This window comes from Pseudomonas sp. Tri1, assembly GCF_017968885.1.
GTDB lineage: Bacteria > Pseudomonadota > Gammaproteobacteria > Pseudomonadales > Pseudomonadaceae > Aquipseudomonas.
The window spans coordinates 459,972-517,140 of the sequence record NZ_CP072913.1 but is presented as its reverse complement, the minus strand read 5'-3'; the positions used below and the strand labels follow the sequence as shown (position 1 = coordinate 517,140).

Sequence of the window (57,169 nt, the reverse complement as noted above, 5' to 3'; positions counted from 1 at the left end):
GCCGCAAGACACACTCGACTGATCGCGGGATGCCTTGCAGGCATCGCGCCGGAGACGGCCATGAAAACGCTGGAAACGTTGACCTTCGATAACCGCTTCGCCCGCCTGGGCGACGGTTTATCGACCCACGTGCTGCCCGAGCCCATCGACAATCCACGACTGGTCGTCGCCAGCCCGGCCGCGATGGCTTTGCTGGACCTGGACCCAAGCGAAGCCCAGGCACCGCTGTTTGCCGAGATCTTTGGCGGCCACAAGTTGTGGGCCGAAACCGAGCCGCGGGCGATGGTGTATTCGGGGCACCAGTTCGGTCACTACAACCCGCAACTGGGCGATGGCCGCGGGTTACTGTTGGGCGAGGTGTACAACGAGGCCGGCGAGCACTGGGACTTGCACCTCAAGGGTGCCGGCCAGACACCGTTTTCACGGATGGGCGACGGGCGGGCGGTTCTGCGCTCTTCGATTCGCGAATTCCTCGCTTCTGAAGCGCTGCACGCCCTGGGCATCCCCACCACTCGCGCGTTGTGCGTAATCGGTTCGGACACCCCGGTATGGCGCGAAAAGCAGGAGCGCGCCGCCATGGTGCTGCGCCTGGCGCCCAGCCATGTGCGCTTCGGGCATTTTGAATATTTCTACTACACCAAGAAACCCGAGCTGCATGCCGCCCTCGCCGAGCACGTGTTGAACCTGCACTTCGCCGAGTGCCGTGAACAACCGGAACCGTACCTGGCGATGTTCCGCGAAATCGTCGAGCGCAACGCCGAGCTGATTGCCAAATGGCAAGCCTACGGTTTCTGTCACGGCGTGATGAACACCGACAACATGTCGATCCTGGGCATCACCTTCGACTTCGGGCCGTTCGCCTTCCTCGACGATTTTGACGCCAACTTCATCTGCAACCACTCCGATGACCAGGGCCGCTACTCGTTCAGCAACCAGGTGCCCATCGGCCAGTGGAACCTCAGCGCCCTGGCCCAGGCCTTGACGCCGTTCATCAGCGTCGAAGCCCTGCGCGAAACCCTTGGCCTGTACCTGCCGCTGTTCCAGGCCCACTACCTGGACCTGATGCGCCGCCGCCTCGGCCTGACCCGCGCCGAAGAAGATGACCAGAAACTGGTGGAGCGCCTGCTGCAACTGATGCAGAACAGCGGCGTCGACTACAGCCTGTTTTTCCGCCGGCTGGGCGATCAATCCCCCGAACAAGCCGTCGCCATCCTTCGCGATGACTTCGTCGACCTCAAGGGTTTCGACGCCTGGGGCGAGCTGTACATTGCCCGCGTCAGCCGCGAGGACGTTGTCGATCAGGACCAGCGCCGCACCCGCATGCACGCCGTCAACCCGCTGTACGTGCTGCGCAACTACCTCGCGCAGAAAGCCATCGACGCTGCCGAGTCAGGCGACTACGAAGAAGTCCGTCGCTTGCACACGGTGCTGAGCAACCCATTCGAAGAACAACCGGGCATGGACAGCTACGCGCAACGTCCGCCGGAGTGGGGCAAGCATCTGGAGATCAGTTGTTCGTCGTAACGTTCAGGTTTGCCTGAACGACAGTCATCGCGAGCAAGCTCGCTCCCACAGGGATTGGGTGTTGTCGCAAATATCGCGGCCACACAGTTCCCCAATGTGGGAGCGAGCTTGCTCGCGATGGCGATCTTCAATTCACCACAGACTTCTCAGTCCAACGCTTGAACATCAAGCCAATCCACTCCCTGTAACAGTCAGCGTGTTTATTCCGATGTAGGACCATTCAGGACCAGGCTACGCCGCCTTGCGCCGTTACCTACAACTGCGCCAGAATCCGCCGGTTTGTGCGCCTTGGGGTCGGGCTTTATCGTTTCCTGGTCGCTGAAAATCAGCGATCGGGTTTAGCGATCCGACTCAACACAGACGCAACAATGCCCAGTCTCGATTGCAGTCTTTTACGTCTGCAACTCGCTTAATGGTGGCTGTGCGTGGGAGACCTTCTGGTCTACCCGGGGTTTCTGTGACCCGGATCGCTAACCTGCGTACAGCCGCCACCTTTACTTGTTTAGCGATAGGTCGTGGTGGCTCAACCAATCACGGAGATTCACCATGTTCAAAGCAACCCCCAACCCGCCAGATACCGATCCAACCCACCCAAACTCAAAAGAATTCGACGAAACGGCCGAGCGCGTCCTCGACTGCTACCTCAACCCCAAACCCAGCAAACCCGAGGCTGATCCCAGCCAACTGTTCACCGTCGTCAATGGCGTCGACACCGAAACCCTGCTCGCCAACCTTAGCGAAAACCTAGCCTCGGCCAACGCCATGGTTAGCGACCTGGCCTTCGACCTGAAAGGCTCCAGGCGGCACGTAGCCATGGGCATTCAGCAGTTGATCGAACTGAGCAGCTTATTGGCGAACCGCGCACTGGACAACGTCGAGCCCCGCCAGTCGACATAGCGCCTCCCCCTGTGGCGCGGGAGCAAGCTCCCTCGCCGCAGTTAGTGCGCCGCGCCAAGCCATCAAATAAAGGTCTCAACCGATACGCCGAAGCGCTCCGCCAACCAGCGGATCTGCCTTAAATTGAGCTGGCGCTTGCCGCTCAATATCTCCGATACCACCGACTGGGTGCCTATGCCCGGCAAATCGCTCTGGCTCAAACCGTGTTCGCGCATCAGATAACGAAGCGCCTCAACGCCAGTGGCCTTGGGCATTGGCCGGTGTTGATGATCCCAGGCCTCGATCCATTCACCGATGATGTCCACCAGGCTCATCAGGGGATGGGCTTCGTCTTCGCCAACCCGCTCCAACAACTCATCGAGAGCTGCAACCAACCGGTCGTAGTCCTCCTCGTTCCTGGGTTTGCGCAGCAAGGGCGACACAAACTCCCAATGGGCGGCGACTTGTTCGATCAGTGCACTCATCCCCGTTCCTCCTTCCACTTGCCTCTGTCGTATTCCTGATGATCCAGCAAGAATTTGATGTACAAGCGCTGAGGTCGGTAGCGAACCACAGCGATCAGTCGCAACTTATTGCCACCAATATCGAACACATGTAGCGGGCCGACCTTGTCGGTTGCGGGAAAAATAGATTTCATCGCAGCGAAGTCAGCCGGGCTGTTGCGTTTGATAAGCCGATACCATTGATCCAGCGAATTGGCGCAGTGAGGCCATTTTTCCTTGGCCTCCCAAATGCGTTTCTCGGTAATCACATGCATGCAACATCCTTATCGCATTTTGCTATGGAGGAGTTAAACACAGATCCAGCCCATCGCAAATTGCGATATAGCCGAATAAGACAGATGGTCGCCCAAGTGCTTTTTTAGCCTAGTGACTCAAGGCTTCAGGCTTCGGCAAAAAATGTGAGCGGATGTGAGCCCTGCTCAACCTACCTTATCGTTCCCCTGCTCAGGCGTCTCGATGCCCGGTTCTGTCTCGGTCCCCTCTTCGCCAGCCGGTTTGCTCGGCGGCTTTTTCTCGGGATAACCAGGCAGGCCACGGGCGTCTTCGGGGGTCAGCTCATCCCGTTCGTGGCGACGATCAATGGCGTAGGGCGGGGCGGCGTTGGGGTCTTCATCGCGGCCGGCGGTGCCGAGGACGAAGCCGTCGTCATTGGGGTTGTCCACTGCCTGGGGAGTGGTTGGGTCTTGAGGATGGCTCATGGGACCTCCTGAGGTTGCAAACAGGTACGTCGTGTCTTTTTTGAGGCCATGACACCTTTTCAGTGCGGCGCACCTGATGAATGGCAGCCTTGAGTGCAAGCTCCACAATGGGATTGGAGTACGAGTGGGAGAGCCTGGCCAGCTGTCAGGCCGCCTTCGCGAGCAAGCTTTGCTCCCACAGGTCCAGCTCAAACAGCTCTGATTGGTGTACACCGCCCGCAAGAACCAGGCCGGCTGTCAGGCCGCCTCGCGTTGGACGTAGATTTTGGCGCCCCGTTAACCACGATGGCCGAACGCAGGCATTGTGGAGTGGGCATCCCGGCATGGATGCCGGGATAGCCGCGCTGGGCCATGGATGGCCCTTCGCGGCGGGCCCACGGAGCAATGCCGGAGTGAGGGCACACCGAGCCTAGGCGAGGTGCCGAGTGGTGGGGCAAAAGCGTTTTGCTTACTTTTGCGCTTCTCAAAAGTGAGCCGCCGTCAGGGCGGAACCCTAAGTGGCCGTTACCGCAGAAATGGATATGTACCCGGTCCCCCCGACCAACTATCAGGCCACCATCGCAAGCAAGCCCACACAAAGGAAATACGCTGGCATAGCTGCCTCCACGCTACGCCATATCACTCTGGCTGAACTCCTCGGCCAGAAAATCAATCAACGTGCGCACCGACGGCAGCAACCCGCGCCGCGAGGCGAAGATCGCATGGACGATCCCGCACTTGGGCGTCCAGCCCGGTACCAGTTCCACCAGCCGCCCAGCGGCCAGGTCTTCGCGCACCACCACCGCGGGCAGGTGGGCGATACCGATGCCCGCCAGCACGGCGTGACGCAGGGCCAGCAGGTCATCGGTGACCATGCGCGGTTCATGGCGGATCAGCGCGCGGGTGCCGTCCGGGCCGAACAATTCCCACTGATATTCGCGCTGCGCCGCGCCCCAGTGCACGCTCGGCAAACCGTTGAGGTCCGCCGGGGAGGCGGGTGAAGACAAGCGCTCGCGGTAAACCGGGCTGCCCACCAGGCATTGGGTGCTGTTGCCCAGGACTTTCATGACCATGTCGGTGTTTTCCAGTGGCGGAAAGCGCACCCGCAACGCGATATCGAAACCCTCATGGATCAGGTCGACCCGGCGGTTGGTGCTCTCGATGAACAACTCCACCCGCGGGAACTTGAGCATGTAGCGGGTCAGCATCGGCCCGACCCAGCTGTTGAGCAACGCTGTCGGGCAACTGATGCGCACCAGCCCCTGGGGTTCGGAGCGGTTGCGTTCGATCACTTCGGCCGCGCTCTCAGCCTCGACCCGCATCGCCAGGCAGCGCTGGTAGTAGGCCTGGCCGATCTCCGTCAACGAGCAATGACGACTGGTGCGATGGATCAACCGCACCCCAAGGCGCTCTTCCAGTTGGGCGATCCGCCGGCTGAGCTTCGACTTGGGCATGTCCAGCGCCCGGCCGGCAGCGGCGAAACCGCCGTGCTCGACCACCTGGGTGAAGTAGTAAAGCGTGTTGAGGTCTTCGATGATCGTTCTCCAAATAGAACGCTAAGGCTGATTTTCGCAGTCTAGCGCATCAAAGGTGCCAGTTTTAATCTACACCCATCGAAACGCAACACGGATTGACGCCGGAGCGCTTCGACCGGATGAGTCACCGATCAATCGCTACACCGACATTAAAAACCTTAACCACGCCGAAATCTTCGGCAACCAAAACTTAATGAGGGCTACGCCATGACTACTTCCTACAACCGTCTCGACAAAGATAACGCCGCCGTTCTGCTGGTGGACCATCAGGCTGGCCTGCTGTCCCTGGTGCGTGACATCGACCCGGACCGCTTCAAGAACAACGTGCTGGCCCTGGCCGACCTGGCCAAATACTTCAAGTTGCCAACCATCCTCACCACCAGCTTCGAAACCGGCCCCAACGGCCCGCTGATGCCAGAACTCAAGACCCTGTTCCCGGACGCGCCGTACATCGCCCGTCCCGGCCAGATCAACGCCTGGGACAACGAAGATTTCGTCAAGGCGATCAAGGCCACCGGCAAGAAGCAGCTGATCATCGCCGGCGTCGTCACTGAAGTCTGCGTGGCCTTCCCGGCCCTGTCGGCCCTGGCCGAAGGTTTCGAGGTGTTCGTGGTCACCGATGCCTCCGGTACCTTCAACGAGCTGACCCGTCAATCGGCCTGGGACCGCATGTCTTCCTCGGGTGCGCAACTGATGACCTGGTTCGGCCTGGCTTGCGAACTGCACCGCGACTGGCGCAACGATGTGGAAGGGCTGGCGACCTTGTTCTCCAACCACATCCCGGACTACCGCAACCTGATGACCAGCTACAACACGCTGACCAACGCTAAATAAGCGACCCTGTGGGAGCGAGCTTGCTCGCGATAGCAGTCTGATAGTCGATGCATCATTGACTGGTAGACCGCAATCGCGAGCAAGCTCGCTCCCACAGGTTTTTGCGGTGGTTTCTATATAGTGTTCAATCTATATCGATGATTTTTTCTGGAGACTGACCTGATGCTGATCCCCTGCCCCCACTGCAACGGGCTCAACCGCATCCCCGCCGAACGCCTGGGCGACCAGCCCAAGTGCGGGCGCTGCAAGGCCCAGGTGCTATTGAACAAGCCGTTCGAACTCAAGCAAGGCGACTACGCCAGCCAGATCAAGGGCGACCTGCCGCTGCTGGTGGATGTCTGGGCCGATTGGTGCGGGCCCTGCAAGGCCTTCGCGCCCGTGTTCGAACAGGCCGCCGCGCAACTGACGGGCAAATGCCGGATGGCCAAGCTCGACAGCGAGGCCAATCAACAGTTATCGGCGCAGTTGGGGATCCGCTCGATTCCCAGCCTGATCCTGTTCAAGGACGGTCGGGAAGTCGCGCGCCAGAGCGGGGCGTTGCCGTTGCCGCAGTTGATGGGTTGGTTGCGTAGCCAGGGGATTTGAATCAAAGCACTCATGTGGGAGCGAGCTTGCTCGCGATAGCAGTCTGATAGTCGATGCATCATTGACTGGTAGACCGCAATCGCGAGCAAGCTCGCTCCCACAGTAGATCCCGATCAATCAGGCGCCTTCGAGCAACCCATGCAACTCCACGAACTGCTGGGTCAGCTTGTGCCGCGGGTCCAGGTGAATCAACGGCAGGCTGGCCTGGTGGGATTCGCGCATGCGCACCGAGCTGCTCAGGTACACCGGCAATACCGGCAAGCCTTCGGCAATCAATTCGTCGAGGATCTGCTGCGGCAGGCTGGCGCGGGCCTGGAACTGGTTGACCACGATGCCTTCGACTTCCAAGCCTTCGTTATGGTCGTCCTTGAGCTCTTCGATTTCCGCCAGCAACCCATACAGCGCCTGTCGGGAGAAGCTGTCACAGTCGAAGGGGATCAGCACCCGGTCGGCGGCGATCAACGCTGAAACCGCATAGAAATTCAGCGCTGGCGGGGTATCCAGATAGATCCGATCGTAATCCTCTTCCAGCTCTTCAAGCAGTTTGCGCAGCTTGTTGATCTTGTGCTTGGCCTCAAGCTTGGGCTGCAGATCCGTCAGTTCAGCGGTGGCGGTAATGACGTGCAGGTTGTCGAACGGCGTTTCGTAGATATCCACCTTGTTCTTTTTCGAAAAGGGCCCGGATGACAGGGTTTGCTTGAAGAAGTCGGCAATTCCCATGGGAATGTCATCGCCGGTCAGGCCCGTCAGGTATTGCGTGGAGTTGGCCTGGGCATCCAGGTCCACCAACAGCGTGCGATACCCCTCGCTGGCGCTGACCGCCGCCAGATTGCAGGCGATGCTGGATTTGCCCACGCCACCTTTCTGATTGAACACCACACGCCGCATGTCAAAACCTCCGTGTATCAAAGATTCCCGAGTGTAGTTGGCCGCGATGCCGCTTAGCTACCTTCTGCGTAGAAGGACTACGGCAACAGTGGCTTTTCCAACAATCGAAGCGTCAATTCGCCCGGAAAAGACAGAAAGAACCGACAGACAGGCCGGCAATGATCGCGACAATAATTCGCGACTGGACCAAGCCGTACATTTCGTTGGGCAAAATGTAACCAGTATTTGCTACAAGCCAATCGCACCGGGATAATGCGCGCCACTTGGGTCGCAAGACCATGCAGGGTTGGACGCGGGTCAAACCACTGAGCCGTGACAATAAAAGCCCGCAGGGGTGGGATGAATTTTGTGATCAATTTCAATATCGCCCAATGGCGCGCGTGGGCCCCTGGGCTCGAAAGCGTGGACGACTGGCAGGCCTGGAGCCGACAGCCGGTCGTGTTGCCGCTCAGCGATGCCGCCCCTGACGTATCGTTTCTGCCGGCCATGCAACGCCGACGCCTCAGCCGCCTGGCGCGGATGGCCTTCAGTGTTGGCTGGCCACTGGCCGAGGGCCTGCCAGACCTACCGTTGGTCTTTATTTCCCGCCATGGCGAAACCCCGCGCACTTTCGAGATTCTCAAGGACCTGGCGGCCGACCAACCCTTGTCGCCTACCCAATTCAGCCTGTCGGTGCATAACGCGGTAATCGGCCTATGGTCGATCATGCGCGGCGAAACCAGCGAGATGACCGCCCTGGCCGCCACTGGCGACGGGCTGGAGCACGGCGTGCTGGAAGCTGCCGCACTGTTGAGCGAAGGCGCACCGGCCGTGCTGCTGGTGATCACCGAAGAACAACCACCACACGTGTATGCCCCCTGGGTCAACGATGTCCCCTTTCCCTATGCGGTGGGCCTGCTGCTGACCCCGGGCAATGACTGGCAATTGGACCTGTGCGCGGCGGCTGGCCAAATGCCTGGTAGCGACTGGCCCCATGCCCTGGATCTGTTGCGTACGCTGCTGGACAACGCAACCACCTGCCAACATGCCTGGAAGAATCGTGTATGGACCTGGCAACGCAGCCGATGACCGGTAAACATCGCGACGCCTATTACTGGCGCCTGTTCGCGACCGCCGCAAGCTTTGCCCTGTTCGGGCTCGGCGGGCTGTGCCTGCGCTTGCTGGTGTTTCCGTTGCTGGCCTGGCTGCCCGGCGATGCCCAAGCCCATCGACAACGGGCCCGTCGTACGGTCGGACGGCTGTTCTGGTTTTTTATCCGGTTCATGGCCCGCACCGGTGTGCTCACCTATCAGATCGACGGTGCCGAAAAACTCGGCCGCCCCGGGCAGATGATCATCGCCAACCACCCGTCGCTGATCGACGTGGTGTTCCTGATCGGGCTGGTGCCCGACGCCAACTGTGTGGTCAAGCAAAGCCTGTGGGACAACCCCTTTACCCGCGGGCCGCTGCGCTCGACCCAATACATCAGCAACGACGGCAGCATGGACATGCTCGATGCCGCCAGCGATGCCCTGCAAGACGGCCAGAGCCTGATCGTGTTTCCCGAAGGTACGCGCACCCAACCCGGCCATGCACCAGCCTTTCATCGGGGCGCGGCGGCCATTGCCCTGCGCGGTGCGAAAATCCTCACCCCCGTCACCATCAAGGTCTGCCCCACCACCCTGACCAAGGCCGAACCCTGGTATCGCATCCCCCATCGCCGCGTGCACTTCAGTTTTCATGTGGGGGCCGATATAGATCCACAGGCCTTTGCCGCGCTCGGCCCGCCACCTCAGGCTTCGCGCCGGCTCAACGATTTTTTGCATCACTATTTCATCAAGGAGCTCGCCGAAGATGAGCGATCTGCACCGTGACACCAAACAGCTGATCATCGATATCAAACAGTTGATCATCGATGCCCTAGGCCTGGAGGACATCGACATCGACGACATCGGCGACCACCAGACCCTGTTCGGCGAAGGCCTGGGCCTGGACTCGGTGGATGCCCTGGAGCTAGGCCTGGCCATCCAGAAGGAGTACGGCATCAAGATAGATGCCGACGCCAAGGACACCCGTAACCATTTCAGCAATGTGGCAAGCCTTGCGGCCTTCGTCACTGCAAAACGCCCCTGAGACCGGACCATGCAAACTCGTGACGACATTTTCAATACCCTGCGCGATGCTCTGGTCGAGCTTTTCGAACTGGCCCCTGAACGCGTAACGCTGGAATCGAACCTGTACCAGGACCTGGAAATCGACAGCATCGACGCGGTCGACCTGATCGACCACATCAAGCGTCAGACCGGCAAGAAAATCGCCGCTGAAGAATTCAAGTCAGTGCGTACCGTCAATGACGTGGTCGAGGCGGTCTATCGACTGGTCCAACCGGCCGCATGAGCCGGCTGATTGGCCTGGGCCTGCTGCTGGCGGGCCTGCTGTACCCCTTTGCGGTGTATTTCGGCATGGAGCATTTCGCCCCGTGGCAGTTCGGCCTGCTACTGGGTAGCCTGTGGCTGGCCCGGGCATTGCTCGGCAAGGGCGGGCCCGGCAGCCGCTGGATGGCGGCCACGGCCATCGTGTTTTGCCTGCTGCTGGCGCTGTTCGACAGCCCGCTCCTGCTGCGCTGGTATCCGGTGCTGATCAGCGCCTTCATGCTCGGGCTGTTCGTCCTGAGCCTGAAGTATGGCCCGCCGATGATCGAACGCCTGGCCCGCCTGCGCGAACCGCAGCTGCCGGCCAAGGCGGTGGTGTACACCCGCCAGGTCACAGTGGCCTGGAGTGTGTTTTTCCTGTGTAACGGTTTGCTCGCCGCCGCCCTGACCCTGTGGGCGCCGCTGAGCTGGTGGATGTTGTACACCGGCCTGATTTCCTACGGATTGATGGGGCTGCTGTTTGCCATTGAATGGCTCATACGACAACGGGTAAGAGGCCGCCCATGAATTGGATAACACTTGAGCAGATGTTGCTCGGGGCTGAGCCGGAGCGCGCTATTACCGTCGATCCGGCGCTGGACCATTCGCAGTTGTGCGACGATGCGTTGCGCCTGGCCGCCGGCCTGCAAGCCCGGGGCGTACGGCGGGTGGCCGTGCACCTGGAAGACGCGGCCGAGTTGGCCGCAGCCCTGCTGGGCGCCTGGCGCGCCGGGGCCAGTGTGCTACTGCCGGCCGATTTGCAAGCGCAAACCCGCCAGCGCTGGTCGGCGGAGGTCGACCTGTGGCTGACCGACCAGCCCGCAGACACTCAGCCTGGCGACTTGCGCCTGGCCCCACTGGACGCCGCCGAACTGGACCTCGACCACTGCTGGCTGAGCCTGTGCACCTCCGGCTCCAGCGGCGAGCCCAAGCGCATCGAGAAAAACCTGCGCCAGTTGAGTAACGAAGTCCACGCCTTGGAGCAGTTGTGGGGCGCCGACCTGGGCCCGGCCTGCATGATCGGCAGCGTCGCCACCCAGCACATCTACGGCCTGCTGTTCCGAGTGCTGTGGCCACTGTGCGCCGGGCGGGCGTTCGTGCGGCGGCAGTTGGCCTTCCCGGAGGACCTGCAGCGCGCCAGCCGCGAGTACCCGGCCTTCGCCTGGGTCGCCAGCCCGGCGCTGCTCAAGCGCATGGGCGACAACCTCGATTGGCCGGCCTTGAGCAGCGTGCGCCGGGTGTTTTCCTCCGGTGGCGCCTTGCCGGCCGAGGCCGCCCAAAGCCTGCAACAGCGCTTGGGGCAATGGCCGACGGAGATTTTCGGCAGTTCGGAAACCGGCGGCATTGCCTGGCGCCAAGGCACCGAACCGTGGCAACCGTTTACCGGTGTCGAGTTGAGCCAGGACCGCGACGGTGCCTTGCTGATCGCTTCACCTTACTTGCCGGCCGGCCATGTGGAACACACCGCCGACGCAGCGCGAATCGCCGCGGACGGACGTTTCGAGTTACTCGGACGCTTGGACCGTATCGTCAAGCTCGAAGAAAAACGCATTTCCCTGCCGATGTTGGAACAGGCGCTGGTGGCTCATGACTGGGTCAGCGAAGCGCGGCTGGGGGTAGTGCAGGAGAAGCGCGCCTCCCTTGGCGCACTGCTGGTGCTGAGCGAAAACGGCTTGCACGCCTTGCGCAACCTGGGCCGGCGCGCCGTTACCGAAGGCCTGCGCAAGCACCTGAGCGAGCATTGCGAAACCCTCGCCCTGCCTCGACGCTGGCGCTGGCTGCGGCAGTTACCGCTCAACGCCCAGGGCAAGTTGCCCCAGGCCGAAGTCGAAGCCCTGCTGATGTCGCCGCGTCCCAAGGCCCCCGAAGTGCTGGACCAAGTCGAAACCAACGGTGAATGGAGCTTGCAACTGGTCGTTCCGCCTGACCTGGCGTACTTCAGCGGCCATTTCCCCACCGCACCGGTGCTGCCCGGCGTGGTGCAAGTCGATTGGGCCATGAGCCTGGGCCGACAACTGCTGGACTTGCCGCCCCGGTTCGTCGGTATGGAAGTGCTGAAGTTCCAGCAACTGGTTCGCCCCGGCGATGAAATCCAACTGCACCTGCGCTTCGACCGTGAGCGCGGCAAGCTGTATTTCGCCTATCGCAATGACACGGCGGCCTGTTCCAGTGGGCGAATTGTGTTGGGGGTGGCCGATGACTAACCGCACCGCTGCACTCCAGTGGCGAAGGAATTTATCCCCGCTGGGTTGCGCAGCAACCCCAAATTCTGTGCAACGACACAGACCGATGGTGAGCGCTTCGCACTCGAGTGGGACGATGCGACGTTTCGCTAAATCCCCTCGCCACAATAAATGGGCGGCAGGTGAAAAATATGCATAACCCCTGCGCCGTCATCCCGGTCTACAACCACGAAACAGCCATCACGGCGGTGGTCCAGGCGTTGCTCGCCAACGGCCTGCCCTGTGTGCTGGTAGACGACGCCAGCAGCCCCGCCTGCGCGACCGTGCTGGAGCAATTGGCCGAAGACGAGCAGGTTCATCTGATCAGGCTGGCCGTCAACCAGGGCAAGGGCGGCGCGGTGATGACCGGCTTAAGGGAGGCTTCGCGCCTGGGTTTCAGCCACGCCTTGCAGGTGGACGCCGACGGGCAGCACGACCTTGGCGACGTGAAAACCTTCATCGAGCAATCCCGTGCCCACCCGGACGCGGTGATCTGTGGTTATCCGCACTACGACGCCAGCGTGCCGAAAGGCCGTCTGTACGCGCGCTACCTGACGCACGTCATGGTCTGGATCAACAGCCTGTCCCTGCAAATCCGCGACTCCATGTGTGGCTTTCGGGTCTATCCCTTGCCACCGACCCTGGCGCTGATCGACTCGGCGAACATCGGCAAACGCATGGACTTCGACTCCGACATCCTCGTACGCCTGGCTTGGCGCAATCAACCGATGCGCTGGCTGCACACCCGGGTTCATTACCCCCAGGACGGTGTCTCGCACTTTCGCCTGTTCCACGACAACGTGCTGATTTCCAGCATGCACACCCGGTTGTTCTTCGGCATGCTGGTGCGTTCTCCCATGATTCTCTGGCGACGGTGGCGGGCATGAGCCTTCAGGCAGATAAGCAACACTGGGCCGACCGCCAGGAACGCGGCAGTTTCTGGCTGATGAAATTCACCGCGTTCGCCGCCAAGGTGCTGGGCCGCCGTTTACTCAGCCCACTGCTGTACGGCATCGTCCTGTATTTCTTCGTTTTCGGTCGCAGTGCCCGGCAGGCCGCCTGGCAATACCAGCAACGCCTGGCCGACTGGAGCGAGCGCCCCGAGCTACGTCCGACCCACCGGCGGGTGTTCGGCCAGTTCATGGCGTTTGCCGACTCCCTGCTGGACAAGCTCGATGTCTGGAACGGCAAGCTGAGCATCGAACAGATCGAAATCGTCGACAAGGCGCTGCTGCGCAATCACTTGCGTGACACCCGCGGGCAGATGCTGGTGGGCGCACACCTGGGCAACCTGGAGATGTGCCGGGCCCTGGCCGAGCTGGGCGAGAAAGTGACCATGAACGTGCTGGTGCACACCAAGCACGCCGAGCAGTTCAATCGCCTGCTGGGCGAAGCCGGTGCCACGCACCTGCGGCTGATCCAGGTCAGCGAGCTGGACCCGCTGATCATGTTGCAACTGAGCGAACGCCTGGAGCGCGGCGAGTGGCTGGCAATCGCCGGCGACCGCGTGCCGCTGCACGGCGGGCGCAGTGTGACCGTGGACTTCATGGGCCATCGCGCCGCATTTCCCCAAGGGCCGTGGCTGCTGGCCGGCCTGCTGAAATGCCCGGTCAACCTGCTGATGTGCCTCAAGCACGAGGGACGCTATCGAGTCACCCTCGAGCCCTTCGCCGATGCCGTGGCGTGGAAACGCACCGACCGCGAGCAAGTGATCGCCCTCTGGGCCGGCCGCTACGCCGAACGCCTGGCGCAGTATTGCCTCCAGGCGCCGCAACAGTGGTTCAACTTTTACCCTTTCTGGAAGACCGATGACGAAGCCCACTCTTGAGCCGGTAACCTTCGGCGAACGCCCCTTGCGCATCGAAGATGTCTTGGCCCTGGCCAACCGTCAGGCGCCGACACAGTTGCAGGATGACCCGGCGTTCCGCCAGCGCATCGCCAAGGGTGCGCAATTCCTCGACTCTTTGCTGGACAAGGAAGGCGTGATCTACGGCGTAACCACCGGTTACGGCGATTCCTGCGTGGTGGCCGTGCCATTGCACCACGTCGAAGCCCTGCCACGTCACTTGTATACGTTCCACGGCTGCGGCCTGGGCAAGCTGCTGGACGCCCAGGCCACCCGTGCAGTGCTGGCGGCGCGTTTGCAGTCGCTGTGCCACGGCGTGTCCGGGGTACGGGTGGAGTTGCTGGAACGCCTGCAGGCCTTTCTCGAACACGACATCCTGCCGCTGATCCCGGAAGAAGGTTCAGTGGGTGCCAGCGGCGACCTGACGCCGCTGTCCTACGTCGCCGCGACCCTGTCCGGCGAACGGGACGTGATGTTCCGTGGCGAACGCCGTCTGGCCGCCGATGTGCACCGCGAGCTGGGCTGGACCCCGTTGGTGCTGCGACCCAAGGAAGCCCTGGCGCTGATGAACGGCACCGCCGTGATGACCGGCCTGGCCTGCCTGGCCTTCGCCCGCGCGGACTACCTGCTGCAGCTGGCGACCCGCATCACCGCGCTCAACGTCGTCGCCCTGCAAGGCAATCCGGAACACTTCGACGAACGCTTGTTCGCCGCCAAGCCACACCCAGGGCAGATGCAAGTTGCCGCGTGGCTGCGCCAGGACCTGGCGATCGACGCCCCGACCGCGCCGCTGCATCGCCTGCAGGATCGCTATTCCCTGCGCTGCGCACCCCATGTGCTCGGCGTGCTGGCCGACAGCCTGAACTGGCTGCGTTCGTTCATCGAAACCGAACTCAACAGCGCCAACGACAACCCGATCATCGACGCCGAAGCCGAGCGGGTGCTGCACGGTGGGCATTTCTACGGCGGGCATATCGCCTTCGCCATGGACAGCCTGAAGAACCTGGTGGCCAACGTCGCCGACTTGCTGGATCGGCAACTCGCGCTGCTGGTGGACGAGCGTTACAACCATGGCCTGCCGAGCAACCTGTCCGGCGCCAGCGCCGACCGGGCAATGCTCAACCATGGTTTCAAGGCCGTGCAGATCGGCACCAGCGCCTGGACCGCCGAAGCCCTGAAAAACACCATGCCGGCCAGCGTGTTCTCACGCTCCACCGAATGCCACAACCAGGACAAGGTGAGCATGGGCACCATCGCCGCCCGGGATGCGATCCGCGTGCTGGAGCTGACCGAACAAGTGGCCGCCGCGACGCTACTGGCCGCCAACCAGGGCGTGTGGCTGCGCAGCCGTGCTGAAGACGCGCGACCACTGCCGCCGGCCCTGGCCGCCATGCGCGAACAACTGGCCGAGGACTTCCCACCGGTGATCGAAGACCGTGCCCTGGAAGGCGAACTGCGCCTGTGCCTGCAGCGCATCGCCGCACAACACTGGAGGCTGCATGCGCAGTAAGGGAGTCCTGCACGTCGACACCCGGATCGAGGTGCCGTTTTTCGACGTCGATTCGATGAACGTGGTCTGGCACGGTCATTACGTCAAATACCTGGAAGTGGCCCGCTGCGCCTTGCTCGACCTGATCGGCCACAACTACAACGACATGCTCGAGTCCGGCCATGCGTGGCCAATCATCGACCTGCAACTGCGCTACGTACGCAGCGCCGTGTTCGGCCAGACCCTGACCGTGCGCGCCAGCCTGGTGGAATGGGAAAACCGGCTGAAGATCAACTACCTGATCAGCGACGCGGCAACCGGCGAACGCCTGACCCGCGCCAGCTCCGTGCAGGTGGCCGTGGACATGGCCAGCCGGGAAATGCTGCTGGCCTCGCCCCGGGTGTTTGTCGATGCCGTCGAAAGGAAGCTGCCATGAAGCGCCTGTCAGCCTGGCTGCTGTTGTGCTGCCTGTCGCCCCTGGCCCAGGCCTTCGACCTGCAACAGCTGAGTGAGCAACTGGCCCGCCCGGACGTGATCCACGGGCAGTTCATTCAGGAAAAACACCTGCGCGCCCTGCCCCAGCCCCTCACCAGCAAGGGCCGTTTTGTCCTGGCGAAAAACCACGGCCTGCTCTGGCTGCTGCAAACCCCGCTGCAACAGGACTACCGCATCACCGCGCAAGGCATCGCCCGGCGCGATGGCAACGCCTGGCAAATGCTGCCGAACAAGAGCGCCGGCGCCGAGCAGAACCGTCTGTTCCTGGCGGTGTTACAAGGCGACAGCAGTGGCTTGCAACGGGATTTCGAACTGAGCCTGTCCGGTGAGCCGCAACAATGGAAGCTCACCCTGACACCGCGCTCGGTGCTGCTCAAACAGGTCTTCAACCAGATCAACATCGACGGCGGCGAACTGGTGCAGCGCATTGAACTGCTGGAAACCCAGGGCGACAGCACCGTGCTGCGCATGCAGGACGCTACCAGCACGCAACCCTTGAGCGAAGCGGAGCAACATGATTTTGCCGAGTGAGCGGATGTTGCCACGCCTGTTCCTGATCCTGCTGCTGGCAGTGCTGGCACTCGCCGGTTGGCAATGGCGCAACGGTGCGCCACTGTCGGTCAACCTCATGGAACTGGTGCCGGGTACGTCTCCCGATGCCCTGGAACTGATCGCTGAACAACGCATGCAGGAGCCGCTCAATCGCGAGGTGCTCGTGCTGGTCGGTCACACGGATCGCCAGCAAGCCATTGCCCTGGCGCAGAACCTGGGCGAGCAGTGGCAGGCCAGCGGCCTGTTCGACAAAGTCCAGTGGACGTTGCAGGCTGACCTGCCAGCCCTGCGCAGGCAATTGCTTGACGGTCGGCTGGCGATGCTCTCGACGGCAGACCGGCAGCAATTGATCGACCAGCCCGAGGCGTTCATCCAACAACGGGTACAGGCCCTGTTCGATCCGTTCAGCGGCTTCAGCCTGGTGCCGAGCCAGGACGACTGGCTGGGGCTGACCGGACGCATCCAGAACAGCCAGCCGCAACGCGGCGCGATACAACTGGACGTGGGCAGCGGGGCGTTGATCGCCGAAGCCGACGGCAAACATTGGGTGATGCTGCGGGCCCGCACCCATGGCAACGCTTTCGACATGAACCTGCCACTGCAAGTGGCCGAGTTGCTGCAACATAGCCGTGATCAGGCCGGCCAGGCCCAAGGTCAACTGCTGGCGGCCAGTGGCCTGCTGTACGCCGCCAGCGGCCAGCAACAGGCATCGCGGGAAATCACCTGGGTCGGCGGTGGGGCGACAGTCGGTATTCTGTTGCTGTTGTTACTGGCCTTCCGACGCCTGCGGGTGTGGCTGGCGTTCGTGCCCGTATTGGTGGGCATGCTGTTCGGCGCGGTGGCCTGCGTGGCCCTGTTTGGCCGCATGCATGTCATGACCCTGGTGTTGGGTTCCAGCCTGATCGGCGTGGCCGTGGATTACCCGCTGCACTACCTGTCCAAGAGCTGGAGCCTCAAGCCGTGGCGCAGTTGGCCGGCCTTGCGCCTGACCCTGCCGGGGCTGAGCCTGAGCCTTGTGACCACCTGCATCGGTTACCTGGCCCTGGCTTGGACGCCTTTCCCGGCCCTGACCCAGATCGCGATATTTTCCGCTGCCGGCCTGCTCGGCGCCTACCTGAGCGCGGTCTGCCTGCTGCCGGCGCTGCTCAAGGGCGCAGAGCTGCGTCCGGCGCAATGGCCGCTCAAGGTCTGCCAATACCTGCTCAAGGCCCGCGAAGCTCTGCTCAAACGAGTGCGCACGCCGGTCCTGCTGGCGTTGCTGCTGACGTTCTGCGCGGGCGGGCTCTGGCACCTGACCACGAAAAACGACATCCGCCAGTGGATCGGCACGCCCCAGCACCTGACCGATGAAGCCCGCGATGTCGCCCGCATCACCGGTTTCCAGCCCACCAGCCAGTTCTTCCTGATCCGTGCCGATAACCAGCCACAGCTGCTGGAGCGCCAGACCGCCCTCAACGAACGCCTGGATCAGTTGATCGGCCTGGAAAAACTCCAGGGCTACCTGTCGCTGAACCAATTGGTCAGCCCGCCGGCCGAACAGCAGAAAGTGCGCGAGGCCCTGGCCCGGCTGCCAACGTTCTGGCAGCCGCTGCTGGACCTGGGCGTCCCGGTCGCAGCCCTGCAAGGGGAGCTGGCGCAGTTACAGGCCCTGCCGGTGACCGACATTGACGCCGCGCTGAGCGGTCCGTTGGCCGAGCCGTATCGCACACTCTGGCTCGGCCCGACGGCGCAAGGCGTGGCGGCGGTGATCAGCTTGCAAGGTTTGAACGATGCGGCGCTGCTGCGGGTGCAGGCGGTGGATCTGCCCGGTGTCCAACTGGTGGATCGCCTGGGGGACTTGAACCGGGTGTTTGCCGCTACGCAGATCAGCGCCGCCGAGTTGAAACTGGCGTCCTGCGCGCTGATCGTGCTGGTGTTGATCTGGCCATTCGGCGTCGGCGGTGCCTTGCGCATCGTCGCCCTGCCGCTGCTGGCCGCGCTGTGCAGCCTGGCGAGCCTCGGCTGGCTGGGGCAGCCGTTGACGCTGTTCAGCCTGTTCGGCCTGTTGTTGGTGACGGCCATCGGCGTCGACTACGCGATCCTGATGCGTGAGCAGATCGGCGGCGCGGCGGTGAGCCTGCTGGGCACGTTGCTGGCGGCGATCACCACCTGGCTGTCGTTCGGCCTGCTGGCGCTGTCCAGCACACCGGCGGTGAGTAATTTCGGCCTGGCGGTGAGCCTGGGGCTGGCGTTCAGTTTCATGCTGGCGCCGTGGGCCGGGCACCAGGAACACCCCATATCCGCTCAAGGACAAGACCCACGATGACTATGGATATTCGAGGAATTCCAATGCCTGTTACTGAAACGGAATATCGCCAGGTCGTCATCATCGGCGCCGGCCCTTCCGGCGCCATCGCGGCCGCACTGCTCAAGCGCAAGGGCCACGATGTACTGGTCATCGAGCGTCAGCATTTCCCACGGTTCTCTATCGGCGAAAGCCTGTTGTCCCATTGCCTGGACTTCGTCGAAGAGGCCGGCATGCTCGACGCGGTGAACGCCGCCGGATTCCAGCGCAAGAACGGTGCGGCGTTCGCCTGGGGCGAGCGCTACAGCGCCTTCGACTTCGGCGACACCTTCAGCAACGGCAAGCCCACGACCTTCCAGGTGCAGCGCGCGGACTTCGACAAGTTGCTGGCCGATCAGGCGGCGCTGCAAGGTGTGGAGATCCGCTATGGCCAAGCCATTGCCAGCGTCGATTTCGATGCACCGAAACCCCGACTGGGCGTGCAACGCGAGGACGGCAGCGAGTACCGGGTCGAGGCCGATTTCGTGCTCGACGCCAGCGGCTACGGGCGAGTCTTGCCGCGCCTGCTGGACCTTGAGGCACCGTCGAATTTTCCGGTACGCCAAGCGGTGTTCACCCACATTGAAGATCGCATCGACGCTGCGACCTTCGACCGCGAAAAGATCCTCATCACCACCCACCCGAGCAAGCGCGACGTGTGGTTCTGGACCATTCCGTTCAGCGACGGACGTTGCTCGGTGGGCGTGGTCGCCGCCGCGGAACATTTCGCCGGCCGCACCGACGACCTAGACGCCTGCCTGCGCGGTTTCATCGACGAAACCCCAAGCCTGGCCGGAGTGCTGCAGAACGCGGTGTGGGATACCCCGGCGCGGACCATTGGTGGCTACTCGGCCAACGTCAAGACCCTGCACGGCCCTGGCTTCGCCCTGCTGGGCAACGCCGCGGAATTCCTCGACCCGGTGTTCTCCTCCGGTGTGACCATCGCCATGCGCTCGGCGAGCATGGCCGCCGACGTGCTGCATCGCCAGCTGCAAGGCGAGAGCGTGGACTGGCAGAGCGAGTTCGCCGAACCGCTCAAGCGCGGCGTCGATACCTTCCGCTGCTACGTCGAGGGCTGGTACGCCGGCACGTTCCAGGACGTGATTTTCTACACCGAAGGCTCGGACGACATTCGGCGCATGATCAGCTCGATCCTGGCCGGCTATGCCTGGGATCAGCGCAACCCGTTCGTCAGCGAACCCAAGCGGCGCCTGCGCATGCTCTCGGAAATCTGCGCGAGCCCGGCACCATGAGTCTGCAGCCATGAGCTACCTGAGCGACAACTACGTCGAAGAGACCCGCTTCGGTTTCTGGTTCCTGCGCAGCCGCACCTGGCAGCACCATGTGTTGCGGGTAGCGATCAACGACCTGCGCAGCCTGTTCAGTACCCCGCTGCCGGCCAACCCGGTGCTGCTGGACGCCGGCTGCGGCCAGGGCAAATCGTTCCAGTACCTGCGCCAGGTGTTCACGCCGCAGCGCCTGATCGGGGTCGACGCCGACCCCCATAGTCTCGACCTGAGCTTGGAGGAAGCGACGCGCCAGGGCATGACCGTGGAACTGATCGGCAGCGATTGCGCGACGTTGGCGGTGCCGGATGCCAGCGTCGACCTGTTGTTCTGCCACCAGACCTTCCATCATCTGGTGGAGCAGGAAAAAGCCCTCGCCGAGTTCTATCGCGTACTCAAGCCCGGTGGCTACCTGATGTTCGCCGAATCCACCGAGGCCTACATCGATACCTGGGTGATCCGCTGGCTGTTCCGTCACCCCATGCACGTGCAGAAAAGTGCCGCCCAGTACCTGGACATGATCCGCAGCCAAGGCTTCCAATTCGAAGCCCGCAACGTGTCCTACCCATATCTGTGGTGGAGTCGCGCCAAGGACTTCGGCTTGCTGGAGCGTTTTGGCCTGCGCCGCCCCAAGCCGTTCGGCGAGCGGGAGGAAACCCTGGTCAATGTGGTGGCTCGCAAGCCCGTCGAAGGAGCCAGCGGATGATTCGTGCCCTGCTTATCGGCTGCCTGTTGCTGCTCAGCGCCTGCGCCAGCCATGCGCCGCTGCCCGCGCGCACGCCGACCCTGGCGCTGCCACTGCAATTGCACATCGAGCGGCAACTGGCCGGTCAACGTCTGGATTGGCTGTTGGTGATACAGCGTGAAGCCGCTGGCATCCGCTGGTCGATGATGGACCCGCTGGGCATTCCCGTAGCCCGCCAACGCCTGGTCGATGGCCAATGGCAGGCCGACGGTCTGCTGCCACCCAATGCCGAGGCCCGGGAATTGTTCGCCGCGCTGTTGTTCGCCCTGACACCCGAAGCCGAACTGCCCGGCAACTACCCGACCGCGCGACAACAGGATGGGCAGCGAACCCTCGATGCCCGCTGGCAGGTTCGCTACCAGCGGCCGCTGGATTTCGCACTGAGCCTGCCCCAAGGCCCGCACTACCGCATCACACCGTTGACCGAGAGCGCCCCATGACTGCCTATTTGAATGCCCTCGGGGTGATCTGCGCCCTCGGCCGCAACAAACATGACGTGGCGCGCAACCTGTTTGCCGGCGACTGCTCAGGCGTGCGGGTCGAGGCGGGCTGGGTGGCCGAACGTGCCTTGCCGGTGGCCTCGGTGTCGGGTGAACTCGCGGCCATCCCCGACGCTCTGGCGGCGCAACGCAGCCGCAACAACCAGTTGTTGCTGGAAGCCGGCTTGCAGATCCGGCCCGAGATCGACCGGGCCATCCAGGCCTACGGGCGCGCCCGGATCGGCATCGTGCTGGGCACCAGCACCTCGGGCATCGACGAAGCCAGTAGCGGCATTGCCCATTACCTGCGCGAACAGCGCTTCCCCGACGGCTACGATTACCAGCAACAGGAACTCAGCGCGCCGGCCAACTTTCTCGCCGACTGGCTCGACCTGAGCGGTCCGTCCTACGTGATTTCCACCGCCTGCACCTCCAGCGCCCGCGCCTTGATGAGCGCCCGTCGCCTGCTGGACCTGGGCCTGTGCGATGCCGTGCTCTGCGGTGGCGTGGACAGCCTGTGCAAGCTGACCCTCAATGGCTTTTCGGCGCTCGAAGCAGTATCGAGTGAACGCTGCAATCCGTTTTCGGTGAACCGCAGTGGTATCAACATTGGCGAAGCGGCAGTGCTGTTTCTCATGAGCAAGACACCAGGAGACGGTGCACCGATTGCCTTGCTGGGTGACGGCGCCAGTTCCGATGCCCACCATATTTCCGCTCCGGAACCCACCGGGCGCGGCGCCCGCCAGGCCATGGAAAAGGCCCTGCACTGCGCGGGCCTCGAGGCCAGCCAGATCGACTACTTGAACCTGCACGGCACCGCAACGCAGCACAATGACGCCATGGAAAGCCTGGCAGTGGCCGGGCTGTTTCCGGCGGGGGTGCCATGTTCGTCCACCAAGCCGATGACCGGCCATACCCTCGGCGCAGCCGGGGCGCTGGAAGCGGCGTTTTGCTGGTTGAGCCTGAGCACACAAAATACCGCCCAGGCCCTGCCACCGCATATCTGGGATGGCCAGGCCGATCCCGGGCTGCCTGCACTGGACTGGGTCAACGCCGACACCCGCCTGAACCCGACCTCACCGCGCCGACTGATGAGCAACTCGTTCGCCTTCGGCGGCAACAACGTCAGCCTGATTATCGGAGACGCCCCATGATTGACTGGCCACTCGCCGAACTGCTGCCCCATGCCGGCGACATGATTCTCATCGACCGGATCCTGGCCTTCGATGACGAGCAGATCCATACCCACGCCACCGTCAAACCCGGCGGCCTCTTCAGTCGCGATGACGGCGGGTTGCCGGCCTGGGTCGGCATCGAACTGATGGCCCAGAGTGTCGCGGCGTTCGCTGGTTGTCACGCACGCCAACGCGGCGATGCGGTGGAGCTGGGGTTCCTGCTCGGCACCCGCAAGTTCGAATGCAACGTCGAATATTTTCCCGCCGGCGCCGAGCTGGCCATACACGGCGTGCGCTCCCTGGAAGACGACAACGGCATGGGCGTGTTCGAATGCCACATCCACGCCCCTGGCATCCACGCTACGGCCCGGCTGAACGTGTTCCGTCCGCCCCATGGCGCCCAATACCTTCATGAACCGTCCGCAACAGGAAACCAGCCATGACTGAATCCGTACTGGTCACCGGCTCCAGCCGTGGTATCGGCCGTGCCATCGCCCTGCGCCTGGCCCAGGCCGGGCACGACATCGTGCTGCATTGCCGCAGTGGCCGCACCGAAGCCGAAGCCGTCCAGACGCAAATCCAGGCCCTGGGCCGCAATGCCCGGGTGCTGCAATTCGACGTGTCCGACCGCGCCGCGTGCAAAGCCATCCTCGAAGCCGATGTCGAAACCCACGGAGCCTATTACGGCGTGGTGCTCAACGCCGGCCTGACCCGCGATGGCGCCTTCCCGGCCCTGAGCGAGGATGACTGGGACACCGTGATGCGCACCAACCTCGACGGTTTCTACAACGTGTTGCATCCGGTGATGATGCCGATGATCCGTCGTCGCGCCGCCGGGCGAATCGTCTGCATCACCTCGGTTTCGGGGCTGATCGGCAACCGCGGCCAGGTCAACTACAGTGCCTCGAAGGCCGGTTTGATCGGCGCGGCCAAGGCGTTGGCAATCGAGTTGGGCAAGCGCAAGATCACCGTCAATTGCGTCGCGCCCGGCCTGATCGATACCGCCATGCTCGATGAAAACGTGCCCGTGGAAGAACTGATGAAAATGATCCCCGCCCAACGCATGGGCACTCCAGAAGAGGTGGCGGGCGCGGTGAATTTCCTGATGTCCGCCGAAGCCGGCTACATCACCCGCCAGGTCCTGGCCGTCAACGGAGGCCTGTGCTGATGAAGCGCGTCGTCGTCACCGGCATGGCCGGCATCACTTCCCTGGGTAGCGACTGGGACACCATCGCCGCCAACTTCGCCGCCAACCGCAGCGGCATCCGTCGCATGGATGAGTGGGATCGCTTCACCGAACTCAATACTCGCCTGGCAGGACCTATCGATGATTTCCAGGTCCCGGCCCACTGGACACGCAAGCAACTGCGCAGCATGGGCCGGGTCTCGCGCCTGGCGGTGGGCGCGGCGGAACAGGCCCTGGCCGACGCCGGCCTCTTGGGCGACGAGTCGATCAAGGACGGGCGCATGGGCGTGTCCTGCGGTTCGTCCACCGGCAGCACCGACGAGATCAAGGCCTTTGGCAACATGCTGCTCAACAGCGTGGCCGAAGGGCTGAACGCCAATTCCTATGTGCGGATGATGCCCCACACCACGGCGGCCAACATCAGCATCTTCTTCGGGCTGACCGGGCGCCTGATCCCCACCTCCAGCGCCTGCACCAGCGGCAGCCACGGCATCGGCTACGCCTACGAGGCGATCAAGTTCGGCCGCCTGCCGCTGATGCTGGCCGGTGGCGCGGAAGAGCTGTGCCCGACCGAAGCGATGGTCTTCGACGCGCTCTACGCCACCAGCCTGAAAAACGATGCCCCACAGACCAGCCCACGCCCCTACGACAAGGGCCGTGATGGCCTGGTGATCGGTGAAGGCGCCGGCATGCTGGTACTCGAAGAACTGGAACACGCCCTGGCCCGTGGCGCAAAAATCCATGCCGAAATCGTCGGCTTTGGCAGCAACGCCGACGGCCAACACGCCACCCGTCCCGAACTGAGCACCATGCGCCGGGCCATGGAACTGGCCCTGGAAGACGCCGGCCTCGCCCCGTCTGCCATCGGCTACGTCAACGGCCACGGCACCGCCACCGAACAGGGCGACATCGCCGAAACCCTGGCCACCAGCAGCCTGTTTGGCGAACACATGCCCATCAGTTCGCAAAAGAGTTTCCTCGGCCACACCCTGGGGGCCTGTGGCGCACTGGAGTCCTGGTTCAGCATCGAGATGATGAACCGCGACCTGTACGTGCACACCTTCAACCTCGACGAAGTCGACCCCCAGTGCGGCAAGCTCGATTACCTGCGCAACGAATTCCGGGCGATGAGTCACGAATACGTGATGAACAACAACTTCGCCTTTGGTGGGGTCAACACCTCGCTGATCTTCCGTCGCTGGCACTGAATTGGATTTCGAATCCCTGTAACCCTGGTCAGGAGACCATCATGTCGTTGAAGAAAATCGCCGTTACCGCCGCCCTGTTGCTCAGCACCCTGCCGACCCTCAGCCAGGCCCGTGATACCGCGCTGTTCCTGCCTTTCGACAAAGTCGTCGCCGAAGCCATCCGCACCGGCAAAATCGACGGCAGCGTGAAGTTCTACCTGGCCGGCAACAAACCGGCCGGCAATGTCACCGTGGTCAGCCCAGGCGCGGTGACCAACAAGAAAACCAACGCCTTCAACAAATCCGATGAAGTCGCCTGCGAATGGGTCCTGCAATCGGCCCTGATCAGCCTGCACCAGGCCGCCAAGAATGCCGGTGCCAACGCCGTCACCAACATCGTCAGCTTCTACAAGAGCAACGAACGCAAGGACCCGACCACCTACGAATGCCACGCTGGCGCGATCATGGCGGGCGTTGCGTTGAAAGGGGATTTGGCGAAGGTGCAGTAAAGCGCTAAAGAAACCCCCGGCGCTTCCCTGGTGGCGAGGGAGCTTGCTCCCGCTGGGCTGCGTAGCAGCCCTTTTTCTGGAGTGCTCGCGCCCCGTCACCACAAAGTTTCAGTATCGAAAGGATCGTGTTCCAAGGACTGACACAGTCTCCCGCCGGCAAAAAAACTCGGAAAGCAGACCACTCAACTTCCGAAAATATAAAGACCAAACTGAAGCCATAACACTCAATAAATGAGTTTTACCCAGAAAGTGTTCTTTGGACGATAAATTTTTATCTCCGGAGAAAGACCTGAAGTCCCCAGCGTAGCGCAGGGCCTAACCGACTGCTGAGTCAGCAACGGGATATCTTATATGTAAGCGCAAACATGCAAGCCATCTTACCGCTTGTCGGAACTGTCATCTTCGACAGTATCGGTGAGATCAGGAATGGCTTCAGTCTTTAAACATCTGCAAAAAAGGCTTCTCCATTTTCAAATATCTTGCAGGTTAACGCTCGACAACCCAGCTCGCCTTATGAGCTGTAACTCGTGTTTTGTAAATTAAATCCGGTTTCCAAAATGGATAAGAAACTGATGGATACAATAGCTTGGTCGGGCGTCCCACCCGTGTCCTCTCGACAGCAGGCCACATCATCTTCTGCGGAACAAAACAACATTGTTGTCGACGGAGCAACATTTACACGTGCCTATGCCTATGTGAACGGCATTCGCCTTCACTATCTTATAAGCGGTGATGGCGAAAACCCGGTGTTGCTGGTGCATGGGTTCCCGGGAAGCTGGCGCAATTGGGAAGCATTGATGGGCATATTGGTGCGTGCCGGTCATACGCCTATCGTTCCTGATTATCGCGGCGCGGGGGAAACTGATATTTCAGAAAGCGGCTATGACAAAAAGAGCATGGCGCATGACTTGCACGAGCTGGTCAGCAGCCTGAACATCAAGCGGGTCGACGTTGTCGGACATGACATGGGTTTAATTATTGCCTACGCCTACGGGGCACTTTATCCGGAGGAAACCAAACGTATTGTCTTGATGGACGGATTCATTCCTGGCATCCCGGGATGGGAAACGGCCTACAACGGCGATCCGGCAGGCGGCATTGCAAGCAAATGGCATTTTCGCTTCTTTGGCGAGGCAGCCTTGAACATGGTCCAAGGACGGGAAGAAACTTACCTGAACATGTTTTTTGATAACTTTGTATTTTCCCGCAACAACCCAGTGTCGGATAGCGTGCGGACTGCGTTGGTGAAAGATTATTCTCGGCCTGGACGCATGGAGGCGGCCTTCAAGCTTTATTCGGCCTGGCTAGAGAATGATGTGAATGACAACCAAGCGTTCGCCCACCATAAATTGACGCTGCCTGTGCTCACCATCGGTGGCGACCATTCGAGAGGAAAGACCTTGGCCGAACAAGTCAAATACATCACTACGCAACCGTACTCTTTCATATTGCACAATACCGGGCATTGGATACTGGAAGAAAAAACCCAGGCTACCTGCGAGGCGATCCTGACATTTTTGCGTGATAAAAAATAACCGTCGGCATGACCCGGCAGAATTTATCGCTCCCACCTGAATGATGTGTCCTTAATCCCTGTACACCGCCTGACGCCGCTCCATGCGGTATCTATATACCGCCCCCTCTTCGCGCTTCTTCAATAGGTTGTTCCTTCCGAAAACGTCTCAGGAAGAGAACATGCTGGAGAGAACCCCATTACAGACCGCTAGCGCCCTGCTGGTAAACCAACTCAATGCCTCGCAGCAACAGATGATCCGTCTGAACGACGCCGTTCCGCGCGCCTCGAAGGTGGCTGCGCGGCACTTGAATGACTGGTTCAGCAAAGCCTTCCCCACCCTGACGAACAAGCTGGCAGTCAACGAAATACTCGTGTGCCGGCTGCAGGACGAAGCAGTCCCCCAAGCTGAGGGCACAACCGACGCGCCGGCATTTAAACGCAAGGTGGCGGAAACGGTCCCCCTCGACAGGCTTTTCTGGCGTGCGGTGGCAGGAAAGATCAATGCGCACGAGTTCTTCGACGAATTGGGCAATATCGACATCGTCACCGATCTGAACGGCGTCACGGATATGCCGGCAGCCCTGAATAGCCGTGACGCCAAGCAAACAATCAAGCAGCTGATAAGCATCACTCCCGCGTCGTATGAACGACTGCTGGCGCGGGCATTGGACAACTTCTGGGACAACCCACCCGACCCTAGCCAGGACCGCAGTGTCAGCGAATGGCTGGCCGATGAATTCGGTAGGCAACTCAAGGCACAGGCCGATCTCCACCAACTGGACGGAACACTCAGCCTGCCGCTGCACGAGGCCGTGACGAAACAGGCGCTGTCGGCACCGGACGCGACAGATCGCGACAGGCTGGCGGAGCGTGACCGGCCCGGGGTCTATGGGCTGAGTATCACCCCCGAAGGATGGGGGTTCAGCGTGCCGGTATCGGGCGCCGTTGCGTTGACCCAGCGTGACAATGTCGACTACCCGGGAAGCGCGCTGTTGTACAGCCCGGGTAAGCCGCTGGAGGTATACGTCGACCTGGCAGCGCTGAAAGCCAGTCTGGAGATGGACGATGACGTTCAGTATGAAGTGACCACCGCCCCCATCGCCGGGGACTTCCTTGCCCACCTGGTTACGGACCTGCGAGCGGCGCAAAAAACCGCCGTGAGCGATGCGCTGCTGAACGGGCCGGGAGAAGATGAGAAGATCAATACCTGGATAGACAGGATCGATGCCGCGGCGAACGTCAAGGATAGGCTGGACCTGGCGGGCGCCATGGACGAGCGCGCGTTACGGCTGTACCAGAAAAAACTGGACGACTGGCTGCACGCCAACCCGCACGTGATCGGCAGCGACCGCGTGGCCTGGTGGAACGCGCTGCAGGACTTGCAGACATCCCTGGCGGATACCCCTCCCCCGCCAGATCCCGTGACACTGGCTTCCCTTGACGCCCTCCGGGACCGGACCCGCGCGCTGCTCGCCGGGTTCATCAAAGACAAATACGCCCCGGTCGATCCTGACCAGGTATCCCTGTGTATCCGCAGGCAGACCCTCGACCCGCACGCACCGACGGGCGAGTCGCCGTTCGGGTCTGGTGTATCCCGAGGCAACGTGGAGGCGATATTCGATGACTGCCGGTCCATGACGGAATGGGCGATGGCCAACCTGACGCCGGACGAACGCAATGCTGCGCACCACACCGAAGAGGGACCGCTGAGCTTTGCGCAGATCGTAGAGGTCATTGAAAGGGCAAACGTGGGTACCCGTATCCCACCCGCGTTGCGGCTTGCGGCCCGGGAGCGCCAGGCCGAATGGATGTCCCTCAAAGCCAAACAAATGCGGGCGCAAGCCTGGGCCGCGCATATCTCGGGCGACTTTACCCACGACAAGGACAACACCGGCCTGAACCTGGTGCTGGCAGCGTTGGACAGCCCGACGCCCGAGGCACGCCGCAAGGTCAACGGGCACGAGGTGGCGGTCCGGCAGATCCAGTGGGGCGACAGCGTGCTGAAAGAGCTGCTGGTCTTCGGCGTCAGGAAACTCTCCAGCCGGCCTTCATTGACGCTGTACACGCCGGGCGCGCCGGACGCAAAAGTGTTCAGGGACATCCACGCAGGAAGCGAAAGGGAGTTGGAAGCGATCCTGGTCCAGACACTCATCAGTACGCTGGAAATGACCCGCTGGCTGATTTCACAACTGCCGCTGATGGAACAAGCCGATCAACTCGCCAGCCTGGTGCCAGCAGCGGAAAACCTGACGCTCAACGAGAAGATAAAGAAAGTCACGCAGTCCACCTTCTCATGGATAAAGCATCGGGTTCAGGATGATTTCGCGTTGAAGGTCGCCTCCCCCGTGGTGAAAGGCGACTTGCTCAAGGCACTGCACGAAACCCAGGTCACCCACGCGCTCAAGACGGCTGACGCGCTAACGGTGACGAACGCCGAGCGCAACAGCTCAGCGGCCCAGGAGGGACGCAGGAATGGCATTACGTTGCTGACGGGGGCGATGGCCATGTTCTACGCGGGCCGCCTGGGCGGGGTATTGGGTCGCGCGATTCTGCCGGTGATGGCTGGAGGCGCCGCAGTGTCGGCAATAAAGGACGAGGGTGGCAGCTTCAGCCAGTGGACCAGTGACTTCATCAGCGGGTTGGGAGAGGTCATGGCTGAGGCCGGGCAGGATCTGATCATGGCCCGCGCAGCTCGACGCCGAAGCAAGGACCGACCAGAACTGTCGTCCCTGCCACGCATGCCTGACCCGGAGCTGGGACCGTTCCTTCTGAAAGGCTTTGACGGCAAAGGGCTGATACCCGAGGGTCGTAACCTGTTCAGGGACGCGGGTGGACAAGGCTATTTAAAGCTAGGGAGTGGCTACAGTAAAACCGCGATACAAGCGGGTGAACGGATTATCTATGCGTCGAACAACCGTACTCATCAACTGCCCGTGACTTGGAAAAATAACCGATGGCAGATCGAAGAGCCAAAACGGCTGCTCGGTGGCGGAATCATACAAAGTCTATTCGGCCGGACGCCGGAAACCCCGCAACAGAAAACCTACAACGCATTGGTAGAAGGCTTACTGGTGGACCATCGCTGGCCGCCTCGGGAAGTGGTGAATCAGGTAAAGAAGATCATCCACTCAATGCCCGAAGAGCTGGCCGAGCGCATCCTGCGTGAGAGCATGAATGACATCCACGTGCGCGACATCGACACTTATCTCTCCCGAATAAACCAGATAAAGATAAACAAAAGACTCCACGGCCTCGCGCAACATAAAAACCCCCACGAAAGCCTGCTGTACAAATTCAACGTATGGCAGGCCGTCGACTACTGCACCCGGGACATCAGCGCAAAGGAAAGAGGGATCGTGCTTACGCCCCCGCAAAAAATAAAAATATTCGACATGACCCTGCCGCTCAAGAAAGAGCTTTTCGACAGCGAAGGCGACTTGAAGATGATGATGTCCTCCTTGACAGACAACCTCACCGGCGCCTTATTCATCACCATCACCCCTCAACAGGGGCGAAAGAAAGCCGCCATGGATAAGATCCAGGGCGATATTCATGACGTGATCGAAGTCGCGGAAAAACGCTTCTGGGCCGAGCTGGGCGACCTGTACTCAGGGGAGGGACCCGAAGTAGCAGCCGCCAGGGAGAAATACAAAGGAAATCCGGAAAACCTCCTGGAATATAAAAATAAAAAGTACAGCGCCTTCAGGGACGAGATGAAAAAAAGACGCATACCCGGACTCCTGACGGAAATCCGGAATAATAAGATTCCTTATGTCATCGCCAACAAAGGCAAGTCGCAGCGAAAGACCTTATTAGTCACCGGTGAGGACATCACCAACTTCACGAAAAACCTCTCGAACTACGACACGTTCGATATCGAAGTCGTGACCCAGGTCCCGACGAAAAAGGTCCCTGGCAAGTCACCGACCACCAGCACTGCGCCGGTACTGGCAGAAGCATCCACCGCAACGGAAAAATTTACGGTGAGCCTCAGCACACTGGCAGAAACCCAGATGTCATATGACAACTTTCCCGAAGCGGCCAGAGCCAAGGTGACAGAAATCATGGATGACATTCGAGCCGGCAGAGCCACGACAAAACGAATCAACAAATATTACTGGTACGACATGGCCCAGCTATCCCCCGGCAGTGGCAGAGGCGCATGGCGCGCGGCGTTTGAACGCAAGGGCGATACCTGGACCCTCCAAGGGTTTTATGATTATCACGCCAATAAGCCTGCGACGGTTTGGGAGGGCTAAGGAATACGGTAAATAGTTCGAAGAAGGGCGCCTCACGGCGCCCTTCACAAACAGGCTGACTTGTCGCCCATCATGTCCAATTGACTCGGCACCAGCTCAAACATCAGCCGTACTTTTAGTCAGCAACTCCACAAACGCCTTCGCCATCGGCGAACGCTGGTCCTTGCGCTGTACCAGCCACACCGCCGACACCGCCGCCGGGTCGAGCAGCGCTCGATAGACCACGCCGTCGATACGCATGCGCTGGTAAGACGCCGGCAGGACCGAGACGCCCAGCCCCGCCGCGACCAGGCCGATGATGGTCATGGCTTCGCCGGCTTCCTGGGCGAAGTGCGGGCTGAAGCCGGCGTCGCGGGCCAGGCTCAGGAGTTGCGCGTAGAGGCCACTGCCGTAGCTGCGGGGGAAGAATACGAAGGGTTCCTGGGCCAGCGCTGAGAGAAACAGGCCCGCTTCGCTGCCCTGGGCCAGGGGATGCTTGGAGCTGAGCACGGCCACCAACGGTTCGCGGCTGAGTTCGATTTCCTGCAAGGAGTCGGGCAGTGGAAGCGGGCGCATGATGCCCACCTCGATCGCTTCGTCCACCAATGCATCCGCGACCTGGGTGCTGCTCATTTCCCGCAGGTTCAGGTGCACGGCTGGAAAACGTTGGCGGAACGTGAAAATCGCTTGGGGAATGGTCGAGTTGAACGGCGCCGAGGAAGTGAAGCCGATTTTCAGCTCGCCCAATTCCCCCAGTTGGGCACGGCGAGCCACGTCGGCGGCCTTGTCGACCTGGACCAGCACCCGCCGCGCCTCTTCAAGAAACAGCCTCCCGGCCTCGCTCAGTTCGACCCGACGATTGGTGCGCTCGAACAGCCGCGCACCGATCTCCTGCTCCAGCGCCTGGATCTGCTGGCTCAAGGGCGGTTGGGAGATGCCCAGGGCCAGGGCCGCGCGGCCAAAATGCAGCTCTTCGGCCACGGCGATGAAGTAACGCAGATGACGCAATTCCATGGGCAATCCAATAGGTCGCAGAACGTCTTAAACAGGTCGAACAATATATTGGATAGAAACATTAGCCGGCTATATGCTTTTTTCATTGCCTGCCTGGCCGTGCTCGTTCGAGGTCCACCGTGAAAACAGCTGTCGCTCCACTGGCCCATGAAATCCCACCTCGTGTGCAGGATGATGTCGTCGCCGAATTGAAGGACATCTACATCGAGAAAGGCACGCCGATGTTCATGCGCACGGTGCTGGCGCTGTTCAGCGGTGGCTTTGCGACATTCGCCTTGCTGTATTGCGTGCAACCGATGATGCCGCTCCTGTCCAAGGAGTTTTCCATCAACGCGGCGCAGAGCAGCCTGATCCTGTCGGTGGCGACCGGCCTGCTCGCCATCGGCCTGTTGATCACTGGCCCGATTTCCGACCGCATCGGCCGCAAGCCGGTGATGGTCGCGGCACTGTTCGCGGCCTCGGTGTGCACGATTGCCAGTGCCATGATGCCGACCTGGCAAGGCGTATTGATGATGCGCGCGTTGGTGGGCCTGTCGTTGAGCGGGTTGGCAGCGGTCGCGATGACCTACTTGAGCGAGGAGATCCACCCCAGGCACATCGGCCTGGCGATGGGACTGTATATCGCCGGCAACGCCATTGGCGGGATGTGCGGGCGCCTGATCACCGGGGTCTTGATCGATTTTGTCAGCTGGCACACCGCAATGCTGGTGATCGGCGGCCTGGCCCTGATCGCCGCCGCGGTGTTCTGGAGGATTCTGCCCGAGTCACGCAACTTCCGGCCGCGCTCGCTGCACCCGCGCAGCCTGCTGGACGGTTTCACCATGCACTTTCGCGATGCCGGCCTGCCGTTGCTGTTTCTCGAAGCCTTCGTGTTGATGGGCGCGTTCGTGACGCTGTTCAACTACATCGGCTACCGCCTGCTGGCCGAGCCTTATCATCTGGATCAGGCCTTTGTCGGGTTGCTGTCAGTGGTGTACCTGTCGGGTATCTACAGCTCGGCGAAAGTCGGTGCACTGGCAGACAAACTCGGTCGGCGCAAAATGCTCTGGGCAACCATCGCGCTGATGCTGGCCGGCCTCGCACTGACCATGGCCACGCCACTGTGGCTGGTGGTCCTGGGCATGCTGGTGTTCACCTTCGGCTTCTTCGGCGCGCATTCGGTCGCCAGCAGCTGGATCGGCCGCCGCGCCCTCAAGGCCAAGGGCCAGGCATCGTCGCTGTACCTGTTCAGCTATTACGCCGGGTCGAGTGTTGCGGGTACGGCGGGCGGCGTGGCGTGGCACCTGGGTGGGTGGAACGGTGTCGGTCTGTTCATCGGCACATTGCTGGTGGTGGCGTTGCTGGTGGCGGTGAAACTGGCGAAGTTGCCGTTGTTGCCGGGGAATGTGCAGGTTTAGCCATCACCCATTCACCGGTCGATCATTGACGCAACATCACCCGTGCCTCCAACACACGATTACGTGCCTCCAAGGTCAGCGACTGCAGCGCCGCGCCCTCCTGTTCACGTTGATTCAACCAATGGAGCAACTGATTGGCATCGCCACTGACGGCCAGTCGCAACGAATCGCCGTCGACCTCCATCTCGGCGATGTCCAACCCCGCCGCAGTCGCACTGTCATTGACGCGCACCGACAAAGGCTGTGTCGTGGCAGCCGTATCCCGGGCGGGCTCGGCGCGTTGGATCCGGGCGTGCAGCTCGGCCTGTTGGCGATACTGGCGCTCGGCAACCTCCAGCCGTTGCCGTGTGGGTTGCCAGATCGAGGTGTAGGCCACGACTATCAGCAACAGCACGGCGAGGCCCAGCAACAATCCTTGCTCGCGGCGTGACACCCTTCCCCAGGCCCGTTTCAGGCTATTGAAGTTCATCAACTGTTCTCCAACGTGAGGGTGGCCTGCACTCGGTTGTTTTGTTTGCTGGCGCTGCCCAGGGAAACGGGCAGTCCGTTTTGCTGGCCGCGCTCACGCAGTTGCTCAAGCTCGACGAAGCTGTTGGCCGTCAGCTGGACTTTCCAACCTTCGTTTTCCCGAAAGTCGATGCGCTGCACTTCGACGTTGGTCGCGCCAATGACCTGTTCTGTCAGACGGACCAGACGCGCGACCTGGGTGTCCTGGCTTTGCCCACGGCGACTGTGCAACGCCTGGAACTGCGCTGCCAGGTCGACGATCCGGGTTTGCTCGGGATACAGCGACCTGAAGCGCTGCTCACTCTGAACGTACAGGCGCCGGGTTTCGCTTTCCAGAAAGCGTACACGGGCTTCGCTCAATGCCCAGGTGAGCAATAACAATCCCAACGCGGTAACCGCTACGCCACGCCACGGCAATGGCTGGCGACGTCGACGAAACTCGCCCTGCAACAGGTCGATAGGGTGTCCGCCAGCGCTGAGCAACCACTCATCGATGCCTTCGCGATCACGGCCCTCGTCCAGCCAGTGGATGTCCTCGGGCAGCTCAGGCTTGAGCGTTGCCATGGCCCGGGCCGACAACGACACCCGTGCCGCCAGCGCTCCGCCCAACAGCCAGCGACCGAACCAGCGCACGGCGAAAGCCTTGTCATCGGGTAGCAGGTCGGCGTCGACATGCATCGCGCGTACATCGAGGCCTAGCTCGGCCAATAGCGCCAGCATCGCCTGGAACCGAGAGCGCCCGGTCACCATCAGCGGATAGCACTGCTGACGGTCGCGTTCACCGACGCTGATGTGCAACGTCTCCAGGTTTTCACTCAACTGTTCTTCGATGGCGAACGCCAGGGCCTGGGGTCGCGGCTGGCGTCGAGAGGGCCACGGATCGCTGCGCAGCCAACTGCACATTTCCATCGGCAACAGCACGTCGACGACTCGCCCGTGCAACTCGCGGGCGGCTTCATGCAAGGGCAGGTAACGCCGTTCGCCCGTGGGCGACCACACGCAACACGGCCAGTTGGCGCAAGGCGCCTCCATGCCGTCGGGCGTCAGGTAAAGCCAGGTTTTCATCTAAGGGCGCTCACTGGGGCTGATGGGTAAAAAACGACGCTGAGTCACCGTCCAGCGTCCGCTAACGGGGTCGCGCTCAATGTCCGAGGCCAGGCGCAGACGGCTGCCGGCGCGGGTCACGCTCACGGTGATTCGGAACCAGCGGCTGCTCACGCCCAAGCCATGGCTGCCGACGCCCACCCCGGACAACAGCGGGTCATTGGTAAAGGCCTGCACGCTGGCGTAGGGCGTGTGAGAACGCTGGTTGACCAACGCCTTGGCCGGACCCTCTTCCATGCCGTACAGGGTCATCAGTAATAGTTGCGGGGCGGTGTTGATATTCAGCTTCGCGTCCTTGGGCAGCAACACCACCCAAGGTTCCAGGCGCCGCAGCGTCTGGCCGTCGAAGCCCGGCAAAAGGCGCAGTTGACTCAACTCCTGCACCACTCCGACCTGGGGCAACGACAGCGCGGGCAAATCCAGCAACGCCAACAATCGCGTCCAACGGCCAAGCGTGATTTGATCGGTTTGGCCCTGGACCAGTAACGCGTTGAGGTTCAGACGCCCGGACAAATCCTGGATATCGATGTGAATCTCGGCGTCTTCCCTCTCGAATGCAGGCTTGAGCCGGGCCCAATCCTGGCTCAGGTCTACCGGCCCGGACGAGGTTATCGCGCTGCCTTCCAACACCGCCTGCGCCCAGGCTTCAGCGGCCAGCCCCAGTTGACGTAGCTGGACGTACTGCAACTGCTGGGCGCTGCTCTGCAACAACAGGCGATGGCTGCGCAGCATGCCGCCGGTGAGCAGCAGCGCCAGGCTCAGGACCAACAACACACTGATCAGCGCCACGCCCCGTTGTCGGTTCACGGCAACGCTCCAGGCAACAGCAGCACACGGCGGATCTGCCGAAAACGCCCCGTGGAAATCACCAGTTCCAACGCCAGCGGCGCATTGCCGCGCACGGTTTCGCCGTGCCAGCCCCGTTGCACATCGAACACACGCCAGCTCAGGCTGCGTACGTCCTCGAGCAATTTCTGCGGTTGCACGATGACCGGCCCTTCACCGCGACTGTCACGCCACAACACCGCGCCCTCGAGTCGATAGCTCACCGTTTGCCGCTCGCTGCGTGGCTGGTCCAGTGGATTGGGCCAATGGCTACGCTGCAATTGCAGGCGCCCTGACGCGAGCACGATGGAATCGGTAACGACCTGCCACGCATCCCGTTCGATGACTCCCACGGCGCGCTGCAAGGCCCTGACTTCACGCTCATGTTGACCGGCGCCCTGCTGGGTACGCACGACACTGTCGAACAGGCGCCAACTGGCCAGGCCAAGCAGGGCAAAAATGGCGATGGCGATGACCAGTTCCAACAAGGTGAAGCCCGACTGCCTATTCATGATGGTTGCGGATCCATCCGGTAGTGCGGTGCACGACAGTTGGGCCTCCGGCCCGGCTGACCTGGATCTCGACCTGAAGCAGGCGCGGGTCGCGGGCCGGGGCGACACGCTGTTGCAAGATCCAGTCGCGCTGATCCAGGTGCCGAGCCAGGCGCTGTTGACCAAGCGGCGTAGCGGCTTGCAGACGCAGCTCGCTGAGCTGGTTGTCCGCCAGCCAGGCACCGAACAGACGGTCCTCAAGCCCGGCGCTTTGCTTGAGCACGAACTGGCTGGCCGACAGCACCGCAGCCGCCAACGTGGCGAAAATCGCCAGCGCGATCATCACCTCCAACAACGTGAACCCCTGGCAATCGGCGGCCAGCTTGCGAGCGTCATTCATCGATCAGCGGCTCCGCCAAGCCATCACTCACGACCTGGGAAATAGTCTGGCCTGCGACTTTGATGAACAACCTGAACGCACTGATCTCGTCACTGCTGAGCATCAACAACTGTGGCGGGCCTTGGGCATCGTCAAGCGTCAGGAGATGGCCATCCTGCTCCAGCCCAAGCGTCAGGCTTTCAGGCAGCCGATGCACTGCCGACACCGCTGTCCAGCCCAGAGACTCAAGTCGCAATGCCTGATAGCCACGTGGCTGTAGGCGCACCCCGTACTCCTGCCCATCCAGTACCGCGCGTTCGCGCAGTTGCTGCACCACACGGATGAAGTCCTGGGCTTGCTGTCGGGCCTCACGCGTCGGGCTCGGGCCGATAGCCAGACTGACCATGCCCACCACCACCCCGATCAACACAATGACAACCATCAGTTCCAGCAAGGTGAACCCCCGAGAATGACGGCCCATGTTCACTCGGCCCAATTGCCGATGTCGGCAGCAAAGCCCTCGCCGCCTGGCACGCCGTCGGCGCCCAGCGAGTACAGGTCATAGCCGCCATCGAGTGACCTGAGGCCGGGGTTGAGGAACTGGTATGGCGTGCCCCAGGGATCGATCGGCAAGCTTTTCAGGTAACCCTGGGGGTTCCAGTTCTTTGCCACCGGCGTACCGGACGGACGCTTGCTCAGCGCCTCCAGGCCTTGCTGGGTCGAAGGGTAATGAGCGTTGTCGAGACGGTACATTTCCAGAGCCGTGGCAATCGCCTGGATGTCGGTGCGAGCGGCGGTGACCTTGGCTTGATCGGGCCGGCTCATGAACTGCGGCACGACAATGGCGCCGAGGACACCGATGATGACCACCACCACCATGATTTCGATCAGGGTGAAGCCGCGCTGAGGACGGGCCGGTCGGTTGTTTTCAAGTTTCATGGGTCAATTCACCAATTGGTTGAGGCTCAAGATAGGAAGCAGAATGGCCATGACGATCAGCAGCACGACGCCGCCCATCAGCACCAACATGGCCGGTTCGAAAAGGCTCACCACCAGCGCGATGCGCGCCGCGAGGCTGGCCTCCTGTTGTTCGGCGGCCCGGGCCAACATGCTGTCGAGTTCGCCGGCGCGTTCGCCGCTGGCAATCATGTGCAGCATCAGCGGCGGGATATCCCCGCCGAGCTCCAGGGCACGGGTCAGGGTCCCGCCCTCGCGGACCGAACGGGCGACGTCGGCCATGCGCGCGCGAATGGCCAGGTTGCCGATTACCTGGGCGGCGATGTGCAGGGCCTCCACCAACGGCACTGCGCTTTTGCTCAGGATCGCCAGGGTGCTGGCGAAGCGAGCAGCTTCCATCGCCCGCAGCACCTCGCCCAACAACGGCAACCTGAGCAGCAGGCGATGCCAACGCAGGCGCCACACCGGTTGGCGCAGGCTCCAGCGCCATAGGCCAAGCAACCCAGCCAACGCGCCGAGCAGCAGCAGGCCATAGCGGCGCAAGCCATCGCTCACCGCGATCAGCGCCTGGGTCAGCCAAGGCAACGATTGGCCGCTGTCGACGAAAATCTTCACCACATCCGGTACCACGTAGCCCAGCAGGAACGCGACGATCGCGACGCAGGCCAGCAGCAGAATCAGCGGATACACCAACGCCAGTTGAATGCGCTGGCGCGACGCCTGGCGCGCCTGGGTGTAGTTCGCCAATTGCTCCAGCACCTGACCCAAGTGGCCGGATTGCTCGCCGGCCGCAACGGTGGCGCAGAACAGCTCGGGAAACGCCTGGGGAAAGGCCCTCAGCGCAGTCGCCAACGCGTGGCCTTCCATTACACGACTGCGCACCGCCGACAACAGATGGGCAACGCGGCGTTTCTGGCTCTGTTGCGCCACCGCACCGAGTGCTTCCTCGAGGGGCAGGCCGGCCTGGATCAGGGTGGAAAGCTGCAGTGTCAGCAACGCCAGATCAGCCGGACTCAGACGCCCCCCAGCAGGCCGGATGCCGATGGTTCGCGACTCCCCGGCTTCACGCAGCTCGCTGGGCAGCAAGCCGCGCTCGCGCAACAACTGACGGGCATGCCGGGGGCTGTCGCCTTCCACCCGGCCCTTGCAGCGTCGGCCCTGGGCATCTTCGGCCCGGTAGTCGAAGGTCGGCATGACGCTAATCCTCCTGGGTGATGCGCAGCAGTTCATCGACGCTGGTCAGGCCTTCGAGCACCCGCTGGCGCCCGTCCTGGAACAGACTGCGCGAGGTCTTGCGTGCCTCAGAAGCCAACGCCTGCTCGGTGGCCCCCTGATGAATCAGCTGCGACAACCCAGCGCCGACATTCACCAGTTCATAGATACCCAAGCGCCCGCGATAACCTTTCTGGCATTGATCGCAGCCTTGGGCCTTGAACAGCCGTGGCGCGGCTCCGGCTTCAAGGCCCAGGCGCAGACAAGTGGCGGCGTCGGCCACATAGGGCGTCTTGCAGGACGGGCACAAGGTCCGCAACAAGCGCTGGGCGACGATGCCGGCCAGGGACGAGGCCAGCAGATACGCATCCACGCCCATGTCCACCAGCCGCGTGACCGCGCCGACGGCGGTATTGGTGTGCAGGGTCGAGAGCACCAGGTGCCCGGTCAGGGACGCCTGGACGGCGATTTCGGCGGTCTCGCGGTCGCGGATTTCACCGACCATCACCACGTCCGGATCCTGGCGCAAAATGGCCCGCAGGCCGCGGGCAAAGGTCATGTCGACTTTCGGATTGACCGGCATCTGGCCGATCCCCGGCAGGTGATATTCGATCGGGTCTTCGACGGTGAGGATGTTGCGACTCTGGTCGTTGATGCTGCTGAGCGCCGCGTACAGGCTGGTGGTTTTCCCCGAGCCGGTGGGCCCGGTCACCAACACGATGCCGTGGGGTTTGCCGAGCAATTGGCGCAGCCCGGCCAGAGTATCGTCGGGCAGGCCCAGGCGTTGCAGGTCCAGGCGTCCGGCCTGCTTGTCGAGCAGACGCAACACCACGCGCTCACCATGGGCCGACGGCAAGGTCGAGACCCGCACATCGACTTCGTGCCCGGCCAGCCGCAAGGCCATTCGCCCGTCCTGGGGCACGCGCTTTTCGGCGATGTCCAAACGGGCCATGACCTTGATCCGCGACACCAGCAGGTTCGCCAGCTCACGGCGCGGGCGCAGCATTTCCTGCAACTGACCGTCGATGCGCATGCGCACCGACAAATAGTGCTCGAACGTTTCCAGATGCACGTCGGATGCGTGTTCGCGAACCGCTTCGCTGAGCAGGGCATTGATCAGCCGAATGATCGGCGCATCGCCCTGCTGCTCCAGCAGGTCGGTGGTCTGCGGTACTTGATCGGCCAGGCTGAGCAGGTCCAGTTCCTCGTCCAGGCCTTGAGCAACCTGCTCGGCGGCGCGCTGGCCCTGGCGATAGACACTGGCCAGGCGCGTGGCGAACTGTGCCGCGTCCAGGACCTGGATCGGCAAGTCCCGACCACACAAGCGCCGCACTTCTGCCACGGCGGTTAGTGGTGTATCACCGCGCATCACCAGGCTCGAGGCCGGCCCCTCACCTTCGAGCAGCACCCCAAAACGCTTGGCAAAACCAAAGGGCAGCAAAGCCCGCGAATCACTCACGAGTCACCCGGAGACTGTTGGCGCGAGTCGCTCGCCGCTGCCTCGGTAGATGACTCGAACAACTGGCGGGCATCGCGGGGCAGCAACAGCGAATTGTTTTTCCGCGAGCCCGGCTTGCTCAGTTCCCGTAGCGCGTCGTAGCGCTGGCGGCTGACCTCGGCCAAGTCTTCATTGCCGCGTACGATGGTGGGACGCAGGAACACCATCAGGTTGCTTTTGGTCTGGGTGTCGCGATTCCAGCGAAACAGCGCCCCCAGGTACGGGATACTGCGCAGCAGCGGCACCCCGCTTTCCTGGGTGCGGACACTGTCGCGAATCAGGCCGCCGATCACGATGATCTCGCCGTCGTCCGCCAGGATCGTGCTTTTCAAGGCCCGCTTGTTGGTAATCAGGTCCGAGGAGTCCACGCCGGAGACAGACGGCGCAATGTCCGAGACTTCCTGCTGGACTTCAAGGCGCAAGGTAGAGCCCTCGTTGATGTAGGGCTTGACCTTGAGGCTGATGCCAACATCCTTGCGCTCCACGGTGGTGAACGGGTTGTCCGCACCGCTGCTGTTGGTGGCGTAGGAGCCGGTCTTGAACGGGACGTTCTGGCCAACGATGATTTCCGCTTCCTGGTTATCCAGGGTCAGCAGGCTGGGGGTGGACAGCAGGTTGCTGCGGGTATTGCTCGCCAGCGCCGACACCAGCGCACTGAAGCGGTCACCGCCCAGGCGCAGAAGCCCGCCTTCGGTCGACTTATCCAGCTTGTTGACGTCCATGCCGCCGATGATCGGGATGTCGGTTCCCGGAAAATTGATGAACCCGGTCGCGTCGCCGCGGTTGAGGCCCCACTGCACCCCCAGTGCTTCGGCAATGTCCCCGGAAATCTCGACGATGGCCGCGTGGATAAGCACTTGGGCGCGGGGTTGGTCCAACTCGCGAACGATGTTTTCGATGGTCCGTACCTGGGCCGGTTCGGCGATCAGCACCAGGGCATTCTGGCTTTCGTCGGCCTTGATCATGAATGAGCTGGCGGGGGCACTTTCCCGCAGGCCAGTCGGTGCTGGTGTATTCCTCTTATCCTGCCCGACGACTTCCAGCACCTCGGCCAATTGCTTGGCATCGCTGTGGCGCAGGCGAATGACCCGCGCGTTGTCCTGGGAAGCGGTGGCGGGGACATCGAGGGTCCGGGCCAGGTCGACCAGGCGCTGACGCACCGCTGGCGCGCCAATGATCACCAGGCGATTGCTGCGGGCGTCGGCGATCACCAGGCCCGCCGTATCGCCCTCGCGCTTGCCCCCGGAGGCCTCCATGACCGGCGCGATATCCACAGCCTGGGCATGGCGCAAGCGCACCACCACATGATTGCGGTTGCGCCCCGAGTCCAGCTGCCGCACCACTGCAGTGATGCGCTGCACATTGGCGGCCGTATCGGTGACCACCAACGCATTGGACGATACCGATGGCCCGAGGTAACCATTGGCCGACACCAGCGGCCGGACCAGCCCGGCGATATCGGCGGCAATGCTCGATTGCAGCTCGATGACGCGGGTGACGAACTGCGACGGCGTGGCGCTTTTCGGGTCGCTGACACCAGCGCGGGTCTTGGCCTCGCTGACCGGCGTGATCAGGATTCGCTCGCCTTCATCGATCACGGTGAAGTTGTGCGCATCGAGTACCGAATAGAACAATCGACGCACACCTTCGCGGTCCAGCGCCTGGCGGGACATGACGCTAATGCGCCCCGACACCTTGGGATCAAGCACCACCGTCTTGCCCAGAATCGCCGAGATTTCCTCGACCACGTCGCGCAGTTCGGCATTGTTCATCGCCAGTTGCCATTTGGCCTCCTCGGCCCGCAGCGAACCAGGTAGTGTCAGCGGGCAAGACACGGCGAGACAGAACAGGACGCGCGATACGCGGCCCCGGATGAAGCTGTTCATGATTCGATCACTCTGATTGCCCGGCCACCGGGCGAAGGTATTGCGCGGCCTGAAGCGGTGCAGGCCCCTGGCCTTCGCGGTCCAATCGGCGCAGCAAGGGTTTTGTTTCCTGTTGCAGGGCCAGTCGCTCTTCACGTCCGTTGCGCCACAACATCACATGGCTGGCCTCGACCCGGCGCAACACACTGCCGCCAGGCAAACGCTCCCCCACCTGATAGATACGCGGGCCTGTGGCGTCGGCCAGCAATGCCCGCGACAAACCCTGGCCGGCGACAAAACTGGCCTGCAAGGTCAGCGGTTCGGCGCTGGGTGAGTGGGCACCTTCAGGCGTCAGGCCGAGTACCGTCGCCACGGCTTGCACGTTGGGGAGTGCACGAACCGGAACAGCCTGCGACTCATCCACCACTGGCACATCACGCGCCAATGCCTGGCGAAAACGCCACTCCTGTCCGGCCAGCAATAAGCCGTACAGCAGCGGCACGAGCACCAGCAACGCCTTCGGCAGACGGCTGCCAACCCAAACGGAAACACTCACCTTTGCGCTCGCTCAATAGTCGCGCCTGCACGCTTGGCGAACGACATTCGCCGCACCACCCGGCGTCCGGATAACTCATGCCAGAGCACGGCGCACAAATGCAGCGCGATGAGTGTCGAAAGCACCACGCAAGACTGGGTATGGACGGTGTTGGCCAGTTGGATCAGCGATGGATCGTCCAGCGGCTGGGGGATTCGAACGAGCCCGAAAACACTGATGGCGCTTTTCATCATCAGCACGCCCGTCACCAGCACGACGCCGATGCTCAGGTAGATCAGCGTGTGTATCGCCAAGGCCAGCCTCTTGGTCAGTGACAACACCGTTCCACAGGTTTTCGACGCGCAGATAAACAGCCAGGACCGCCACACAAACAGCGGAATGAACACGGTCGTCAGCGACACATTGAGTGACCCGACCCAGTGTTCGGTGGCGGCCGATACCGGGTTGTAAGCGACATAAAACCCGGACACCAACGCCCATAAAATAATGCCGGCCGACAGCCAGTGCAGCAGGACCCGCCGCCGGGAATAATTGGAATGGGAATGCATCAGCGCGCTCTCGTGTGAAGGCTTCAGGCAGACCGTGGGGACCGCCTGAAGCCATGCCTGTCAGGACTTACAGCTTGTCCCAGGCGCTTTGCCAGGACGCACCGACACCCGGTTCGAAACCGTTCGCCGACTGGCTGTACTGCTTGCAGAAGCCGGACACGGCGCCCGACTTGCATTCGAAGACTTCGTTGGTCTTGGACTGCAGCACTTTCGTGCCGGCGGTGTAGTCGCCGAGGCCGTCAGGGAACACGAAATCGTATTCGATGCCGACGCCCTCACCGGTCAGGGTGACCGTCTGGGTCTCCTGGCGCGTGGTGCGGCCGTCTTCGGTGGTGCCCACCAGCGTCAGGGTGTGCGTGCCAGGGGCGGCGCCGCGCAAGTCCAGGCTCAGGCCTGTATTGCCTTCACCTACGGTCTGCACGATACCCACCTGCTTGTTCTTCTCATCGAACAACGTGGCTTCAAGGTTCATCCTGCGGTTTGTCTGCACGATGAGCGCCATGCTGACCCGACCTTTGTCGAGTACGTACTCTGGCTGCAGGGGGGACAGTTCCATGCTGGCGTTGGCGTCTTCCTGCATGTCCAGTTGCACTTGATAGCCGGTCACACCGCTTTCTTTCTGGGCATACAGCCTGTTGGTACCTTTGACCGGCGCGATATTGCCGTCTTCGTCACGAATACCGGCACGAATCAGGGCATGGGCGTTGTTGATGGCTTCGGCCAGTTTGAACGACCAATTCTCAGGCTTGCCTTCTTCAGCGTTGTCGATACTGATTTCTACGCCGTACTCGGCATTTTCGCCGGTGGCGGAGAAGGCCCGGGCCTTGACCTTGTCACCCGCCAGCAACGGGGTCGATGGCGCAATGCTGCCCACCGGCAACCAGCCGCCCGGCAATGCGGCTTCAGCGAGAATGTTCACATCCACCGGGTTGTAGAATGCGTTATCCGTGTCGCCCACTGTCCAGACGGCCAGGATGACGTGATGACCCGATTTACTGTCAGGAATGACGCAGTTGTGCGGGGCACCGCCTACCGGAACTTGATGACCGCCATCCACCGTACAGAACGGCGTGCTGTCGAACGAGGAACGCTTGAGCGCTTGGTTCGGGTTCCAACCGTCGCGGGTAATGAAGTATTCGTGTTTGCTCGTCCGGTGCGGCGCGATATATTGCCATTGAAAGGTAATGTTGCGGTCCCTGATTTCGGTCAGGTGCCAGCGCGAAGCCGATTGCGCATCAAGGGCAGAAAAGTTGGCGTTGCCGCCGCTGGCGATTTTGCCGTCGATAGGGCCTTGCAGCGGCCCGCCACCTGCACCATTCGGGAAGCCCTTGAAGGTCTCGCCAGTACTATGCGGCTCGTATTGCGCGCCACCGCAGTTTAGGTTGACACCTTTCTGGCACAACAGTGCGCGAGAAGGTGGCACGTCGACGAAACCATGTGCATGCACACCTTGGGACGCCACCATGGCCGACAACAGAACTAACGACGAAGCACACCCCGTTAATACATTGCCCCTATTGAAGTTGTTTTTCATATAAGTTCCAGACTACTCATCGAGATTGAAAGACGAATTACCGTCATCTTGAAAGGCCCGCCGGATCGTTCAGCGCCAGACCTCACAAGCGCCGAACCTTATAGAAAGTTGAACAGTTCCTATGTAGGAAAAATCTCTCAAAACAGAAGGAATGATCTCTGAAGCTTTTTCTCTTACATAGTTTGAGAAACTTCTTACGAACGGAAATAACTATCAAACAAACCAAACAGACACATCAGACAAAACAACTGACGCTTTACATTTAACAAATAAAAAAACAGGCAAAAAAAAGCCTGTCCGGCACGGGTCCGGACAGGCGGGGTGACGCTGGACAGCGATTACTGGTGGTATTGCGCCGACAACTCATGCACCGCCCGCAGGAAAGCACCGGCGTGTTCCGGATCGACTTCCGGGGTGATGCCGTGGCCGAGGTTGAACACGTGGCCGCTGCCACTGCCGTAGCTGGCGAGGATGCGTCCAACTTCGGCGCGGATGGCTTCCGGCTTGGCGTAAAGCACGGTCGGGTCCATGTTGCCTTGCAAGGCGACTTTATGACCTACGCGCTCGCGAGCGTTGCCAATGTCGCAGGTCCAGTCCAGGCCCAGGGCGTCGGCGCCGGCATCGGCGATACTTTCCAGCCATAGGCCGCCGTTCTTGGTGAACAGGATCACCGGCACTTTACGACCTTCATGCTCGCGGATCAGGCCGCTGACGATCTTGCGCATGTAGGCCAGGGAAAACTCCTGGTACGCCGCCGCCGACAGGTTGCCGCCCCAGGTATCGAAGATCTGCACCGCTTGCGCACCGGCCAGGATCTGGCCGTTGAGGTAAGAGGTGACCGACTGCGCCAACTTGTCCAGCAACAAGTGCATGGCTTGCGGGTTGTCGTAGAGCATCGCCTTGGTCTTGCGGAAGTCCTTCGACGAGCCACCTTCGACCATGTAGGTGGCCAGGGTCCATGGGCTACCGGAGAAGCCGATCAGCGGCACACGACCGTTGAGCTCGCGGCGGATGGTGCTGACCGCGTCCATGACGTAGCCCAGGTCCTTCTGCGGATCGGGAATCGGCAGCGCTTCGATGTCGGCCAGGGTACTGACGACTTTCTTGAAGCGCGGGCCTTCGCCGGTCTCGAAGTACAGGCCCTGACCCATGGCGTCGGGGATGGTGAGGATGTCGGAGAACAGGATCGCCGCGTCCAGCTGCGGATAGCGATCCAGCGGTTGCATGGTCACTTCGCAAGCGAACTGGGGGTTCATGCACAGGCTCATGAAGTCACCGGCCTTGGCGCGACTGGCGCGGTACTCCGGCAGGTAGCGACCGGCCTGGCGCATCATCCACACCGGGGTGACGTCTACGGGTTGCTTGAGCAGGGCGCGAAGGAAACGGTCGTTCTTCAGGGCAGTCATGTCGGCATCCGGAAAAAAAGTGCGGGCATTTTCTCAGAGCGCGAGGCAAAAGGCACGGCAAGAGCCGTGCCTTTTATCTATCGGGGCAATTTGTCGCGGTATCAGGCAACACCAAAAACCACTGTGGGAGCGAGCTTGCTCGCGATGAGGGCATCACAGTCAACATTTTCGTCGACTGATTCGCCGCTATCGCGAGCAAGCTCGCTCCCACATTTGATCGCATTCCAATTCAGGAAATGATCAGACCCCCAGGTAATCCAGGATCCCTTCCGCCGCATTACGGCCTTCGAAGATCGCTGTCACCACCAGGTCGGAACCGCGGACCATGTCGCCACCGGCGAAGATCTTCGGGTTGCTGGTCTGGTGCTTGTACTGGCCTTGTTCCGGGGCCACGACGCGGCCCTGACTGTCGGTCTGGATGCTGAACTGCTCGAACCACGGTGCCGGGCTCGGGCGGAAGCCGAAGGCGATGACCACGGCGTCGGCCGGGATGATCTCTTCGGAACCGGGGATCGGCTCGGGGCTGCGGCGGCCACGGGCGTCCGGCTCGCCGAGACGGGTCTCGACCACCTTCACGCCTTCGACCTTGTCTTCACCGACAATGGCGATCGGCTGGCGGTTGTAGAGGAATTTCACGCCTTCTTCCTTGGCGTTCTTCACCTCTTTGCGCGAGCCGGGCATGTTGGCTTCGTCACGACGGTAGGCGCAGGTCACCGACTTGGCGCCCTGGCGAATCGAAGTACGGTTGCAGTCCATCGCCGTGTCACCGCCGCCCAGTACCACGACCTTCTTGCCTTTCATATCGACGAAATCTTCCGGCGACTTTTCAAAGCCCAGGTTGCGGTTGACGTTGGCGATCAGGAAATCCAGTGCGTCGTAGACGCCCGGCAGGTCCTCACCGGCAAAGCCGCCCTTCATGTAGGTGTAGGTGCCCATGCCCATGAATACCGCATCGTATTCTTCGAGCAGTTGCTCCATGGTCACGTCCTTGCCCACCTCGGTGTTCAGGCGGAACTCGATGCCCATGCCGGTGAAGACTTCGCGGCGATTGCTCAGCACGGTCTTTTCCAGCTTGAACTCGGGGATACCGAAGGTCAGCAGGCCACCGATTTCCGGGTTCTTGTCGAACACCACCGGGGTCACGCCGCCGCGCACCAGCACGTCGGCACAGCCCAGGCCCGCCGGGCCGGCACCGATGATCGCCACACGCTTGCCGGTCGGCTTGACCTTGGACATGTCCGGGCGCCAGCCCATGGCGAACGCGGTGTCGGTGATGTACTTCTCCACCGAACCGATGGTCACCGCGCCAAAACCGTCGTTGAGGGTGCACGCACCTTCGCACAGGCGATCCTGCGGGCACACCCGACCGCAGACTTCCGGCAGGGTATTGGTCTGGTGGGACAGCTCGGCGGCCTGGAGGATGTTGCCCTCGGCCACCAGCTTCAACCAGTTTGGAATGAAGTTGTGCACCGGGCACTTCCATTCGCAGTACGGGTTACCGCAACCCAGGCAGCGGTGGGCCTGATCAGCCGACTGCTGGGGTTTGAAAGGCTCGTAGATTTCCACGAACTCTTTCTTGCGTTGACGCAACAGTTTCTTCTTCGGATCCTTGCGCCCGACATCGATGAACTGGAAGTCGTTATTCAGACGTTCAGCCATTGTTAAAACCTCATCAAACTCTTCAGGCGCATATCACTGCGGGTTGGCACGAGTGCTGGAAAGCAACGATTTCAGGTTGGCAGCCTTGGGCTTGACCAGCCAGAAACGACGCAGATAGTCATCGAGGTTTTCGGCGAGGTTACGTCCCCACTCGCTGTTGGTTTCCTCGACGTATTCATCCAGCACACGTTGCAGGTGGCTGCGGTAGGCTTCCATCGCCTCGCCGCTGATCCGCTGGATTTCCACCAGTTCGTGGTTGACCCGGTCAACGAAGGTGTTGTCCTGGTCGAGCACATAGGCGAAACCGCCAGTCATGCCAGAGCCGAAGTTGTAACCGGTCTTGCCCAACACGCAGACAAAACCACCGGTCATGTACTCGCAGCAGTGATCGCCGGTGCCTTCTACCACAGTGTGGGCGCCGGAGTTACGCACGGCAAAACGCTCGCCTGCGGTGCCGGCGGCGAACAGCTTGCCGCCCGTAGCACCGTAGAGGCAGGTGTTGCCGATGATGGCACTGTCCTGAGTCTTGTAGATGCTGCCCTTGGGTGGAACGATGACCAGTTTGCCGCCGGTCATGCCCTTGCCCACGTAGTCGTTCGCGTCGCCTTCCAGGTACATGTCCAGGCCACCGGCGTTCCAGACGCCGAAGCTCTGGCCGGCCGTGCCCTTGAAACGGAAGGTGATCGGCGCCTTGGCCATGCCCTGGTTGCCGTGCTTGCGCGCGATTTCGCCGGAGATCCGTGCGCCGATGGAGCGGTCGCAGTTGCAGATATCCAAGGCGAACTCGGCACCGCTCAGGTCGTTGATCGCCGCAGCGGCCATGTCGACCATCTTCTCGGCCAGCTCACCCTTGTCGAACGGCGGGTTGCGGTCTACCTGGCAGAACTGTGGCTTGTCTGCCGGAATGTGATCGCTGCCCAACAACGGGGTCAGGTCCAGGTGATGCTGCTTGGCGGTCTGGCCCTCGAGCACTTCCAGCAGGTCGGTACGGCCGATCAGTTCTTCGAGCGAGCGCACGCCCAACTTCGCCAGCCATTCGCGGGTCTCTTCGGCCACGTAGGTGAAGAAATTCACCACCATGTCGACGGTACCGATGTAGTGGTCCTTGCGCAGCTTTTCGTTCTGGGTTGCCACGCCGGTGGCGCAGTTGTTCAGGTGACAGATGCGCAGGTACTTGCAGCCCAGGGCGATCATCGGCGCGGTGCCAAAGCCGAAGCTCTCAGCGCCGAGAATGGCCGCCTTGATCACGTCCAGGCCGGTTTTCAGGCCACCGTCGGTCTGCACCCGGACCTTGCCGCGCAAATCGTTGCCGCGCAGGGTCTGGTGGGTTTCAGCCAGGCCCAGTTCCCACGGCGCACCGGCGTACTTGATCGAGGTCAGCGGCGATGCGCCGGTGCCACCGTCGTAGCCGGAAATGGTGATCAGGTCGGCATAGGCCTTGGCCACACCGGCAGCGATGGTGCCGACGCCCGCTTCCGCCACCAGTTTCACCGAGACTAGCGCCTTCGGGTTCACCTGCTTGAGGTCGAAGATCAGTTGCGACAAGTCTTCGATCGAGTAGATGTCGTGATGCGGCGGCGGCGAGATCAGGGTCACGCCAGGCACGGCATAACGCAGCTTGGCGATCAGGCCGTTGACCTTGCCACCGGGCAGTTGGCCGCCCTCACCAGGCTTGGCGCCCTGGGCCACCTTGATTTGCAGCACTTCAGCGTTGACCAGGTATTCCGGCGTCACACCGAAGCGGCCAGTGGCAACCTGCTTGATTTTCGAACTCTTGATGGTGCCATAGCGCGCCGGGTCTTCGCCGCCTTCACCGGAGTTGGAACGCGCACCAAGGCGGTTCATGGCTTCGGCCAGGGCTTCGTGGGCTTCCGGGGACAGGGCGCCGAGGGAGATACCGGCGGAATCGAAGCGTTTGAGCACCGATTCCAGCGGTTCCACTTCACTGATGTCCAGCGGCGTGTCGAGGGTCTTGACCTTGAGCAGGTCGCGGATCATCGACACCGGACGGTTGTCCACCAGCGAGGTGTATTCCTTGAACTTGCTGTAGTCGCCCTGCTGCACGGCCGCTTGCAAGGTGTTGACCACGTCCGGGTTGTAGGCGTGGTATTCGCCGCCATGGACGAACTTCAAAAGGCCGCCCTGCTGGATCGGCTTGCGCGGGCTCCAGGCTTCGGCCGCCAGGGCTTTCTGCTCGGCTTCGATGTCGACGAAGCGCGCACCCTTGATGCGGCTCGGCACGCCACGGAAGCTCAGCTCGCAGACCTCTTCCGACAGGCCGATGGCCTCGAACAGTTGCGCGCCACGGTACGAGGCGATGGTCGAGATGCCCATCTTCGACAGGATCTTGAGCAGGCCCTTGGTGATGCCCTTGCGGTAGTTCTTGAACACCTCATAGAGGTCGCCCAGCACTTCACCGGTGCGGATCAGATCGCCCAGCACTTCGTAGGCCAGGAACGGATACACCGCCGAGGCGCCGAAACCGATCAGCACCGCGAAGTGATGCGGATCGCGGGCAGTAGCGGTTTCCACCAGGATGTTGGAGTCGCAGCGCAGGCCTTTTTCGGTCAGGCGGTGGTGCACCGCACCGGTGGCCAGCGAGGCGTGGATCGGCAGTTTGCCCGGCGCAATGTGGCGGTCGCTCAGCACGATCTGGGTGCGCCCGGCGCGCGCGGCTTCTTCAGCCTGATCGGCGACGTTGCGGATCGCCGCTTCCAGGCCGACGCTTTCGTCGTAGTTCAGGTCGATGACCTGGCGCGCGAAGCCCGGACGGTCGAGGTTGGTCAGCGAGCGCCACTTGGCCGGGGAAATGACCGGCGAACTGAGGATCACGCGCGAGGCGTGCTCCGGCGATTCCTGGAAAATGTTGCGCTCGGCACCGAGGCAGATTTCCAGGGACATGACGATCGCTTCGCGCAGCGGGTCGATCGGCGGGTTGGTCACCTGGGCGAACTGCTGGCGGAAATAGTCGTACGGCGTGCGCACGCGCTGCGACAGCACGGCCATCGGCGTGTCGTCACCCATGGAGCCGACCGCTTCGTAACCCTGCTCGCCGAGCGGACGCAGCACCTGGTCACGCTCTTCGAACGTCACCTGGTACATCTTCATGTACTGCTTGAGCTGATCGACGTCATAGAAAGCCGAACCGTGGTCATTGTCTTCCATGGTTGCCTGGATGCGCAGGGCATTCTTGCGCAGCCATTGCTTGTACGGATGACGGGACTTGAGGCGGTTGTCGATCGCGTCGGTGTCGAGGATCTGGCCGGTTTCGGTGTCCACGGCAAAGATCTGGCCAGGGCCTACGCGGCCCTTGGCGATGACGTCCTCGGGCTGGTAGTTCCAGACACCGATTTCCGAAGCCAGGGTGATGAAACCGTTGGTGGTGGTGACCCAGCGCGCCGGGCGCAGACCGTTACGGTCCAGCAGGCACACGGCGTAGCGACCGTCGGTCATGACGATACCGGCCGGGCCATCCCACGGCTCCATGTGCATGGAGTTGTATTCGTAGAAGGCCCGCAGGTCCGGGTCCATGGTCTCGACGTTCTGCCAGGCCGGCGGCACCAGCATGCGCACGCCACGGAACAGGTCGATGCCACCGGTCACCATCAGTTCCAGCATGTTGTCCATGCTCGAGGAGTCCGAGCCCACGCGGTTGACCAGCGGGCCGAGTTCTTCGAGGTCCGGCATCAGGTCATTGGCGAACTTGGTGCGACGGGCCACGGCCCAGTTGCGGTTGCCAGTAATGGTGTTGATCTCGCCGTTGTGGGCAAGGAAGCGGAATGGCTGGGCCAGCGGCCATTTCGGCAGGGTATTGGTGGAGAAGCGCTGGTGGAACACGCAAATCGCGGTTTTCAGGCGCTCGTCGCTCAGGTCCGGATAGAAGGCGGTGAGGTCCGCCGGCATCATCAGGCCTTTATAGATGATGGTCTTGTGGGAAAAGCTGCAGATGTAGTGGTCGGTGTCAGCGGCGTTGGCCACCGACGAGCGACGACGGGAGCTGAACAGCTTGATCGACATGTCCTGGTCGCTCAGGCCATCGCCAGCGATGAACACCTGCTCGATCTGCGGCAGGCGCTCGAGGGCAAGGCGGCCGAGGACGCTGGTGTCGATCGGCACTTTGCGCCAACCCACCAGTTGCAGGCCGGCGGCCAGGATCTCGCGGTTCATGTTCTCGCGAGCCGCTTGCGCCTTCACCGGGTCCTGGTTGAAGAACACCATGCCCACGGCGTACTGCTTGGGCAGGGTCACGCCAAACGTTTCCTGGGCAATGGCACGCAGGAACTCGTCAGGCTTTTGAATCAGCAAGCCGCAACCGTCACCGGTCTTGCCGTCGGCGTTGATCCCACCGCGGTGGGTCATGCAGGTCAGGGCCTCAATGGCCGTTTGCAAAAGGGTGTGGCTCGCCTCGCCCTGCATATGGGCTATCAGGCCGAAACCACAGTTATCCTTGAATTCATCTGGTTGGTACAGACCTGCTTTCATAGACACTTTCTCACCAGGCTGCCCCTTATCGAGGCAAATTTCTTTTCAATTCAACCAGTTGCATGCCGCGCCGAACGTACGCCAGCTTTGCGGGGGCAAAAGGGAGGTCATTGTACACACCGACACAGAGGCTCACAAATTTGACGACGAACTGTCGCAAATCCATGTCGCATTTGTGAAAGGTTTAAAGCTATATGCTGTGCTAGTCAAAACTTTTTTGGGTTCGACCGCTACGACTCAAACGCTACTGTGACGCAGACACCACAAGGCGCGCGGCCTGAAAGGTCGCTCGCCCCTGCGGAAATTTTGAGGTTGCCGGGAGAGGCGGCCTGGGTAAGGCCGCCGAATCTTCAGCGAGTTGCAGCCAGTTCCTGTTGGACGCTGGCGACAGTGCGAGGCCAAGGTTTACCAGCCTGAACCTTCGCTGGCAAGGCCTTGATGGCGGAAACGGCTGCATCACGACTGGCAAAGCTGCCATAGGTGATGACGTACAGCGGCTTGCCGTTGAGCACTTTCTTGAAATACCGGTACTCGCCGCCCTGTTCCTTGACGAAGTTCTGCGCCGTGGCTTCGGAGCTGGTGCCGAGGATCTGCACCACGTAGTTGCTCGGAGCCTGGCCGGCGTACCAGCTACCGCCCGTGGCCTTGGCCGGGGTAGCGGCAGGCTTGGTCGCTGGAGCTGGCGCTGGCGTCGGTTTCGCGGCCGGCGCAGGAGCAGGCTTGGCGCTAGCCAACTGGGTCGGGGCTGGAGTCGGCTTGGCGGTCGGGGCAGGCGATGGCGCCGGGCCAGCCGGCACGCCCGCGGGCGGTGCAGTGGTGGTCACGGTCGGCGGCACATCGCTGCTGTCGTCGATCGGCGGCGCTGCGCCGTCGTCGCCTTCGGTGATGCCACCCGCGGCTTCGGCCAGGGGACCGCGCATGACCGGTTGCGACTGGCCGACCAACGGCAGCGGCATCGGCTGGGTGTTACCGGCAAATTCCACTGCCGGCGCACCACCGTTGGGTTGTGGCGTGCCCTGACCGAGGGGCAGTTGTGCCTGTTCGTTGGCAGGTGCGCCCGTGGTCGGTGCCTTGTTGCGACCCGGCATCAGCCAGGCGGCGGCGACCGCGACCACGACCACGGCGGAAATCGCCAATACGTGTTTCTTCGGCATGTTGAACCCCATACTTGGACGCTTCACCGCAGAGCGGCTGGCAATCATGACTTCGATCAGAGCATCTCGGGCAACCTGGTTGATGGTGCCAGGCCAGCCATCGGAGCTCTCGTGAATCTCAGAGATCTGATCGGCGGTGAAAAGTTCGATACCCCGACCCGCGCCCTCAAGACGCTGGGCCAGGTATTCACGGGTTTCCTCTTCGGTGTAGGGCGCCAGCTCGATGACGTGGAAGCGCTCTTCCTCAAGGTTCAGTTGATCCAGATCGGCGATCAGCGACGACTCTCCGAACAGGAACACATGGGGACGACCTTCCGGTGCCCCGGCGGCCAGGGCCAGCAGGGCTTCCAGGGCCGACTCGTCGAGCTGCTCGGCGTCGTCCACCAGCAGATAGACTTCCTGCCCGGTCAGCGCCAGTTGCACGATCTGATCGAGAATCGCGCCGATCTCGGTCTGGGCGACGTTCAGCGCCTGGGCCACCTGGCGCAATATACCGGCGGCGTCACCGGCACCACGGGCCGAGACCACCACGCTTTGCACCGACTGCTTGTTGGTGCTGGCCACCAGGGCCTGGCGCAGCAAGGTCTTGCCGCTGCCCTGGGGGCCGGTAACCACCAGGAGCAGTTGGCTGTAGCGGGCCAGGTGATGCAACTGGCCCAGCACCGGCTTGCGCTGGGCGGGAAAGAATTTGAAGCCCGGGACCCGTGGAGCGAAAGGGTCATGACTCAACTGGAAATGGCCGAGGAAAGCCTCGTCGGCATGCAAACTAGTCATCGGAATCTTATTAACCTTTAAGCTGAGCCAGGGCGCGGTAGTCCGCTCCCAGCGTGGCCTGTAGAACCTCTTTCGGATAATCGTCGGTCACCACCGCTTCGCCCATGTGGCGCAGCAGCACCAGGCGCAGACGACCGTCGATCACTTTTTTGTCGATTGCCATGTGTTCAAGGAAATCCGCCTCAGTCATTTCCTCGGGCGGAACCACCGGCAGGCCGGCGCGCTGGAATAGACGGATACCGCGATCGCGTTCCTGCTCGCTGATCCAGCCCAGACGCGCAGACATCTCCAGGGCCATGACCGTGCCGGCCGCAACTGCCTCGCCATGCAGCCAGACACCATAGCCCATGTGGGTTTCGATGGCATGGCCGAAGGTGTGGCCCAGGTTGAGCGTGGCGCGAATCCCCGACTCACGCTCATCGGCACCCACCACGGCGGCCTTGGCGGCGCAGGAGCGCTCGATGGCGTAGGTCAGGGCCGTTTGATCCAGCGCACGCAAGCGATCGACGTTATCTTCGAGCCAGCCGAGGAACGGCTCGTCGCAGATCAGCCCGTACTTGATGACTTCCGCCAGCCCGGCAGAGAGTTCGCGGGCCGGCAAGGTATTGAGGGTGGCGGTATCGATCAGCACCACGTTGGGCTGATAGAAAGCACCGACCATGTTCTTGCCCAGCGGATGGTTGATCCCGGTCTTGCCGCCTACCGACGAGTCGACCTGGGACAGCAGCGTGGTGGGAATCTGGATGAAATCGACGCCGCGCTGATAGCAGGCGGCGGCAAAACCGGCCATGTCGCCAATCACCCCGCCACCCAGCGCGACCACCGTGGTACGACGGTCATGCCGCGCAGTCAGCAGGCCATCGAAAATCAGCTGCAAGGTTTCCCAGGTCTTGAACGCCTCACCGTCGGGCAACACCACGGAAATGACCGAGAAGGCCGACAGGCTGCGGGCCAGGCGCTCCAGATACAGAGGCGCGACGGTCTCATTGGAGATGATCGCCACTTGCCGCCCGGCAATATGCGGCGCCAGCAGTTCGGGCTGGTCCAGCAAACCTTCGCCAATGTGAATCGGGTAGCTGCGCTCGCCCAGGTCGACCTTAAGTGTCTGCATGTGTCCCCACAGTGAAGATGGAATCAGGCGTCCTGCCTGCAATTAACGAAAGCCCCGGATGCTTGCCCTGGCGCCTTGAGATGGCTATCCGCCACGCTCCAGGCGGGCCCCGACGGGACGTCGAGGATAGCGCATTTCGCGAGGCGCATTAACGGGGAGGCAGCTGCTGCAGGCGCTCGAGAATGTCCAGCACCACCATCCGCGGCGGCCGCTCGTCGGTCTCCACCACCAGATCGGCGATTTCCCGGTACAGCGGATCACGCAGTTCCAGCAGGTCCCGCAGGGTCTTGGCCGGGTCGGCGGTGCGCAACAACGGTCGATTGCGGTCCCGGGCGGTGCGTCCGACCTGCTGTTCGACGGAGGCGTGCAGGTAGACCACTCGTCCGCCGGCATGCAGCGCCCGACGATTGGCTTCGCGCATGACCGCACCGCCGCCCGTGGCCAGCACCACGCCATCGAACGCGCACAGCTCGGCGATCATCGCCTGCTCACGGTCACGAAAGCCCGGTTCGCCTTCCTTGTCGAAAATCCATGGGATATTGGCGCCCGTGCGCAATTCAATTTCCTTGTCGGAATCTTTGAATGGCAGGCGCAGCTCTTTGGCCAGCAAACGGCCGATGGTGCTTTTTCCAGCGCCCATCGGCCCAACAAGAATCAAATTTCGCACAGAATCAACGACTCACAGCAATCGCCTGGTTGTTCATGATACGCGGAGTGAGGAACACCAGCAGCTCGGATTTTGTCTCCGAAACCACATCACGCCGGAAAAGGCGGCCAAGATACGGCACATCGCCAAGAAATGGCACCTTATCTACAACCTTGCTCTGAGTATTTGAGAAAACCCCGCCAATCACAATGGTCTCGCCATCATTGACCAGGACCTTGGCGTTGACCTCGTTTTTCTTGATCGGTGGCACATCATTCACCTTGTTCAGGTAGTCCGGCTCATCCTTGGTGACCTTGACCTCCATGATGATGCGGTTGTCCGGGGTGATCTGCGGGGTCACCTCCAGCGACAGCGAGGCCTCCTTGAACGACACCGAGGTAGCACCGCTGGAGCTGGCTTCCTGATAAGGAATCTCCGTGCCCTTGAGGATTTTGGCCGTCTCCTTGTCGGACGTCACCACCTTGGGCTGGGAGACGATTTCGCCGTTGCCGGTTTTCTCCATGGCCGTCAGCTCCAGATCCAGCAGCACGTTGTCGGTAATGAACGCAATGCCGATTCCAGAGGTGTTACCCGACGCGCCCAGATCGACAAATGGCTGGTTGGTGCTGGTGCTGCCCGGCGTGCCAATGGTGGTGGAGTCGCCGGTGGTGACCCCGGAGGAACTCCAGTTGCCCTTGTTCTGGATCGAACCGCCCCAACGCACACCCAGGCTTTTGTCGTAATCGACGTTGGCCTCGACGATCCGCGCCTCGATCATCACCTGGCGCACCGGAATATCCAGCTGCGCCACGATCCGGCGTAGCTCGTCGAGGCGGTCCTGGGTCTGGTAGGCAATGATGTTGTTGGTACGCTCATCCACCGTGATCGTGCCGCGCTCATCGGCTTTCGCTTCGGCACTGGTCACCGACTGGAACAGCTTGGCGATGTCCGCGGCCTTCGCGTAATTGA

General features: G+C 61.8%; 54 protein-coding genes (2 of these 54 only partly in view). 28 read left to right on the top strand and 26 right to left on the bottom strand.

The window, feature by feature from the left end:
* The 3 genes from mscK to J9870_RS02280 all read left to right on the top strand — a co-directional run.
* On the top strand, positions 1–22 hold the end of the coding sequence (gene mscK, locus J9870_RS02290; protein ID WP_210642522.1) for a mechanosensitive channel MscK. 3,341 nt of this gene lie to the left of the window's left edge; 22 of the gene's 3,363 nt are visible here — the last part of the coding sequence; its start codon lies off the left edge, out of view; the stop codon is at positions 20–22.
* Positions 23–60: 38 nt separating this feature from the next.
* Complete coding sequence (gene selO / locus J9870_RS02285; RefSeq protein ID WP_210642521.1) at positions 61–1,524, top strand: protein adenylyltransferase SelO; 1,464 nt, start codon at positions 61–63, stop codon at positions 1,522–1,524.
* Positions 1,525–2,070: 546 nt separating this feature from the next.
* Positions 2,071–2,421: a DUF6124 family protein gene (locus J9870_RS02280; protein ID WP_210642520.1), complete on the top strand. Its 351-nt coding sequence runs from the start codon at positions 2,071–2,073 to the stop codon at positions 2,419–2,421.
* A gap of 62 nt (positions 2,422–2,483) precedes the next feature.
* Here the strand turns inward: J9870_RS02280 and J9870_RS02275 are convergent, their stop codons facing one another.
* The 4 genes from J9870_RS02275 to J9870_RS02260 form a co-directional block, all read right to left on the bottom strand.
* Complete coding sequence (locus tag J9870_RS02275) at positions 2,484–2,885, bottom strand: helix-turn-helix domain-containing protein (RefSeq protein ID WP_210642519.1); 402 nt, start codon at positions 2,883–2,885, stop codon at positions 2,484–2,486.
* Positions 2,882–3,178 (bottom strand): type II toxin-antitoxin system HigB family toxin, encoded by a 297-nt coding sequence (locus J9870_RS02270; RefSeq protein WP_210642518.1) that lies wholly within the window; start codon positions 3,176–3,178, stop codon positions 2,882–2,884. Before J9870_RS02270 ends, J9870_RS02275 begins: the two co-directional genes overlap by 4 nt.
* Positions 3,179–3,343: 165 nt before the next feature.
* The gene (locus tag J9870_RS02265; protein WP_210642517.1) at positions 3,344–3,622 is read right to left on the bottom strand and encodes a hypothetical protein; all 279 of its coding nucleotides are present in this window, start codon (positions 3,620–3,622) and stop codon (positions 3,344–3,346) included.
* A 608-nt stretch (positions 3,623–4,230) separates the two neighbouring features.
* Positions 4,231–5,136: a LysR family transcriptional regulator gene (locus J9870_RS02260; RefSeq protein WP_210645076.1), complete on the bottom strand. Its 906-nt coding sequence runs from the start codon at positions 5,134–5,136 to the stop codon at positions 4,231–4,233.
* Between the two features lie 207 nt (positions 5,137–5,343).
* Here J9870_RS02260 and ycaC point away from each other — a divergent pair, with 207 nt between their 5' ends.
* Positions 5,344–5,970 carry an isochorismate family cysteine hydrolase YcaC gene (ycaC, locus tag J9870_RS02255; RefSeq protein ID WP_109752086.1) on the top strand — a complete coding sequence of 209 codons (627 nt, stop codon included), beginning with the start codon at positions 5,344–5,346 and terminating at the stop codon, positions 5,968–5,970.
* A gap of 162 nt (positions 5,971–6,132) precedes the next feature.
* Positions 6,133–6,555, top strand: coding sequence for a thioredoxin TrxC (gene trxC, locus J9870_RS02250; protein WP_210642516.1), 423 nt, complete (start codon positions 6,133–6,135; stop codon positions 6,553–6,555).
* A 117-nt stretch (positions 6,556–6,672) separates the two neighbouring features.
* Here trxC and J9870_RS02245 read toward each other — a convergent pair whose 3' ends face one another.
* A complete protein-coding gene (locus J9870_RS02245) occupies positions 6,673–7,443 on the bottom strand; it encodes a ParA family protein (protein ID WP_210642515.1) in 771 nt (256 codons plus the stop codon).
* A 339-nt stretch (positions 7,444–7,782) separates the two neighbouring features.
* Between J9870_RS02245 and J9870_RS02240 the strand changes: the two genes are divergently transcribed.
* From J9870_RS02240 to J9870_RS02135, 22 genes are all read left to right on the top strand, one after another.
* A complete protein-coding gene (locus J9870_RS02240) occupies positions 7,783–8,511 on the top strand; it encodes a beta-ketoacyl synthase chain length factor (protein WP_210642514.1) in 729 nt (242 codons plus the stop codon).
* Positions 8,487–9,296: a lysophospholipid acyltransferase family protein gene (locus tag J9870_RS02235; protein ID WP_210642513.1), complete on the top strand. Its 810-nt coding sequence runs from the start codon at positions 8,487–8,489 to the stop codon at positions 9,294–9,296. Before J9870_RS02240 ends, J9870_RS02235 begins: the two co-directional genes overlap by 25 nt.
* Positions 9,277–9,555: a phosphopantetheine-binding protein gene (locus J9870_RS02230; RefSeq protein WP_210642512.1), complete on the top strand. Its 279-nt coding sequence runs from the start codon at positions 9,277–9,279 to the stop codon at positions 9,553–9,555. The genes J9870_RS02235 and J9870_RS02230 overlap by 20 nt, the downstream gene beginning before the upstream one ends.
* A gap of 9 nt (positions 9,556–9,564) precedes the next feature.
* Positions 9,565–9,819, top strand: a complete 255-nt coding sequence (locus tag J9870_RS02225; protein WP_134922557.1) for an acyl carrier protein — start codon at positions 9,565–9,567, stop codon at positions 9,817–9,819.
* Positions 9,816–10,361 (top strand): hypothetical protein, encoded by a 546-nt coding sequence (locus tag J9870_RS02220; RefSeq protein ID WP_210642511.1) that lies wholly within the window; start codon positions 9,816–9,818, stop codon positions 10,359–10,361. The genes J9870_RS02225 and J9870_RS02220 overlap by 4 nt, the downstream gene beginning before the upstream one ends.
* Positions 10,358–12,037, top strand: a complete 1,680-nt coding sequence (locus J9870_RS02215; RefSeq protein WP_210642510.1) for an AMP-binding protein — start codon at positions 10,358–10,360, stop codon at positions 12,035–12,037. Before J9870_RS02220 ends, J9870_RS02215 begins: the two co-directional genes overlap by 4 nt.
* A gap of 170 nt (positions 12,038–12,207) precedes the next feature.
* Positions 12,208–12,942, top strand: coding sequence for a glycosyltransferase family 2 protein (locus J9870_RS02210; protein WP_210642509.1), 735 nt, complete (start codon positions 12,208–12,210; stop codon positions 12,940–12,942).
* Positions 12,939–13,883 (top strand): glycosyl transferase, encoded by a 945-nt coding sequence (locus tag J9870_RS02205; RefSeq protein ID WP_210642508.1) that lies wholly within the window; start codon positions 12,939–12,941, stop codon positions 13,881–13,883. The genes J9870_RS02210 and J9870_RS02205 overlap by 4 nt, the downstream gene beginning before the upstream one ends.
* Positions 13,864–15,411, top strand: a complete 1,548-nt coding sequence (locus J9870_RS02200) for an aromatic amino acid ammonia-lyase (RefSeq protein ID WP_210642507.1) — start codon at positions 13,864–13,866, stop codon at positions 15,409–15,411. Before J9870_RS02205 ends, J9870_RS02200 begins: the two co-directional genes overlap by 20 nt.
* Positions 15,401–15,826 carry an acyl-CoA thioesterase gene (locus tag J9870_RS02195; protein WP_210642506.1) on the top strand — a complete coding sequence of 142 codons (426 nt, stop codon included), beginning with the start codon at positions 15,401–15,403 and terminating at the stop codon, positions 15,824–15,826. The genes J9870_RS02200 and J9870_RS02195 overlap by 11 nt, the downstream gene beginning before the upstream one ends.
* The gene (locus tag J9870_RS02190; protein WP_210642505.1) at positions 15,823–16,416 is read left to right on the top strand and encodes an outer membrane lipoprotein carrier protein LolA; all 594 of its coding nucleotides are present in this window, start codon (positions 15,823–15,825) and stop codon (positions 16,414–16,416) included. The genes J9870_RS02195 and J9870_RS02190 overlap by 4 nt, the downstream gene beginning before the upstream one ends.
* Entirely contained in the window at positions 16,400–18,742 is a 2,343-nt protein-coding gene (locus J9870_RS02185; RefSeq protein WP_210642504.1) for a hypothetical protein, read from the top strand. The genes J9870_RS02190 and J9870_RS02185 overlap by 17 nt, the downstream gene beginning before the upstream one ends.
* A 23-nt stretch (positions 18,743–18,765) precedes the next feature.
* Complete coding sequence (locus J9870_RS02180; protein ID WP_210642503.1) at positions 18,766–20,013, top strand: NAD(P)/FAD-dependent oxidoreductase; 1,248 nt, start codon at positions 18,766–18,768, stop codon at positions 20,011–20,013.
* Positions 20,014–20,023: 10 nt separating this feature from the next.
* Positions 20,024–20,752 carry a class I SAM-dependent methyltransferase gene (locus J9870_RS02175; protein ID WP_210642502.1) on the top strand — a complete coding sequence of 243 codons (729 nt, stop codon included), beginning with the start codon at positions 20,024–20,026 and terminating at the stop codon, positions 20,750–20,752.
* The gene (locus J9870_RS02170) at positions 20,749–21,231 is read left to right on the top strand and encodes a DUF3261 domain-containing protein (protein ID WP_210642501.1); all 483 of its coding nucleotides are present in this window, start codon (positions 20,749–20,751) and stop codon (positions 21,229–21,231) included. Before J9870_RS02175 ends, J9870_RS02170 begins: the two co-directional genes overlap by 4 nt.
* Positions 21,228–22,424, top strand: a complete 1,197-nt coding sequence (locus tag J9870_RS02165) for a beta-ketoacyl-[acyl-carrier-protein] synthase family protein (protein WP_210642500.1) — start codon at positions 21,228–21,230, stop codon at positions 22,422–22,424. The genes J9870_RS02170 and J9870_RS02165 overlap by 4 nt, the downstream gene beginning before the upstream one ends.
* On the top strand, positions 22,421–22,888 hold the full coding sequence (locus J9870_RS02160) for a hotdog family protein (protein WP_210642499.1): 468 nt from the start codon (positions 22,421–22,423) through the stop codon (positions 22,886–22,888). Before J9870_RS02165 ends, J9870_RS02160 begins: the two co-directional genes overlap by 4 nt.
* Positions 22,885–23,613: a 3-oxoacyl-ACP reductase FabG gene (gene fabG, locus J9870_RS02155; RefSeq protein WP_210642498.1), complete on the top strand. Its 729-nt coding sequence runs from the start codon at positions 22,885–22,887 to the stop codon at positions 23,611–23,613. The genes J9870_RS02160 and fabG overlap by 4 nt, the downstream gene beginning before the upstream one ends.
* A complete protein-coding gene (locus J9870_RS02150; RefSeq protein WP_210642497.1) occupies positions 23,613–24,839 on the top strand; it encodes a beta-ketoacyl-ACP synthase in 1,227 nt (408 codons plus the stop codon). Before fabG ends, J9870_RS02150 begins: the two co-directional genes overlap by 1 nt.
* Positions 24,840–24,880: 41 nt before the next feature.
* Positions 24,881–25,327, top strand: coding sequence for an excinuclease (locus J9870_RS02145; protein WP_210642496.1), 447 nt, complete (start codon positions 24,881–24,883; stop codon positions 25,325–25,327).
* A gap of 557 nt (positions 25,328–25,884) precedes the next feature.
* Positions 25,885–26,862: an alpha/beta hydrolase gene (locus J9870_RS02140; protein ID WP_246883070.1), complete on the top strand. Its 978-nt coding sequence runs from the start codon at positions 25,885–25,887 to the stop codon at positions 26,860–26,862.
* Positions 26,863–27,022: 160 nt separating this feature from the next.
* Positions 27,023–31,102 (top strand): DUF6543 domain-containing protein, encoded by a 4,080-nt coding sequence (locus J9870_RS02135; RefSeq protein ID WP_210642495.1) that lies wholly within the window; start codon positions 27,023–27,025, stop codon positions 31,100–31,102.
* Between the two features lie 96 nt (positions 31,103–31,198).
* Here J9870_RS02135 and J9870_RS02130 read toward each other — a convergent pair whose 3' ends face one another.
* On the bottom strand, positions 31,199–32,095 hold the full coding sequence (locus J9870_RS02130) for a LysR family transcriptional regulator (protein WP_210642494.1): 897 nt from the start codon (positions 32,093–32,095) through the stop codon (positions 31,199–31,201).
* Between the two features lie 221 nt (positions 32,096–32,316).
* On the opposite strand from J9870_RS02130, the gene J9870_RS02125 reads away from it, so the two are divergent.
* Complete coding sequence (locus J9870_RS02125) at positions 32,317–33,492, top strand: MFS transporter (RefSeq protein WP_246883133.1); 1,176 nt, start codon at positions 32,317–32,319, stop codon at positions 33,490–33,492.
* Positions 33,493–33,514: 22 nt separating this feature from the next.
* On the opposite strand, the gene gspM is transcribed toward J9870_RS02125, so the two are convergent.
* The 20 genes from gspM to pilQ all read right to left on the bottom strand — a co-directional run.
* Positions 33,515–33,961: a type II secretion system protein GspM gene (gene gspM / locus J9870_RS02120; RefSeq protein ID WP_210642492.1), complete on the bottom strand. Its 447-nt coding sequence runs from the start codon at positions 33,959–33,961 to the stop codon at positions 33,515–33,517.
* Positions 33,961–35,064: a type II secretion system protein GspL gene (gene gspL, locus J9870_RS02115; protein ID WP_210642491.1), complete on the bottom strand. Its 1,104-nt coding sequence runs from the start codon at positions 35,062–35,064 to the stop codon at positions 33,961–33,963. The genes gspM and gspL overlap by 1 nt, the downstream gene beginning before the upstream one ends.
* Positions 35,065–35,910, bottom strand: a complete 846-nt coding sequence (locus tag J9870_RS02110) for a type II secretion system protein GspK (protein WP_210642490.1) — start codon at positions 35,908–35,910, stop codon at positions 35,065–35,067.
* Positions 35,907–36,440 (bottom strand): type II secretion system protein GspJ, encoded by a 534-nt coding sequence (locus tag J9870_RS02105; RefSeq protein ID WP_210642489.1) that lies wholly within the window; start codon positions 36,438–36,440, stop codon positions 35,907–35,909. The genes J9870_RS02110 and J9870_RS02105 overlap by 4 nt, the downstream gene beginning before the upstream one ends.
* The gene (gspI, locus tag J9870_RS02100; protein ID WP_210642488.1) at positions 36,433–36,819 is read right to left on the bottom strand and encodes a type II secretion system minor pseudopilin GspI; all 387 of its coding nucleotides are present in this window, start codon (positions 36,817–36,819) and stop codon (positions 36,433–36,435) included. The genes J9870_RS02105 and gspI overlap by 8 nt, the downstream gene beginning before the upstream one ends.
* Positions 36,812–37,279 (bottom strand): type II secretion system minor pseudopilin GspH, encoded by a 468-nt coding sequence (gene gspH, locus J9870_RS02095; protein WP_210642487.1) that lies wholly within the window; start codon positions 37,277–37,279, stop codon positions 36,812–36,814. The genes gspI and gspH overlap by 8 nt, the downstream gene beginning before the upstream one ends.
* Before the next feature lie 2 nt (positions 37,280–37,281).
* Complete coding sequence (gspG, locus tag J9870_RS02090) at positions 37,282–37,737, bottom strand: type II secretion system major pseudopilin GspG (RefSeq protein WP_210642486.1); 456 nt, start codon at positions 37,735–37,737, stop codon at positions 37,282–37,284.
* 3 nt (positions 37,738–37,740) lie between these two features.
* The gene (gene gspF / locus J9870_RS02085; protein ID WP_210642485.1) at positions 37,741–38,949 is read right to left on the bottom strand and encodes a type II secretion system inner membrane protein GspF; all 1,209 of its coding nucleotides are present in this window, start codon (positions 38,947–38,949) and stop codon (positions 37,741–37,743) included.
* Positions 38,950–38,953: 4 nt separating this feature from the next.
* Positions 38,954–40,426: a type II secretion system ATPase GspE gene (gspE, locus tag J9870_RS02080; RefSeq protein WP_210642484.1), complete on the bottom strand. Its 1,473-nt coding sequence runs from the start codon at positions 40,424–40,426 to the stop codon at positions 38,954–38,956.
* The gene (gene gspD / locus J9870_RS02075) at positions 40,423–42,351 is read right to left on the bottom strand and encodes a type II secretion system secretin GspD (RefSeq protein WP_210642483.1); all 1,929 of its coding nucleotides are present in this window, start codon (positions 42,349–42,351) and stop codon (positions 40,423–40,425) included. Before gspD ends, gspE begins: the two co-directional genes overlap by 4 nt.
* A gap of 7 nt (positions 42,352–42,358) precedes the next feature.
* Positions 42,359–42,886: a type II secretion system protein N gene (locus J9870_RS02070; protein WP_210642482.1), complete on the bottom strand. Its 528-nt coding sequence runs from the start codon at positions 42,884–42,886 to the stop codon at positions 42,359–42,361.
* A complete protein-coding gene (locus J9870_RS02065; protein ID WP_210642481.1) occupies positions 42,883–43,434 on the bottom strand; it encodes a cytochrome b/b6 domain-containing protein in 552 nt (183 codons plus the stop codon). Before J9870_RS02065 ends, J9870_RS02070 begins: the two co-directional genes overlap by 4 nt.
* Before the next feature lie 67 nt (positions 43,435–43,501).
* A complete protein-coding gene (gene gbpA / locus J9870_RS02060) occupies positions 43,502–44,968 on the bottom strand; it encodes an N-acetylglucosamine-binding protein GbpA (protein WP_210642480.1) in 1,467 nt (488 codons plus the stop codon).
* Between the two features lie 338 nt (positions 44,969–45,306).
* Positions 45,307–46,374, bottom strand: a complete 1,068-nt coding sequence (gene hemE, locus J9870_RS02055) for a uroporphyrinogen decarboxylase (RefSeq protein WP_063323298.1) — start codon at positions 46,372–46,374, stop codon at positions 45,307–45,309.
* Between the two features lie 240 nt (positions 46,375–46,614).
* On the bottom strand, positions 46,615–48,033 hold the full coding sequence (locus J9870_RS02050) for an FAD-dependent oxidoreductase (protein ID WP_039592434.1): 1,419 nt from the start codon (positions 48,031–48,033) through the stop codon (positions 46,615–46,617).
* A 33-nt stretch (positions 48,034–48,066) separates the two neighbouring features.
* Positions 48,067–52,515, bottom strand: a complete 4,449-nt coding sequence (gene gltB / locus J9870_RS02045) for a glutamate synthase large subunit (protein ID WP_210642479.1) — start codon at positions 52,513–52,515, stop codon at positions 48,067–48,069.
* A gap of 350 nt (positions 52,516–52,865) precedes the next feature.
* Entirely contained in the window at positions 52,866–54,443 is a 1,578-nt protein-coding gene (locus J9870_RS02040) for an AAA family ATPase (RefSeq protein WP_210642478.1), read from the bottom strand.
* Between the two features lie 10 nt (positions 54,444–54,453).
* Positions 54,454–55,554, bottom strand: coding sequence for a 3-dehydroquinate synthase (aroB, locus tag J9870_RS02035; protein ID WP_210642477.1), 1,101 nt, complete (start codon positions 55,552–55,554; stop codon positions 54,454–54,456).
* A gap of 148 nt (positions 55,555–55,702) precedes the next feature.
* Positions 55,703–56,221 (bottom strand): shikimate kinase AroK, encoded by a 519-nt coding sequence (gene aroK, locus J9870_RS02030; protein ID WP_024779904.1) that lies wholly within the window; start codon positions 56,219–56,221, stop codon positions 55,703–55,705.
* Positions 56,222–56,225: 4 nt separating this feature from the next.
* Positions 56,226–57,169 carry the 3' portion of a type IV pilus secretin PilQ gene (gene pilQ, locus J9870_RS02025; protein ID WP_210642476.1) on the bottom strand. The gene runs 1,129 nt beyond the window's last position, so only the last 944 of its 2,073 coding nucleotides appear in the window; the start codon falls outside the window, past its right edge; it ends in the stop codon at positions 56,226–56,228.

Bases quoted from the DNA above. Each gene is read 5' to 3' on its own strand.
- gspG (WP_210642486.1), bottom strand. From the start codon at position 37,737: ATGAAACTTGAAAACAACCGACCGGCCCGTCCTCAGCGCGGCTTCACC.
- trxC (WP_210642516.1), top strand. From the start codon at position 6,133: ATGCTGATCCCCTGCCCCCACTGCAACGGGCTCAACCGCATCCCCGCC.
- J9870_RS02105 (WP_210642489.1), bottom strand. From the start codon at position 36,440: ATGAATAGGCAGTCGGGCTTCACCTTGTTGGAACTGGTCATCGCCATC.
- J9870_RS02170 (WP_210642501.1), top strand. From the start codon at position 20,749: ATGATTCGTGCCCTGCTTATCGGCTGCCTGTTGCTGCTCAGCGCCTGC.
- J9870_RS02180 (WP_210642503.1), top strand. From the start codon at position 18,766: ATGCCTGTTACTGAAACGGAATATCGCCAGGTCGTCATCATCGGCGCC.
- gspL (WP_210642491.1), bottom strand. From the start codon at position 35,064: ATGAAAACCTGGCTTTACCTGACGCCCGACGGCATGGAGGCGCCTTGC.
- J9870_RS02245 (WP_210642515.1), bottom strand. From the start codon at position 7,443: ATGCGGCGTGTGGTGTTCAATCAGAAAGGTGGCGTGGGCAAATCCAGC.
- J9870_RS02270 (WP_210642518.1), bottom strand. From the start codon at position 3,178: ATGCATGTGATTACCGAGAAACGCATTTGGGAGGCCAAGGAAAAATGG.
- gspH (WP_210642487.1), bottom strand. From the start codon at position 37,279: ATGGGCCGTCATTCTCGGGGGTTCACCTTGCTGGAACTGATGGTTGTC.
- J9870_RS02040 (WP_210642478.1), bottom strand. From the start codon at position 54,443: ATGACTAGTTTGCATGCCGACGAGGCTTTCCTCGGCCATTTCCAGTTG.
- J9870_RS02165 (WP_210642500.1), top strand. From the start codon at position 21,228: ATGACTGCCTATTTGAATGCCCTCGGGGTGATCTGCGCCCTCGGCCGC.
- J9870_RS02160 (WP_210642499.1), top strand. From the start codon at position 22,421: ATGATTGACTGGCCACTCGCCGAACTGCTGCCCCATGCCGGCGACATG.
- gspF (WP_210642485.1), bottom strand. From the start codon at position 38,949: ATGCCGACCTTCGACTACCGGGCCGAAGATGCCCAGGGCCGACGCTGC.
- J9870_RS02140 (WP_246883070.1), top strand. From the start codon at position 25,885: ATGGATAAGAAACTGATGGATACAATAGCTTGGTCGGGCGTCCCACCC.
- J9870_RS02200 (WP_210642507.1), top strand. From the start codon at position 13,864: ATGACGAAGCCCACTCTTGAGCCGGTAACCTTCGGCGAACGCCCCTTG.
- J9870_RS02050 (WP_039592434.1), bottom strand. From the start codon at position 48,033: ATGGCTGAACGTCTGAATAACGACTTCCAGTTCATCGATGTCGGGCGC.
- gltB (WP_210642479.1), bottom strand. From the start codon at position 52,515: ATGAAAGCAGGTCTGTACCAACCAGATGAATTCAAGGATAACTGTGGT.
- J9870_RS02125 (WP_246883133.1), top strand. From the start codon at position 32,317: ATGTTCATGCGCACGGTGCTGGCGCTGTTCAGCGGTGGCTTTGCGACA.
- fabG (WP_210642498.1), top strand. From the start codon at position 22,885: ATGACTGAATCCGTACTGGTCACCGGCTCCAGCCGTGGTATCGGCCGT.
- J9870_RS02240 (WP_210642514.1), top strand. From the start codon at position 7,783: ATGAATTTTGTGATCAATTTCAATATCGCCCAATGGCGCGCGTGGGCC.
- J9870_RS02225 (WP_134922557.1), top strand. From the start codon at position 9,565: ATGCAAACTCGTGACGACATTTTCAATACCCTGCGCGATGCTCTGGTC.
- J9870_RS02175 (WP_210642502.1), top strand. From the start codon at position 20,024: ATGAGCTACCTGAGCGACAACTACGTCGAAGAGACCCGCTTCGGTTTC.
- J9870_RS02230 (WP_210642512.1), top strand. From the start codon at position 9,277: ATGAGCGATCTGCACCGTGACACCAAACAGCTGATCATCGATATCAAA.
- J9870_RS02210 (WP_210642509.1), top strand. From the start codon at position 12,208: ATGCATAACCCCTGCGCCGTCATCCCGGTCTACAACCACGAAACAGCC.
- J9870_RS02235 (WP_210642513.1), top strand. From the start codon at position 8,487: ATGGACCTGGCAACGCAGCCGATGACCGGTAAACATCGCGACGCCTAT.
- aroB (WP_210642477.1), bottom strand. From the start codon at position 55,554: ATGCAGACACTTAAGGTCGACCTGGGCGAGCGCAGCTACCCGATTCAC.
- J9870_RS02150 (WP_210642497.1), top strand. From the start codon at position 23,613: ATGAAGCGCGTCGTCGTCACCGGCATGGCCGGCATCACTTCCCTGGGT.
- J9870_RS02065 (WP_210642481.1), bottom strand. From the start codon at position 43,434: ATGCATTCCCATTCCAATTATTCCCGGCGGCGGGTCCTGCTGCACTGG.
- gspM (WP_210642492.1), bottom strand. From the start codon at position 33,961: ATGAACTTCAATAGCCTGAAACGGGCCTGGGGAAGGGTGTCACGCCGC.
- J9870_RS02135 (WP_210642495.1), top strand. From the start codon at position 27,023: ATGCTGGAGAGAACCCCATTACAGACCGCTAGCGCCCTGCTGGTAAAC.
- gspD (WP_210642483.1), bottom strand. From the start codon at position 42,351: ATGAACAGCTTCATCCGGGGCCGCGTATCGCGCGTCCTGTTCTGTCTC.
- J9870_RS02190 (WP_210642505.1), top strand. From the start codon at position 15,823: ATGAAGCGCCTGTCAGCCTGGCTGCTGTTGTGCTGCCTGTCGCCCCTG.
- J9870_RS02205 (WP_210642508.1), top strand. From the start codon at position 12,939: ATGAGCCTTCAGGCAGATAAGCAACACTGGGCCGACCGCCAGGAACGC.
- ycaC (WP_109752086.1), top strand. From the start codon at position 5,344: ATGACTACTTCCTACAACCGTCTCGACAAAGATAACGCCGCCGTTCTG.
- J9870_RS02280 (WP_210642520.1), top strand. From the start codon at position 2,071: ATGTTCAAAGCAACCCCCAACCCGCCAGATACCGATCCAACCCACCCA.
- J9870_RS02215 (WP_210642510.1), top strand. From the start codon at position 10,358: ATGAATTGGATAACACTTGAGCAGATGTTGCTCGGGGCTGAGCCGGAG.
- J9870_RS02145 (WP_210642496.1), top strand. From the start codon at position 24,881: ATGTCGTTGAAGAAAATCGCCGTTACCGCCGCCCTGTTGCTCAGCACC.
- hemE (WP_063323298.1), bottom strand. From the start codon at position 46,374: ATGACTGCCCTGAAGAACGACCGTTTCCTTCGCGCCCTGCTCAAGCAA.
- J9870_RS02185 (WP_210642504.1), top strand. From the start codon at position 16,400: ATGATTTTGCCGAGTGAGCGGATGTTGCCACGCCTGTTCCTGATCCTG.
- J9870_RS02130 (WP_210642494.1), bottom strand. From the start codon at position 32,095: ATGGAATTGCGTCATCTGCGTTACTTCATCGCCGTGGCCGAAGAGCTG.
- J9870_RS02195 (WP_210642506.1), top strand. From the start codon at position 15,401: ATGCGCAGTAAGGGAGTCCTGCACGTCGACACCCGGATCGAGGTGCCG.
- J9870_RS02265 (WP_210642517.1), bottom strand. From the start codon at position 3,622: ATGAGCCATCCTCAAGACCCAACCACTCCCCAGGCAGTGGACAACCCC.
- selO (WP_210642521.1), top strand. From the start codon at position 61: ATGAAAACGCTGGAAACGTTGACCTTCGATAACCGCTTCGCCCGCCTG.
- gbpA (WP_210642480.1), bottom strand. From the start codon at position 44,968: ATGAAAAACAACTTCAATAGGGGCAATGTATTAACGGGGTGTGCTTCG.
- J9870_RS02275 (WP_210642519.1), bottom strand. From the start codon at position 2,885: ATGAGTGCACTGATCGAACAAGTCGCCGCCCATTGGGAGTTTGTGTCG.
- J9870_RS02220 (WP_210642511.1), top strand. From the start codon at position 9,816: ATGAGCCGGCTGATTGGCCTGGGCCTGCTGCTGGCGGGCCTGCTGTAC.
- gspI (WP_210642488.1), bottom strand. From the start codon at position 36,819: ATGAATGACGCTCGCAAGCTGGCCGCCGATTGCCAGGGGTTCACGTTG.